At 43.2% G+C, this 57671-nt stretch carries 54 protein-coding genes, 1 pseudogene and 1 riboswitch (2 of these 56 running past the window's edge); of the genes and pseudogenes, 32 read left to right on the forward strand and 23 right to left on the reverse strand.

All coding sequences use genetic code 11. From position 1 onward, the window contains the following. Window positions 1-226 carry the 3' portion of an AI-2E family transporter gene (locus tag AC503W_RS02530; protein WP_402871952.1) on the forward strand. The gene continues 881 nt to the left of window position 1, outside the view, so only the last 226 of its 1107 coding nucleotides appear in the window; its start codon lies off the left edge, out of view; the stop codon is at window positions 224-226. Between the two features lie 56 nt (window positions 227-282). Here the strand turns inward: AC503W_RS02530 and AC503W_RS02535 are convergent, their stop codons facing one another. The 5 genes from AC503W_RS02535 to AC503W_RS02555 form a co-directional block, all read right to left on the reverse strand. After that, complete coding sequence (locus tag AC503W_RS02535) at window positions 283-1701, reverse strand: NAD-dependent succinate-semialdehyde dehydrogenase (protein WP_402871949.1); 1419 nt, start codon at window positions 1699-1701, stop codon at window positions 283-285. Window positions 1702-1985: 284 nt separating this feature from the next. Further along, window positions 1986-3254 carry a dicarboxylate/amino acid:cation symporter gene (locus AC503W_RS02540; protein ID WP_402871946.1) on the reverse strand — a complete coding sequence of 423 codons (1269 nt, stop codon included), beginning with the start codon at window positions 3252-3254 and terminating at the stop codon, window positions 1986-1988. 186 nt (window positions 3255-3440) lie between these two features. Continuing rightward, window positions 3441-4361, reverse strand: a complete 921-nt coding sequence (locus AC503W_RS02545; RefSeq protein ID WP_427651306.1) for a ketopantoate reductase family protein — start codon at window positions 4359-4361, stop codon at window positions 3441-3443. Between the two features lie 129 nt (window positions 4362-4490). Beyond that, window positions 4491-5042 (reverse strand): 3D domain-containing protein, encoded by a 552-nt coding sequence (locus AC503W_RS02550; protein WP_402871940.1) that lies wholly within the window; start codon window positions 5040-5042, stop codon window positions 4491-4493. Between the two features lie 430 nt (window positions 5043-5472). Continuing rightward, on the reverse strand, window positions 5473-6540 hold the full coding sequence (locus tag AC503W_RS02555) for a M20 family metallopeptidase (RefSeq protein WP_494915870.1): 1068 nt from the start codon (window positions 6538-6540) through the stop codon (window positions 5473-5475). 163 nt (window positions 6541-6703) lie between these two features. Here AC503W_RS02555 and AC503W_RS02560 point away from each other — a divergent pair, with 163 nt between their 5' ends. Then, window positions 6704-7210 (forward strand): YflT domain-containing protein, encoded by a 507-nt coding sequence (locus tag AC503W_RS02560; protein WP_402871935.1) that lies wholly within the window; start codon window positions 6704-6706, stop codon window positions 7208-7210. 52 nt (window positions 7211-7262) lie between these two features. Here AC503W_RS02560 and AC503W_RS02565 read toward each other — a convergent pair whose 3' ends face one another. Further along, window positions 7263-9254 carry a methyl-accepting chemotaxis protein gene (locus tag AC503W_RS02565; RefSeq protein ID WP_494915872.1) on the reverse strand — a complete coding sequence of 664 codons (1992 nt, stop codon included), beginning with the start codon at window positions 9252-9254 and terminating at the stop codon, window positions 7263-7265. Between the two features lie 202 nt (window positions 9255-9456). Here AC503W_RS02565 and AC503W_RS02570 point away from each other — a divergent pair, with 202 nt between their 5' ends. Continuing rightward, a complete protein-coding gene (locus AC503W_RS02570) occupies window positions 9457-10128 on the forward strand; it encodes an aspartate/glutamate racemase family protein (protein WP_403079953.1) in 672 nt (223 codons plus the stop codon). 31 nt (window positions 10129-10159) lie between these two features. On the opposite strand, the gene AC503W_RS02575 is transcribed toward AC503W_RS02570, so the two are convergent. Then, on the reverse strand, window positions 10160-11620 hold the full coding sequence (locus AC503W_RS02575) for a PH domain-containing protein (RefSeq protein ID WP_494915875.1): 1461 nt from the start codon (window positions 11618-11620) through the stop codon (window positions 10160-10162). A 1-nt stretch (window position 11621) separates the two neighbouring features. Beyond that, window positions 11622-12116, reverse strand: a complete 495-nt coding sequence (locus AC503W_RS02580) for a PH domain-containing protein (RefSeq protein ID WP_402871923.1) — start codon at window positions 12114-12116, stop codon at window positions 11622-11624. Between the two features lie 236 nt (window positions 12117-12352). Here AC503W_RS02580 and dacB point away from each other — a divergent pair, with 236 nt between their 5' ends. Then, window positions 12353-13774 (forward strand): D-alanyl-D-alanine carboxypeptidase/D-alanyl-D-alanine endopeptidase, encoded by a 1422-nt coding sequence (gene dacB, locus AC503W_RS02585; protein ID WP_494915877.1) that lies wholly within the window; start codon window positions 12353-12355, stop codon window positions 13772-13774. On the opposite strand, the gene AC503W_RS02590 is transcribed toward dacB, so the two are convergent. Next, entirely contained in the window at window positions 13757-14437 is a 681-nt protein-coding gene (locus AC503W_RS02590; RefSeq protein WP_402871919.1) for an HAD-IA family hydrolase, read from the reverse strand. The genes dacB and AC503W_RS02590 overlap by 18 nt on opposite strands. Window positions 14438-14525: 88 nt before the next feature. On the opposite strand from AC503W_RS02590, the gene AC503W_RS02595 reads away from it, so the two are divergent. The 4 genes from AC503W_RS02595 (at window position 14526) to AC503W_RS02610 (ending at window position 19173) form a co-directional block, all read left to right on the forward strand. Beyond that, window positions 14526-15131: a uridine kinase family protein gene (locus AC503W_RS02595; RefSeq protein WP_494915880.1), complete on the forward strand. Its 606-nt coding sequence runs from the start codon at window positions 14526-14528 to the stop codon at window positions 15129-15131. A 208-nt stretch (window positions 15132-15339) separates the two neighbouring features. Further along, entirely contained in the window at window positions 15340-15981 is a 642-nt protein-coding gene (gene bluB, locus AC503W_RS02600) for a 5,6-dimethylbenzimidazole synthase (protein WP_494915882.1), read from the forward strand. A gap of 37 nt (window positions 15982-16018) precedes the next feature. Beyond that, complete coding sequence (locus tag AC503W_RS02605; RefSeq protein WP_494915884.1) at window positions 16019-17452, forward strand: NAD(P)H-hydrate dehydratase; 1434 nt, start codon at window positions 16019-16021, stop codon at window positions 17450-17452. Window positions 17453-17847: 395 nt separating this feature from the next. Continuing rightward, complete coding sequence (locus AC503W_RS02610) at window positions 17848-19173, forward strand: aminotransferase family protein (RefSeq protein ID WP_494915886.1); 1326 nt, start codon at window positions 17848-17850, stop codon at window positions 19171-19173. A gap of 180 nt (window positions 19174-19353) precedes the next feature. Here AC503W_RS02610 and AC503W_RS02615 read toward each other — a convergent pair whose 3' ends face one another. After that, window positions 19354-21396, reverse strand: a complete 2043-nt coding sequence (locus tag AC503W_RS02615; protein WP_494915887.1) for a molybdopterin oxidoreductase family protein — start codon at window positions 21394-21396, stop codon at window positions 19354-19356. A gap of 175 nt (window positions 21397-21571) precedes the next feature. Between AC503W_RS02615 and putP the strand changes: the two genes are divergently transcribed. The 4 genes from putP to megL all read left to right on the forward strand — a co-directional run bounded on the left by putP (window position 21572) and on the right by megL (window position 27101). Next, on the forward strand, window positions 21572-23044 hold the full coding sequence (putP, locus tag AC503W_RS02620; protein WP_407408493.1) for a sodium/proline symporter PutP: 1473 nt from the start codon (window positions 21572-21574) through the stop codon (window positions 23042-23044). 154 nt (window positions 23045-23198) lie between these two features. Then, window positions 23199-24473, forward strand: a complete 1275-nt coding sequence (locus AC503W_RS02625) for an ATP-binding protein (protein ID WP_494915893.1) — start codon at window positions 23199-23201, stop codon at window positions 24471-24473. 51 nt (window positions 24474-24524) lie between these two features. Continuing rightward, window positions 24525-25661: a DEAD/DEAH box helicase gene (locus tag AC503W_RS02630; protein ID WP_407408489.1), complete on the forward strand. Its 1137-nt coding sequence runs from the start codon at window positions 24525-24527 to the stop codon at window positions 25659-25661. Window positions 25662-25925: 264 nt separating this feature from the next. Further along, window positions 25926-27101, forward strand: a complete 1176-nt coding sequence (gene megL / locus AC503W_RS02635) for a methionine gamma-lyase (RefSeq protein ID WP_402871894.1) — start codon at window positions 25926-25928, stop codon at window positions 27099-27101. A 26-nt stretch (window positions 27102-27127) separates the two neighbouring features. On the opposite strand, the gene AC503W_RS02640 is transcribed toward megL, so the two are convergent. Beyond that, window positions 27128-27856: a TspO-related membrane protein gene (locus AC503W_RS02640; protein WP_494915898.1), complete on the reverse strand. Its 729-nt coding sequence runs from the start codon at window positions 27854-27856 to the stop codon at window positions 27128-27130. A gap of 223 nt (window positions 27857-28079) precedes the next feature. After that, window positions 28080-28670, reverse strand: coding sequence for a GNAT family N-acetyltransferase (locus AC503W_RS02645; RefSeq protein ID WP_494915900.1), 591 nt, complete (start codon window positions 28668-28670; stop codon window positions 28080-28082). A gap of 287 nt (window positions 28671-28957) precedes the next feature. After that, window positions 28958-29088: riboswitch (FMN riboswitch) on the forward strand. A gap of 148 nt (window positions 29089-29236) precedes the next feature. Between AC503W_RS02645 and ribE the strand changes: the two genes are divergently transcribed. The 3 genes and pseudogenes from ribE to ribH all read left to right on the forward strand — a co-directional run bounded on the left by ribE (window position 29237) and on the right by ribH (window position 31030). Continuing rightward, complete coding sequence (ribE, locus tag AC503W_RS02650) at window positions 29237-29875, forward strand: riboflavin synthase (protein ID WP_494915902.1); 639 nt, start codon at window positions 29237-29239, stop codon at window positions 29873-29875. Between the two features lie 18 nt (window positions 29876-29893). Further along, window positions 29894-30496 (forward strand): annotated as a pseudogene (gene ribB, locus AC503W_RS02655) (3,4-dihydroxy-2-butanone-4-phosphate synthase); the annotation flags it as partial. 63 nt (window positions 30497-30559) lie between these two features. Beyond that, entirely contained in the window at window positions 30560-31030 is a 471-nt protein-coding gene (gene ribH, locus AC503W_RS02660) for a 6,7-dimethyl-8-ribityllumazine synthase (RefSeq protein WP_494915904.1), read from the forward strand. Window positions 31031-31084: 54 nt separating this feature from the next. On the opposite strand, the gene AC503W_RS02665 is transcribed toward ribH, so the two are convergent. Then, window positions 31085-32590 carry a methyl-accepting chemotaxis protein gene (locus tag AC503W_RS02665; RefSeq protein ID WP_494915906.1) on the reverse strand — a complete coding sequence of 502 codons (1506 nt, stop codon included), beginning with the start codon at window positions 32588-32590 and terminating at the stop codon, window positions 31085-31087. A gap of 224 nt (window positions 32591-32814) precedes the next feature. Here AC503W_RS02665 and AC503W_RS02670 point away from each other — a divergent pair, with 224 nt between their 5' ends. The 5 genes from AC503W_RS02670 to AC503W_RS02690 all read left to right on the forward strand — a co-directional run bounded on the left by AC503W_RS02670 (window position 32815) and on the right by AC503W_RS02690 (window position 37903). Continuing rightward, window positions 32815-33984: a DHH family phosphoesterase gene (locus AC503W_RS02670; protein WP_494915908.1), complete on the forward strand. Its 1170-nt coding sequence runs from the start codon at window positions 32815-32817 to the stop codon at window positions 33982-33984. Between the two features lie 191 nt (window positions 33985-34175). Continuing rightward, complete coding sequence (locus AC503W_RS02675) at window positions 34176-34964, forward strand: ABC transporter ATP-binding protein (protein ID WP_494915910.1); 789 nt, start codon at window positions 34176-34178, stop codon at window positions 34962-34964. A 2-nt stretch (window positions 34965-34966) separates the two neighbouring features. After that, on the forward strand, window positions 34967-35899 hold the full coding sequence (locus AC503W_RS02680; protein WP_494915913.1) for an ABC transporter substrate-binding protein: 933 nt from the start codon (window positions 34967-34969) through the stop codon (window positions 35897-35899). Window positions 35900-35910: 11 nt separating this feature from the next. Then, entirely contained in the window at window positions 35911-36909 is a 999-nt protein-coding gene (locus AC503W_RS02685; protein ID WP_494915915.1) for a FecCD family ABC transporter permease, read from the forward strand. A 19-nt stretch (window positions 36910-36928) separates the two neighbouring features. After that, window positions 36929-37903 (forward strand): FecCD family ABC transporter permease, encoded by a 975-nt coding sequence (locus AC503W_RS02690; protein WP_494917247.1) that lies wholly within the window; start codon window positions 36929-36931, stop codon window positions 37901-37903. A gap of 46 nt (window positions 37904-37949) precedes the next feature. On the opposite strand, the gene AC503W_RS02695 is transcribed toward AC503W_RS02690, so the two are convergent. From AC503W_RS02695 to AC503W_RS02725, 7 genes are all read right to left on the reverse strand, one after another. Then, window positions 37950-38816: a YihY/virulence factor BrkB family protein gene (locus tag AC503W_RS02695; RefSeq protein WP_402871831.1), complete on the reverse strand. Its 867-nt coding sequence runs from the start codon at window positions 38814-38816 to the stop codon at window positions 37950-37952. 253 nt (window positions 38817-39069) lie between these two features. Continuing rightward, window positions 39070-40305: a cation:proton antiporter gene (locus AC503W_RS02700; protein ID WP_494915919.1), complete on the reverse strand. Its 1236-nt coding sequence runs from the start codon at window positions 40303-40305 to the stop codon at window positions 39070-39072. A 6-nt stretch (window positions 40306-40311) separates the two neighbouring features. Next, window positions 40312-40809, reverse strand: a complete 498-nt coding sequence (locus AC503W_RS02705; protein WP_402871825.1) for a cation:proton antiporter regulatory subunit — start codon at window positions 40807-40809, stop codon at window positions 40312-40314. Between the two features lie 51 nt (window positions 40810-40860). After that, window positions 40861-41424 carry a tyrosine-type recombinase/integrase gene (locus AC503W_RS02710; RefSeq protein WP_427591600.1) on the reverse strand — a complete coding sequence of 188 codons (564 nt, stop codon included), beginning with the start codon at window positions 41422-41424 and terminating at the stop codon, window positions 40861-40863. 79 nt (window positions 41425-41503) lie between these two features. Then, window positions 41504-42181 (reverse strand): hypothetical protein, encoded by a 678-nt coding sequence (locus AC503W_RS02715; protein WP_494915922.1) that lies wholly within the window; start codon window positions 42179-42181, stop codon window positions 41504-41506. A 125-nt stretch (window positions 42182-42306) separates the two neighbouring features. After that, window positions 42307-43314 (reverse strand): rod-share determining protein MreBH, encoded by a 1008-nt coding sequence (mreBH, locus tag AC503W_RS02720; RefSeq protein WP_402871816.1) that lies wholly within the window; start codon window positions 43312-43314, stop codon window positions 42307-42309. A gap of 87 nt (window positions 43315-43401) precedes the next feature. Next, entirely contained in the window at window positions 43402-44658 is a 1257-nt protein-coding gene (locus AC503W_RS02725; protein ID WP_494915924.1) for an MDR family MFS transporter, read from the reverse strand. A gap of 137 nt (window positions 44659-44795) precedes the next feature. Here AC503W_RS02725 and AC503W_RS02730 point away from each other — a divergent pair, with 137 nt between their 5' ends. From AC503W_RS02730 to map, 10 genes are all read left to right on the forward strand, one after another. Then, the gene (locus AC503W_RS02730; RefSeq protein WP_494915925.1) at window positions 44796-45887 is read left to right on the forward strand and encodes an AbrB family transcriptional regulator; all 1092 of its coding nucleotides are present in this window, start codon (window positions 44796-44798) and stop codon (window positions 45885-45887) included. Between the two features lie 177 nt (window positions 45888-46064). Then, complete coding sequence (locus AC503W_RS02735; RefSeq protein WP_494915927.1) at window positions 46065-47204, forward strand: YibE/F family protein; 1140 nt, start codon at window positions 46065-46067, stop codon at window positions 47202-47204. Beyond that, the gene (locus tag AC503W_RS02740; RefSeq protein ID WP_403079914.1) at window positions 47201-47974 is read left to right on the forward strand and encodes a YibE/F family protein; all 774 of its coding nucleotides are present in this window, start codon (window positions 47201-47203) and stop codon (window positions 47972-47974) included. Before AC503W_RS02735 ends, AC503W_RS02740 begins: the two co-directional genes overlap by 4 nt. 610 nt (window positions 47975-48584) lie before the next feature. Further along, a complete protein-coding gene (gene motA / locus AC503W_RS02745; protein ID WP_402871803.1) occupies window positions 48585-49376 on the forward strand; it encodes a flagellar motor stator protein MotA in 792 nt (263 codons plus the stop codon). Beyond that, the gene (gene motB, locus AC503W_RS02750) at window positions 49369-50124 is read left to right on the forward strand and encodes a flagellar motor protein MotB (protein ID WP_494915929.1); all 756 of its coding nucleotides are present in this window, start codon (window positions 49369-49371) and stop codon (window positions 50122-50124) included. The genes motA and motB overlap by 8 nt, the downstream gene beginning before the upstream one ends. 45 nt (window positions 50125-50169) lie before the next feature. After that, on the forward strand, window positions 50170-50451 hold the full coding sequence (locus tag AC503W_RS02755) for a late competence development ComFB family protein (RefSeq protein ID WP_494915931.1): 282 nt from the start codon (window positions 50170-50172) through the stop codon (window positions 50449-50451). Between the two features lie 201 nt (window positions 50452-50652). Then, entirely contained in the window at window positions 50653-51228 is a 576-nt protein-coding gene (locus AC503W_RS02760; protein WP_402958917.1) for a TetR/AcrR family transcriptional regulator, read from the forward strand. 56 nt (window positions 51229-51284) lie between these two features. Then, entirely contained in the window at window positions 51285-52505 is a 1221-nt protein-coding gene (locus tag AC503W_RS02765) for an MFS transporter (protein WP_494915933.1), read from the forward strand. Window positions 52506-53048: 543 nt separating this feature from the next. Next, the gene (locus tag AC503W_RS02770) at window positions 53049-53564 is read left to right on the forward strand and encodes a type 1 glutamine amidotransferase domain-containing protein (RefSeq protein ID WP_427591596.1); all 516 of its coding nucleotides are present in this window, start codon (window positions 53049-53051) and stop codon (window positions 53562-53564) included. Window positions 53565-53675: 111 nt separating this feature from the next. After that, complete coding sequence (gene map / locus AC503W_RS02775) at window positions 53676-54422, forward strand: type I methionyl aminopeptidase (protein ID WP_427591595.1); 747 nt, start codon at window positions 53676-53678, stop codon at window positions 54420-54422. A gap of 46 nt (window positions 54423-54468) precedes the next feature. Here map and mobB read toward each other — a convergent pair whose 3' ends face one another. The 3 genes from mobB to AC503W_RS02790 all read right to left on the reverse strand — a co-directional run bounded on the left by mobB (window position 54469) and on the right by AC503W_RS02790 (window position 56571). Next, on the reverse strand, window positions 54469-54987 hold the full coding sequence (gene mobB / locus AC503W_RS02780; RefSeq protein WP_494917249.1) for a molybdopterin-guanine dinucleotide biosynthesis protein B: 519 nt from the start codon (window positions 54985-54987) through the stop codon (window positions 54469-54471). Next, on the reverse strand, window positions 54984-56249 hold the full coding sequence (locus tag AC503W_RS02785) for a molybdopterin molybdotransferase MoeA (protein ID WP_494915935.1): 1266 nt from the start codon (window positions 56247-56249) through the stop codon (window positions 54984-54986). The genes mobB and AC503W_RS02785 overlap by 4 nt, the downstream gene beginning before the upstream one ends. A 97-nt stretch (window positions 56250-56346) precedes the next feature. Continuing rightward, window positions 56347-56571, reverse strand: coding sequence for a DUF1128 domain-containing protein (locus tag AC503W_RS02790; RefSeq protein WP_402871786.1), 225 nt, complete (start codon window positions 56569-56571; stop codon window positions 56347-56349). Window positions 56572-56780: 209 nt separating this feature from the next. Here AC503W_RS02790 and AC503W_RS02795 point away from each other — a divergent pair, with 209 nt between their 5' ends. Then, window positions 56781-57182, forward strand: a complete 402-nt coding sequence (locus tag AC503W_RS02795; RefSeq protein ID WP_494915937.1) for a YtxH domain-containing protein — start codon at window positions 56781-56783, stop codon at window positions 57180-57182. Window positions 57183-57197: 15 nt separating this feature from the next. Continuing rightward, window positions 57198-57671: the 5' portion of a YihY/virulence factor BrkB family protein gene (locus AC503W_RS02800; protein WP_402871780.1), read on the forward strand. Its footprint extends 363 nt past the window's final position; only the first 474 of its 837 coding nucleotides appear in the window; it begins with the start codon at window positions 57198-57200; its stop codon lies off the right edge, out of view.

Below are 57671 nucleotides of genomic sequence, written 5' to 3' on the forward strand. Positions count from 1 at the left end.
GCAGTTGGACGGTAATGTCATTTCACCGCTGGTCATCGGGAAAAAGCTAAATACGCATCCGTTAACCATCATCATCCTTTTATTGGTTGCGGGAAACATCGCAGGCATCATTGGGATGATCCTGGCTGTACCGACTTATTCCGTCATTAAAACGATTGTATTGAATATCGTTAAGTTCATCAGGATCAGGAAAGAGGAAAAACTCGGGGAAGATTTAATTGAATGAAAAAACGGGATCGACTCTTTGAGAGTTGGTCCCGTTTTTTTTGTACCAATATTTGATTATAGGCCTAGTGATATATATTTGACCTCTAAAAACTCTTCAATCCCATGATGTCCGCCTTCGCGGCCAAGCCCACTTTGCTTGAATCCGCCGAATGGTGCCTGTGGAACCGAAGGGAGGCCATCGTTCAAGCCGACGATCCCGAATTCCAGGGCTTCGGTGACTTTAATGCCCCTTGAGATGTTCTCGGTGAAGACGTATGCTGCCAGCCCGAAAATCGAGTCGTTTGCACGTTGTACCGCTTCTTCATCTGTCTTGAAGGAAGCAATCGGTGCAAGTGGTCCGAATGTTTCTTCATTCATGCAAAGCATGCTATCGCTGACGTTGGAAAGGATGGTCGGTTCAAGGAAGAGTCCGCCAATCGATTTCCCACCAGCTTCGAGTTTGGCTCCGCTATTGATGGCTTCGTCAATTTGCTTTTGTACCTTTTCGACTGCACTTTGGTCAATAAGAGGTCCGATGTCGACGCCTTCTTCCAAACCGTTGCCCACTTTCAGTTCGTTCACTTTGGCAACAAGCTTCTCGATGAAGACGTCCTGGATGGATTCATGAACATAAATGCGGTTTGAACACACGCATGTTTGTCCGGCGTTCCGGAATTTCGAACTAATGATGCCCTCAACGGCTTTATCGAGGTCGGCATCTTCCAGAACGATGGCGGGAGCGTGGCCACCCAGCTCAAGCGATATCTTCTTCACGGTTTCGGCAGAGCCCTTCATTAAAGTTTTCCCGACTTCCGTTGAACCGGTGAAGGTCAATTTGCGAATCCGGGTATCTTGAAGCCAAGTTTCGCCGATTTCCGATGATTTACCTGTCACTACATTGATGACACCTTTTGGAATGCCTGCTTCTTCAGCCAATTCGGCCATTTTCAAGGCTGTAATCGGCGTCAGATTCGCGGGTTTAATGACAACCGTACAGCCGACGGCAAGTGCGGGTGCCACTTTTCGCGTAATCATCGCCGCCGGGAAATTCCATGGGGTAATGACGGCTACGACACCGACTGGTTGTTTGGTTACAAAAAGTCGCTTATTCGTAGTGGAGGCAGGAATCGTTTCCCCATACACCCGTTTTCCTTCTTCGGCAAACCAGGATAAAAATCCATTCGCATAGTTCATTTCCCCAAGGGCTTCTTTCAATGGTTTACCTTGTTCCTCTGTCATGATTCTAGCTAGTTCTTCTTTATTGTCGTCGATCAATTTATGCCATTTCCAGATCAAATCCGCACGTTCATAAACCGAGAGGGCAGCCCAATCAGTAAAGGCCGCATAAGCTGCATCGGCAGCTTTGGCTGCTTCCGTGGCTCCTCCTTTTGGGACAGTGGCGACAATTTCATCGGTTGCCGGGTTTTTCACTTCGATTTTTTCAAGTCCGTGATCGGACCATTCCCCATTAATGTATAATCCGTAATCTTTCATGATAAAACCTCCCGTTTCGTATTATTTTGTTCTTTATTTAGAGTGAATGTCTATAAGCTAATATCATCTGCTATATAAAAGTATAAACACTTTTCGGGAAATCTTAAATGAATATGATTGATAAGTTTTTAGAAATGGTGGTGGGTTCAGTCAATAGGGATAATAAAACGGAGTGATGAAGTGTTTCAAGGGACAGTAAGGAAGTAAGAATGCATATGGAAAAGAGGATAGATGCGGGCAGAGAGTTCTGCTTCCCATCTATCCTCTTTCTTAGTGTCCGTTCTTCATCGATCTGTGGAGGCGGCTACTTCATCCAAATTGTTGTAGTTTGAATGAGTTGGATCAAATTCGCCTTCTGTTTTAGAAATGACAACTGTAGCAACACTGTTTCCGATCAGGTTCGTGATGGCACGAGCTTCCGACATGAAGCGGTCGACCCCTAAAAGAAGTGCCATGCCTTCAACAGGAATCATCGGGAAAGCAGCCAATGTTGCCGCAAGGGTGATGAAACCGGATCCTGTTACACCTGCAGCCCCTTTAGATGTTAGCATCAGGATTCCAAGAAGGGTTATTTCCTGCCAGATGCTTAAATCCACGCCATAAGCTTGGGCGATGAAAATGGCCGCCATCGACAGGTAAATCGATGTGCCATCAAGGTTAAAGGAATAACCGGTCGGTACGACCAGCCCGACCACGGATTTTGAACATCCGTAATTCTCAAGCTTCTTCATCACACTTGGCAATGCGGATTCCGAAGAAGAAGTTCCCAATACCAATAGAAGTTCCTCTTTTAAATAAGCGATGAATTTGAATATGTTGAAGCCATAGAATTTTGCGATGCCCCCAAGGACGATGATGATGAATAATGCCATGGTAATATATACACTAGCCATTAATTGTCCTAAAGAACTTAGAGAACCAAGCCCGAACTTACCGATGGTATAGGCCATGGCCCCAAATGCCGCCAGGGGTGAAAACTTCATGATGATCCCAACGATGCCGAAGAAAATATCCGCTATATGTTGTAAGAAGGAGACGACAGGTTGTACTTTTGGTCCGATCATTGCCATGGAGATACCGAACAAGACGGCAAAGAACAGAATAGGAAGCAAGTCGCCACCGGCCATTGCAGCGACAGCATTGTCCGGGATGATATTGGAGATAAAGGCTATGGCACCGTGTTCTGTTTCCTCAGCAGCGGTTGTATATTGCGATACATCTCCGCCTTCCACTGAATCGATGTTAAATCCTTTACCCGGTCCTAACAGGTTGACCACGATAAGACCAATCGCAAGGGCAACGGTGGAAACGATTTCGAAGTAAAGGAGGGCTTTCCCACCGATACGACCCACTTTCTTCATGTCACCCATGCCGCCAATGCCGATAACGACGGTTAAGAATATGATGGGTGCGATGACCATTTTTATCATTTTAATAAACAAATCAGCTAAGATTTTCAGCTGTTCACCGAAAGCAGGGAATAAGAAACCGACTGTAATACCGAGAATGATACCTATGATGACTTGGACAGTTAGATTTTTTAATAGTTTCATACTGTATTCTCCTTTGTTATATGATAGCGCTTTCTTTAATTAACTATAGTGTAACAGAAGGAAGAGTCAGAATATTCTTTTGGTGATATTGTTCTTTTTGGTCTTTTTGGTCTTGGAAAGTGAGAGAGAGGGAGAAGAGAGGAGGAACAAGAAAGCACCAGTTTTAAAACTGGTGCCTAAGAAAAATCATTGTTCAAAAGGCTTGATGAGTGCGTAGAGGGTTTCAATCACAGGAAGTTGGATATGGGCATTTTTGGCGAGCCTTAGGGCACCCCCTTGTAAATGCTCGACTTCAAGGGATTGATTTTTCCGACGGTCCTGATGCATGGAGGAGGTAGCTTCGTCGGGTAAAGCGGCTATGTCCTCCAGTGCCTGAGCGACATTCCTTTCCGTCAATCCAATGCCATGAGCGTTAGCGAGCATCTGCATTTCCACAAGCGCCTTTTCCAGTACCCGGTTCGTTTCTGGATAGTTGCGTATGGTCCCTATGGGAAGATTGGATGCTGTTGTCACGCCGGAGAAAGCAGTAATGAACATATATTTAATCCATAGACGAATTAAGATGTTTTCTGTCCTGCTTGCTCCCATGATGGCTGAACTAACTGCTTGTTCAAACTCATCGCAGATCTCTTGTTGAGAGGGATGAAGCGGGCCATAAATTAAGTCATGGTTCCGGTTAGAGTGTACGACATGGCCTTTTTCGTTTAAGGTAGCGATAATGAAGGCACTTCCCCCTATGACGTTCGCTTCGCCCAGTTCATCCTGAAGTATGGAGATATGCTCGAGTCCATTTAAAAGGGGAAGAACCTTTGCCCCTTTATCGACCAGGACCTTCAAGTCAGGCAGCGCCCCTCTCAGGTGGAACCCTTTTACCGTTAGGAGGACCAAGTCAACTTGTTGTATGTCATGTACGTCCTCTGTGAATTGAAGTTCGTTAAACTCATAGTTTCCATGAGGGCTTGTTATGTTCAACCCTTGCTCTCTCAATTGTTGGGCTCGGTTTTTACGGACGACGAATTGAACCTGTTGTCCTGCTTGCTGTAGTCTACCTCCATAATAGGAACCAAGTGCACCGGCTCCGATAACGACTATCTTCAATATGTACACCTCGCTTCTGATTGATGGACCAATCATACCATTAGCTGAATTTTCAGTAAATATGAATGGTGAAATAATGACTATAAAAGAAAAAAAGGCAAAAAAAAACAGCCTGAATTGTTACAAGCTGATTACTTTTTATTGATAGACTTTCACTTTTACTGTTTTTCTACCCCAGTTAAGAGCTTTTGTTTTAGAAGAATAGAAGACGTCGATTTTTTTTCCTTTAATCGCACTGCCTTTATCTGCTGCTACGGCATCTCCGTAACCTTCTACATGAACTTTTGTTCCTAGTGGAATGACTTTAGGATCGACAGAAATAGCTTTGACTTTAGGGTTTTTCTTCAGGTTAAGGCCAGTTGCCGTAATCCCGCTGCACCCTTTGCAATTCGCTGTATAGGCTGTAGCATTGACTGTGATAGTTTTATATTTCTTTGATGCTTTTTTTGCTTTGGGTTTTGCCTTCGTTGCAGTTTTCTTAACTTTTAAAACTTGTTTTGGTTTAATATGATCTTTTTTAAGGTTGTTCCAACTCTTTAGTTGATTGACCGTTATGTTATGTTTACTCGCGATGCCCCATAGTGTGTCACCACTTTTAACTTTATATGTAGTAGTAGCAGCTGATGAAACTCCGGAAAAACTAAATACCAGGAAGAAAGCAGTGATAATAGGAAGTAGTATTTTTTTCAATTAATATTCTCCTTTGTTTTAAAGCGTAGACTTAGAATAACAGGTCTATATGACAATAATGTTTCGGTGGCATAGTAATTGTGTTACAAAAACATTTCATTGAAAAATAAACTAGGTAAAAGGGATGATATTAATTTGAACTTTTATCACGAAATACTTCACGATTTTCTATAAAATTTGGAATATTGCTTGATTTCATAATATATTTTGTATGAATATGGAAAAATAAGTGGAAAAAGTATGGGCTTAAAAGCCTACTTTATGGTTTTATCATTTTAAGAGGGTATGACGAGTCATTTTTGAAAGAAAAGGCTGTCAATTATATGGGAAGAAGAGAATTTTCCGTTTTAAGAGGTTAGAAGTGACGTTCACGATGGATTCTTCTATAAAAAAGAAGCCGATAGATGGACATATCGGCTTCTTTCTATACTTATTTTTGTAAAATGAATTCAGAGGCAAAATCAACGAGCATTTTTTGATAGACTATGACGGATTCGAGATTGACGCATTCCCGGTCACCATGCCAATTCTCTCCTTTTGGACCGAATTCGATGGCTGGGATGCCGTACGCTGCAAAGAAGATGGTGTCAGCGGAGCCATGTTGACCGAAGACGACCGCTTCCTGTTTCGTGTTCTTTTCGATAATCGGCCGGAGTAGCGTGATGTAAGGATCGTTTTCTTCCGTGTTAACGGGTTTACTATACATGTTAATATGGACGTTCTTGCCTACCACGGTTTCGATTTGCTCGACGATTTCCTCCATTGTCTGGGTTGGAAGATAACGAATATCGAGACTGAGTAAACAAGCATCCGGTACTTTATTGTACACATCTCCACCCTTTATTTTTGCGAGATTGAGAGAGGGGGAAGCGTAAAGGGGGGTATGTTCCCGTGTGAAAGGAAGGGCCTTGATTTTCGTATAGATATCATAGGCCTTTTCGATGGCATTGACACCTTCCCATGGACGGCTTCCATGTGCGGATTTACCGGAAACTTCGATATCGAGGCGAAGGGAGCCCTTAGCCTGTAGGCCGATGCCTAACTGCGTGGGTTCTGCACAGATGACGAAATCGCCTCGATATCCATGCTTCGCTAGGTAGCCGGAGCAGTTCAAGCCCCCGATTTCCTCATCGGAAACGATTTGTAGCTGGATTTTCAACCCTAAGTCCCTATCTTTCAATTCGGCGAAGGCGCACATCATGCCTGCAACCCCCGCTTTCATATCGGCCGTTCCACGGCCATATAAATTCCCTTCATGCACCTCGGGGAAGAATTGATTAGGCGTCCCGCTCACTACATCGACATGGCCATTCCATATCAATGTTTTTTCTCCACTCCCGATTTCGCTAACGAGCATTTTGTACCCGTTATTTTCAATCACATCCACAGTCAATCCCTGTCCCTTAAGCCAACCGGCACAGAAATCCACTGCTTCATTGGCCCCTTCTTTGGAGGAACTGTCAATGGAGACTAAATCTTTCAGTAAATCGATAAGCATTAAAAAAAAACCTCCTATAAGTATGCAAACTATAATTTTATATACCCTTATAAATGGGCTTGAACCATAAATCTTTTCCGGTGGAAATGTGTTTAGTGCTTTGGATTCCGGGGGTATGTAAAGAGGGAGCGACAAACAACATTCTTTAAGGAGGATGATAGATATGGATAAACGTATAATTGGAGTTTATGATACTGGATCAGAGGCCATTCAGGCAGTTGAGGCATTACAGGCTCAAGGATATACTCAAGATGATATTTCGGTGGTTGCTAAAGATAAAGAAGAACTTAGAACGGTGAAAAAAGAAACTGGAACGAAAGTAGAGGAAGGGCTTGCTACTGGAGCTGCCACTGGTGGAGTTTTAGGCGGAACAGCTGGATTCTTAGCGGGAATCGGTGCTTTGGCCATTCCAGGAATCGGACCGGTACTTGCGGCTGGACCGATTGCAGCTACATTAGCTGGTGCGGCAGTAGGAGCTGGTACAGGTGGTTTGGCCGGTACATTGATTGGCCTCGGTATCCCTGAGCGTGAAGCCACTCAATATGAATCGGATGTTAAGAATGGGAAACTGCTTGTATTGGTGGATGCCGATGCGAAAAGGGGTAACTCTTCATACACAGGTATTACTGAAACGGATGAAACGCTTACGAATAGAAGAAGACCACTTTAATTTAGAGCATGTAAAAAGAGCAGGGCCTTTTGGCTTCTGCTCTTTCTTTTGTTTAGTAGCTGAATTTCTGGATCTCCTTATGCATTTCCTGCGATAGGCTGTCCAATTCCCCAGCCAGGGCATTTAATTGTTCCATGGAGGCATTCGTCTCTTCAATTGAAGCGGACACTTCTTCTGTGCCGGCAGCTGCCTCCTGACTAACGGAGTTTAATTGTTTCGCGTTGCCTGACATCACGGCAATCTGGGCAATCATTTCGTGCATGGTACTTGTTATTTCATCAAAGTTACTGAATGTGGTAGAGATGATTGATGCAATATCGCCAAAGGCCACTTCGGTGTTCGTGACGGATGTACTCTGATGATCGATTTTCTGGTTGACCTGATCAATCAAGCTAACCGTATTTGCGGTATCAGTTTGCATGGCAAAAATGATTTCTGCTATTTCCTTTAAGGAGTGTTCCGTTTGTTCGGCCAATTTTTTCACTTCATCGGCAACGACGGCGAAACCTTTTCCATGCTCGCCTGCCCTGGCTGCCTCGATGGCTGCATTCAAGGCGAGTAAATTGGTTTGCCCGGCAATCCCTGTTATGGTTTTGACGATATCGCTAATCGTATGGGATCGAACATCCAGTGACTTTACGGCTGTACTCATCTGGTTGGATATCTGGGCTGTAACATCGAATTGTTGTTTTAGGCCCTGAACGGTGATCATTCCATTTTCCGATGCCTTGAACATGTCACCGGAGGCAAGCGACATTTTTTCTGCCTGATTTTCCAGGTTGTTGATTTTGTCGGCCATGAGCTCTATGGCCGTTTCGTTATCTTGGCCGACTTCGATCTGATCAATGGCACCTGAAGCGATTTGTTCCATCGTCATGGCGACCTCGTTTGCGGCAGCCGAATTTTCTTCGGCACTGGCAACGAGCAACATGGAGGAATCGGCAACCTTATTGGAAAGGGCATGGACATTTTTAAGCATGGCACTCATATTCTCTGCTAAGGTGTTGGTGTCTTCTGCAAGCTTGCCGAGTTCGTCCCCACTGGAAATGGAAATCGTGGAGGCGAAGTCACCGCCAGCCATTTTCTTGATGGATTCTTGAAGGCGTTTAATGGGCTTTGTCAAAGAACGTGTGATGAAGATGGAAAAAATGGTAGCCAAAGTAAAAGTGACGATCATGGCCAGGATATTGTGCATGACCATAGAGCTTGCACGGTCCACCACTTCATCTCTATCCACGACTCCAACTATTTTCCAACCAGTAGTAGGACTGGATGAGTATCCGATGATTTGCCTTTTATCCTCAAAATCCAGGATCATAGATCCTGATTCACCTTTCATTTGCTGAAAAATGGGTTGAGCCGAAAGATCCTTCATGATTTTCGATTGATCAGGGTGGGCAAGGATAGACCCTTTCTCATTCAGTAGAATGGCATATCCCGTTTTCCCGAATTTCGTCTGATTGATCGTATTCAGTAACGTTTCCATCGCGATGTCGACACCAAGAACGCCGACCAATTTATCGCCATCATAGATTGCTTTTGCTGCCGTGATGATAAGGGAATTGGTCGCAGTATCCGTATAAGGCTCGGTCCATATGACTTCATTCTTTCCTTTCAAAGCGGCTTGATACCAATCTTGTTGCCTTGGGTCAAAGTCACCAGGTAAATAGGCTTTAGGGAAGATGATCGTCTGTCCTTCCTTCTCCGTCCCCATGTACAAGCTGATGATCTCTTCATTGGTCGTTTGGGTATTGGTAAACTCAGTAAGTATGGAATCAGCGTCTGAATGGGGTGTGGTCATGGCCACATCTTTGCTTATCCTGTCTAAATTCTTTTCCTTTTCTTGGAAGAAACGATCAGATACTTCATTCATTGATTTTACTTGACCTTCTGTCGTATTTTTCAGTTCATCTGTCGTTAGTTCAATGCTTTGATCATAGGCTACGTAGGATATGAGAAATCCGCTAATAATAATTAAAGCTAAAAAGGGTATCAGTATTTGTTTTTTAAGAGAATTGAAGTACCAGTTTTTCAGACGTTTCATAGGTTTGCTCCTTTATATCTACTTCTTATGAGTTCTCTAGATATTTCGGCTTAGTTTCCCTATCTTTTAGTTTTTTTAGAAAATTCATAAGAATGACTTATATTAGGAGGTAAAGTGATTGAAACAGGAAAGAAAAGATTATCCAAGAAAGGAATTTTACTGGTAGAATAATCAGAAAGCATAATGAAGGGGGAATGGTGAGTTGAAAAAAAGATTAGGATGCCTTCATGCCCATTATTCAAATATAGAATATATAGAAAGAGCTCTTTCAATCTATGACATCGATCTCATGCATTTTGTGGACTCTTCCATAATGTATCGAATGACTTCTGTTGGGAATTACGATAAAACAGAAGCAAAGAAAAAAGTAAAAGAGCAACTGGATTGGATCGCTCAATGTGAAGTGGATGCTATCCTAATTACTTGCACGAACTATATCGCCCTTTTACAAGACCAACGTATGGTAGCATCCGTGCCCATCATTAAAATTGATGAACCTTACTTCGAATACATCTGTACGCTATCTCAACCTCAGATTCTCCTTTTTACGAACCCAGCAACAGTTAACGGTACCGTGGAGCGTCTTGAAAAGTATGCGGAAATCCATCAAAAATCCTTGGATTTGGAGATTATGATCATGGAAAATACTTTCGAATTAATCATGAAAGGATTGAAAGAAGAGTACAATGCTGAAATCATCAAGGTCTTACATCAACTCGTTCAAGATGATCAAAAGGCAATTTCTGTTGCTCAATTATCGATGGTGGATGCAGCCAAGCGATTTGAACAGCAGACATCTCATGGAATGATGAATCCATTAAAAACAGTAGTGACCTCCATTGTCAGCCAATTAGACTTACAAAAAAAGAGCTGACTGGATGCAGTCAACTCTTTCTTCTGGTTGGTTATTCGACTTGAATGTTTTTCGTGCGATCAATATACCATGTGTAAAACTCGTCGGCATATTCAAGGGAAACATCTTGTAGCTTGGTATGATGTACCGGTTTGGAACGGTTAATGGTTTCGATCGATGCGAGCCCAAAGCGTTTTTGCAGTCTTGAGCGTTCGACTTTAATCTGAATGACCTTGCTTCTTTTCGTGATGAACAGGGACGTTTCCAAACTTCCTGATTTAAATTGAATGAATTCGTCATGTAATAAATAGCGGCCATTTTTGTAATCTATGATTCTCGATGTATAAATGAGTACGAAAAGAATCAAGGAAATATACCATATCGCTGGCTTGAAAATAAAAATGGCAACCGTCACAACTATCCAGATATAGCTTGGCCTTAGCATTCGCACGATGAAAGCTTGTTTCGATAAGGGATGCATGGAGCGTTCCACCTTGTAAGAAGGCAAAATCTCTTCGATTATGGCATGGGCACGGTCAACCGATAAAAATGGATAGAGCGTATTCGTTTCCAGTTTTTCATCTCCTGTACTTCCCGCGCTTATCAGTTTCACCTCCGCTAATCCAAGCATTCTTTTGATGAGGGATTGGGTGATTTCCACCGCCTGCACCTTTTCTTTCTGAATCGAAAAGGCAGATTCATCGAGCACCCCTTTTTTTATATACACACGTTTGGCATCCGATGAAATTTCATACTTCCCATACTTCACGAACGTCGATATAATTCCAAAACCAACGGCTAATATTACTAAAATGATGGAGGAGATGGTTATGGTTATCCATGAATTCAAAAACGATGCCACAGCCCCTTCGGCATTTTCTAGATTGAAAAAGTCATCAAGTGTTTTATAAATCGTAGCGACAATCGGAATGATGGCCAGGAAGCTTAGTGACGTGAAGGAAGCTTTTAACACATCCCGTTTAGTCGGTGTGAAATGTATGGTTTGTTCAGCACCCGTTTCTTTCAAGCTGTCCTCTTCCAGATGATTTTCTTCTACAGCCGGGATTTCTTGTGAGGAAAATTCCGTTTCAAGTCGTTGGGCTTCTTTTAAAGAAATCGCCTCAAACAAGACAGAACCTTGGTCACCAGTCATTCCCGTTTCGAACGTTAAAGAAGTTAAGTGGAAAAACTTATGAAGGACGGTTGTCCGTCGTTGGACGTTTTGTATTTTGTGAAGCGGAACTGTCCGATAGGACTTGGAAATAAGCCCGGACTTGATCTGAATGTTTCCTTCTTTTATATGATATGTATAGGTGAACCAGTTCAAAGTCAATGAAATGACCTTCCATACGAAGTATAAGAGATAGATGAGTTGCAGCACGATCATATAAACCTTTTCCGTACCAAAATTCAATACATAAAGGAGGATAATTAAAAAGAATTCCTTCTTCAGCACATTCCACATTTCAAATGGGATTTTGAGCGGGTGTAACCGTTTGGATTGTTCCGCCATGTCATTCCACTTCCTTTATCTTGGCGTAGTGCGCAATTTTATCTCGAAGTTCATACGCCTCTTTCTCCGGAATGGCGGGTATGGTATGTGAGTCGCCCATGGTTCCGATACTAATTGTATAAAGGCCATACTTCCGTAGAAACGGCCCCTGGTTCAACTCGACCGATTGAACTTTCGTCATCGGGATGAGTTCATGGGATTCGTACCACGCTCCATGTTTCGTTTGGATGAATTCTTCGCTTACGTCATATCGCCAATATTTTTGCAATAAAATGGGGGCGATGATGATGGACCAAATGGCGGAAAAGCATTCGATGATGGTCAGTCCGATTAAAACCCATCCAATCCACTCTTTCCAGGAAAAATAAGTATCAACGAATAATAAGATGCCGAGTATGACGAGAATAATGAGGTTGGTGATGGTTTCCGTCATCCGCCAAACCTTGATGGATTCTTTCGAAATTTTCTTTGTTGGCGCTTGAATCTTTGAATACATATGTTCACTCCTTACTGTGTCATTACTTTTATACGGATGATTCTTAGTAAAAGTTCCCTTTAGAGCTAAAAAAGTCCCTGAGGTGAGGCTTTCCTGGAATACGGAATACTGTGTATGCCTGATATGAAGGGACATGTGAATGAAATTTAAAAGTAGGTGAAATGGATTTGACCTTTATAAGGAAAGTATACATTATTTTCTTTCTGTTTTTGATGTGCTTTTTTAATGGGGAAACGATGCAGGCTGCTTATGAAGAGGAATCGATGGCTGGTGAAATCAAGCGTATCGTACATGAGTCGCCTGCTTTAACCGGGGCCTTAGCCGGAATTTCAATCCGTTCGGCAGATACAGGGGAATTGGTGTATGAGCATGATGCGGAGATAAGGATGAGACCGGCATCGAACATGAAACTTCTGACAGCGGCAGCGGCACTTGAAACGTTAGGGGAGGAGCATGTCTTCCAAACGGAACTATACATAAAAGGCATTCAGGTCGCGAACGTCCTTCAGGGGGATGTCTATTTGAAGGGAAAAGGAGACCCAACCCTTCTTGAAAAGGACTTTGATGGTTTGGCGAAGGTGTTGAAGCAACATCGAATCCACTATGTTCATGGAGATCTTATCGGCGATGATACATGGTATGACGATGAACGCCATTCGCCTGATTTAATACGAAGTGATGAGCAAGAGTACTACGGGGCGGCCGTTTCAGCCTTAACCGCCGCACCCGATGAGGAGTATGATACCGGGACTGTCCTTCTGGAGATATCACCGGGGAAAAGGGCTGGAAAAAAAGCAACCGTGACGATGCAGCCGGAAACGGACTATGTAACAGTCGTTAATGAAGCGATAACCGTAGCACCGGACAGAAAGCAGAAAATCAAGGTCGAACGCGATCATGAGCGAAATGTCTTGACGGTAACGGGGATTATGCCGGAACATGGCTTGCCGACAAAAGAATATATGGCGGTGATTAATCCTACCAAATATGCCCTAAGATTATTTGAACAATCGATGGAACGGCAAGGCATCAAGGTGTTAGGTACGACCAAACAAGGAAAAACACCCGCGCAAGCTAGGAAAATTGCCAGCCATGATTCGATGACCCTTTCACAATTGCTGGTTCCCTTCATGAAACTGAGCAATAACACACATGCTGAAGTTTTGGTGAAGGAAATGGGGAAGGCAGCGAAGGGGGAAGGCAGTTGGGAGAATGGATTGAAGATAGCAGAAAGTAAGCTCGAGCTGATGGGGATGGACACGCATTCGACCATGATGCGGGATGGTTCAGGGATTAGCCAGGTCAATCTGATCTCAGCGAACGAATTGACCAAACTCCTTTATTCCGTTCGGGAAAAAACATGGTTTCCTTCCTATCTCAATGCACTGCCGGTTGCTGGGGTTAAAGAAAAGATGATAGGCGGTACATTAAGGAATCGGATGGAAAAGACGGCGGCCGTGGGAAATGTCCGCGCTAAAACGGGGACGATTTCCGCTACGAGCACTTTGTCTGGATATGTGACCACCAAAAGTGGGGAAGGCATCATCTTTTCAATTCTTTTGAACAACTTCGTGGAGGAAAAGGGAATCAGGGACATCCAAGATAAAATAGTGGTATGGCTAGCGGAACAGGAAGATCTGTTAGAAAGAGAGCGTTGATATTCGTTTAAAAACATATGCTTGTAATTCAAAAAAATCCGCGATGAGAAGATCTGCTTCCACCAATTCATTGACAGCCGTAAAACCAAATGGACAGCTGACGGCCACTAATCCATTTTCCTTTGCAGCTTCGATATCGGACTTTCGGTCGCCAACCAGGACGGCTTCTTCAATGTTATAGTTTCTCAACAACATGTGAACTAGATCCGTTTTCGAGCCTTTCAATGACCTTTCGATACTGTAAATGTCCGTAAGGTATTCATGCAGATGAAAATATGTACAGATTTCTTCCAAATACTTTTCAAGTCCGTTGCTGGCTATGAATATTGGAATACCTTGTTGTTTAAAGACTGACAAGGTCTCGATGACGTTTGGGTAAAGCTGACCTTTTCCTTCTTTGATCTCTTGATTCAAACATTCAAGAAAGAGTCGGTCGGCTTGATTCCGAATAGACTCGGCGTGATTTGGCAATAAGGTTTCCCATACGACCTTTAGTGGAACCCCCATGATTTTTTGGTATGTGGCAAGAGGGGCTTCTCCCTGCCAATTTCCTTCTGACCGAAGGACTTTGAACGTTCTTTCAAGTGATGAACCTAAAATCCTATTGGTTTGAAACAGGGTGCCGTCCATGTCGAAGATGACGGCAAAGGGAATGGAATTCATATTTTGTACCTTCTTTCAATTTTTTTGCGCGCCCAAGGAGGGTTTCTTGGGAGGGTGTAGAGAAATATATAGGAAGAGGAGGGGTTTGATGAATTTCCCAACAATTCGTGGCCAGCACACGATTTCCCAACTTATTGCTGAAATCCAGAATTCCCCTGGAAACCGAAGGCCATATTTAGTTGCCATAGATGGTCGCGGTGGTTCGGGGAAAAGTACCCTTGCTGCCTATATAAAAGCTCATTGTCAGGATGTCACAATTGTTCATATGGATGATTTCTATTTTCCTTCTTCTCAAAGGGCCCAGTTGCCTCCAGTCGGGAATTTGATTGGTGTGAACTACGATTGGTCCCGTGTCTTCAGTCAAGTTTTGGAACCGCTTACCTCAGGGAAAGAAGCGGTCTACCAACGTTATGATTGGGAATCGGATGCAATGGCTGAGTGGCATACCATCCCAGTGGGTGGGACTGTCATCATTGAAGGCACATACTCCACTCGCTATGAATTGGCTGCCTTCTATAATTTTACCATTTGGGTGGAGTGCCCCCGGGAGAAACGATTAGGCCGTGGAATTGAGCGTGATGGGGAAGAGATGCGTTCCATGTGGGAAGATAACTGGATGGTCTATGAAGATCTCTATGTCGATGCACATCTTCCACGAGATAGGGTCAACCTGATTGTGGATGGAACGAGATGAATAGAGTCTCGTTCCTTTCCTTTCTCGCGGATGAAGGTCTTGTACCCCGCGTCCATTTCCCCTAGCTATCCTTCATCGATTCCGGTTTTTGTCATAGAATAGGAAGGATGAGGCTGCTTTTCATTGTAAGGGTTTACCTGTAAAATTCATATTGAATATTAATATTTAGATAAATTTCTCTAAGAGATAGAGATAATGGAGGAGAAGTATGTTTACTAATGATGAACAAGCTGGTGTATATAAAGCGATTTATAGCCGGAGGGATATCCGGAGTTTTTTACCCGATCCCATCTCAAGGGATACCTTGCATAAGATTTTGGAGGCGGGACATCATGCACCGTCTGTTGGGTTCATGCAACCTTGGAGTTTCATTGTCGTTTCGGACCAGGAGATTAAAGAGCGGTTGGCCTGGGCCGCGGATAAGGAAAGAAGGGCGCTTGCGGTTCATTATGAAGGGGAAAAAGAAAACAAGTTTCTTAGTTTGAAAGTAGAAGGCTTGAAGGAAGCCCCCTATACAATTTGTGTGACCTGTGATCCGACGCGGGGTGGATCTCATGTGCTTGGACGCAACTCCATTCCTGAAACGGATATTTTATCGACGGCCTGTGCCATTCAGAATATGTGGTTAGCCGCCTGTGCGGAAGGGTTGGCGATGGGCTGGGTCAGTTTTTACAAGAAGAATGATATCCGGGACATTTTGGATATCCCTCCACACGTGGAGCCTGTCGCGCTCATGTCTGTTGGCTATACCGATCAATATCCCGATAAACCGATTCTTGAAACGGCCAATTGGGAAAAGAGACGGTCGATGGATGATTTGATTTTTAAAGATAAGTGGGGCCAAAACTAGACCTTGTAAGGATCTTGTAGAAAGCTGGTGTTTCGTTTTGTATATCTATCGAGGAGAGGAAATAAAAAGAATCGATCGAACTGCAGCGGATCATGGACTTGAGACGTTTACGCTGATGGAAAATGCGGGACGTGCTTTATTTGAAGCCATTGTCAAAAATGTGAGCAAATCGCAGCGAATCTTGATTCTTGCGGGAAAAGGGAACAATGGCGGAGATGGAGTGGTTATCGCCCGTTATTTAAAGCAACATGGTTTCATGTGTGAGCTCGCTATCCCACTAGGGGAACCTGTTTCTGAGACTGCAGAGCGCCACTACCGCTATTATCTCCACTGCGGATTTGAGGTATCGGAAATCAGTGAGGATTATGATGTGTTGATAGATGCGTTGCTTGGGGTCGGAGCGAGGTTGCCACTCCGTAATGATATCGAACAGCTGATTGATTGGATGAATGAGCAAGAGGCCGTTCGGATGGCAATCGATATTCCGACAGGCGTTTTGGCGGATACCGGTGAAGTGGAAAAGGCTATAAAGGCTGACCGAACATTCACGCTCCACGGGTACAAACCATCGGCGTTTCTCGAAGGAAGTGTCGAGTATTATGGTCAGACCGAAGTGCTCGATATTGGCTTGCCACAGACATCCAATTGGCGGATATGGACCAAAGGGGACGTTGCCGCAAGCTTCCCGAAGCGAAATGGTGCCTCGCATAAGGGGACATTCGGGACGGGACTGTTGATAGCGGGTACGGATGAAATGCCGGGAAGTGCCATGCTGGCGAGCCTTGCAGCGATGCGGAGTGGAATCGGGAAATTGACTGTGGCGACAACAAGGTTCGCTTCAGCAATTATCGCGAGCCGGGTGCCGGAATGCACATTTTTACATGATGGACTGGAAAAGGTAGCGGCTGGAGCGATGCCTAAAGGGATAAGGGGAGTGGCAATCGGCCCAGGATTGGATAATGAGGAAAAAATCGACCGGGCGTTACATGAAGTAATGAAAAGGGACCTGCCGATCATTATCGATGCAGGAGCCCTTAAGAAACGCGACTATCCCATGCGTGAAGCGATGACGATCGTCACGCCCCATCCTGGTGAGTTCAGTAAAATGACGGGTCTTCCGACGAAGGAAATCCAGAAAGACCGCCTGCGCCTCGCATCTGAATATGCGATCTCGAATAAGGTGACCGTTGTACTCAAAGGAAGAAATACGGTGATGGCATTTCCCGATGGCGATGTATGGGTGAATTCGACCGGCAATGATGGACTTGCCAAAGGCGGGACAGGTGATACCTTGACTGGGATGATCCTTGCATTTATCTCATTCTATGAAGATAAGAAAGCGGCCGTGGCCAATGCTGTTTACTGTCACGGGGTAAGCGCGGAGCAATGGAGTGAAACGAGGGCGAAGAGCAGTCTGCTCGCAAGTGATGTGAGTGAAAACTTGGCCTATGTGTTGAAGGAATTCGAATAGGCACTCGCTGATGGACGACATGAAGTGAGTGCTCGATAACAATAATATATAAAGAAAGTACCATGAAAAGGTAGGGAATCAAAAACTAGCTGTCATCTTAGCAGCTAGTTTTTTTTTGCTCGTATCCCCGCCTTTTAGTGGGTCCCGGCATGCAGGTCTTCATGGCATGTAGCGATAGCCTGGCTAAAGATTTTCGAAGTTTATGGGATAAAAAAAATACAAGAATAATACAATGTTAAATGAAATATTTCAGGAAATTAACTAGATAGAGAGGTTGACTTATCTCCTGATTATTTCCTGAATGGTTATGTTAGAACACAGTACCCCGGCATGCATCTTGTTAGCAGAATACATATCTCTGTATTAAAAATATCAGTAGAGAAGGGTGTTTCTACATGGTGAAAGAAAAGACGGATATTCAGCAATTGATTGATTGGGATAAAAAGCATTTTATCCATCCAACAACAGCGATCGAACAACAGCAGCAAGATGGACCGAGTTTCATTTTTACAAGGGGTAAGGGGATTTACCTAACGGACATCATGGGCAGGACGGTTATCGATGGGATGTCTTCCCTTTGGAATGTGAATATCGGGCATGGGCAGGACGAAATTGCCAAAGTGGCGAAGGAACAGATGGAGAAATTGGCGTTCACCTCTAATTTTGCCACCTTCAGTAATGAACCAGCCATTCGGTTGGCTGCCAAAATCGCTTCCATCGCACCCGGAAATTTGAATGCCGTGTTCTTTACGTCCGGAGGGTCGGAATCGAGTGATACGGCGATCAAGCTTGCGCGTCACTATTGGATCTTAAAAGGCCAGCCCAACCGGCAAAAAATCATTTCCCGTTCGAACTCCTATCACGGGGTGGCGATGGGAGCGACTAGTGCCACGGGATTGAAGCCTTTCCGCGACTTCACGAATTCCCTTGCGCCGGATTTCTGTTATGTGGATGGTTCCTCCATTGAGGAATTGCGCAAGACCATTGTACAGGAAGGACCGGAAACTATCGCTGCTTTCATAACGGAACCGATACAAGGGGCTGGTGGCGTGAATATGCCTCCTGAAGGCTACTTCAAGGAAGTCAGGGAGATTTGTGATGAGTACGGCATTTTGTTGGTGACGGACGAAGTCATTACCGGTTTTGGCAGAACGGGTGCGTATTTCGGAATCGAGCACTTCGGGGTCATACCAGACATGATGTGCTTTGCCAAAGGCGTGACGAGTGGATATGCCCAATTGGGCGGTGTTGTCCTGAATGATAGGATGCATCAGGATTTCATAGCCCTTTCTAAAGGGACGCTTTTACATGGCTACACATACAGTGGCCACCCGATGGCTTGTGCCGTTGCGTTGAAAAATATCGAAATCATTGAACGGGAAAACTTAATTGAAAACTCGAAACAACGTGGAGTGGAATTGCTTGCAGGCTTTAACAAGCTTCAAGCTAAACATTCCATAATCGGGGATGTAAGGGCGCTAGGACTGATTGGTGGTATATCGATCGTCAAAGACAAACAAACGGGGAAAAAATTCGAAACCCCTTTGGCTCCACGGATCGTTTCGGAGGCCGCTAAAAATGGTTTAATCTGCCGATCTGTTACATTCGATCAAGATACGCTAGTGTTTGCACCACCTTTGATCATCACTAAAGCAGAGGTAGGGAGGTTGATCGAAATCTTGGACGATACATTTGCGGCTATCGAAAAAGAAGTTGTATAAGACGTGAAGAGGATGGCATTCGAATCAACCAGGGTGGTTCGGATCCACGAAAAAGGCTGCTTCCCCGGAGGGAACAGCCTTTTTTTGTGGAGCGAATGAATCCAGAATTTGAGTCAATATATTACAAGAATCGAGGATATTTCCCGGGAAACGAGTGAATGCGAGAAATAAAATCATCATTTACACTGCTTTTTCCACATCAACACGGCCGGAAAAGAAGACGGCACCATTTCCCATATCGGAGAGCCGGTCTGGCGTGAGGGCATTGATATGCTGCTTTCTGCCAGGTGTATTTGGCCATATGCCTTGGCTGACTAGGACACCGGCCAGGACATTTTCTCCTATGACGGCTTTTAATACACATTCGCCTCGTGCATTCCAGATACGGACCATATCGCCGTCTGTTATCCCTCGTTTTACTGCGTCTTCCGTATTCATATGCAGTTTTGGTTCTTTTTCCATCGATATATGTTTCTCGTTATTGGAAAAAGTTGAATTCAGGAAATTATGGTTCGGCGCCGGTATGAATAAGAACGGCAGGTCGCTGTCTTTCGCGATGGGTGTATAGGTAGGCAATGGTTCGTACCCATGCTGTTTCATCCGTTCGGAATAGAGTTCGATTTTGCCGCTCGGTGTCGGCAGTTTCCCTGGGAAGAGTGGTCGCATCTCGGCTTTTACAAACTGATGTTCAGAAAGAGCTTCATAGTTGATGTTTCCTAAATAAGGATTCTCGGGGAAGTCGAGTGCTTGACGGATCATGTCTGCCTCAGAATCTTGAAAAGCTTGGTCCTCGAATCCCATGTTAGCAGCCAACATCTTGAACAATTCCACATTTGATTTGGACTCTCCATACTTCTCCATGACAGGCTTTTGAATTTGTATGTAATTATGCCAGTAGGAAGTATAAAAATCCTCCGTCTCATAGGATGAAGAGGCGGGAAGGACCAGGTCGGCATACTGCGCCGTTTCAGTTAAGAATAAATCATGGACGACCGTGAATAGGTCTTCTTGCATAAGTCCTTCCTTAACCTTGTTTGCATTGGGAGCGACAAGGGCAGGATTGGAGCTGTATACAAATAAGGAACGAATCGGGTTCTCCTTATCTAAAAGGGCTTCTCCGATTTGATTCATGTTGACGATGCGAGTAGTCTTGTTTCGCAAAAGCTCAGGGCGTTGTAAGGCATCTTTGTTAAATGCCAAATAACCGGAGTTCCCTTTCATCGCCCCACCGCCTTTAACACCCCACTGTCCGGTAAGGGCGGGAAGGCAGGCAATGGTCCTTACAGCCATTCCGCCGTTATCGTGATGCTGCAGGCCATTACCGATTCGAACGAATGATGGTTTGGTCTGTCCATACATCCGGGCTAATGTATAAAGGTCTTCGATTGGAACGCCCGTGATCGTGGAGACGGTCGCCGGGTCATATTGGCGGACATGCTCACGCAATTCGTCAGAACCGACCGTATAGGCGTCTAGGAAAGGCTGATCGACCATATTTTCGGCATATAAAATATGCATGATGCCAAGGGCAAGTGCACTATCCGTACCAGGCAGGATGGGGATGAACCAATCAGCCCACTTCCCGGTCTGGTTTTTATGGACGTCGATCACCACAACCTTGGCGCCATTTTTCCGGGCCTGCTGGGCAATCGTCACTTGGTGCATATTGGTACTCACGGCATTAATCCCCCACATGATGAAAAGCTTTGTGTCGATCGTTTCCTCCGGATCGATTCCGAACGAACCGCCCATGGTATAACTGTAGCCGACCGAACCGGCAGAGTTACAAATGGAACGCTCCAGCCTACTTGCCCCAAGTTTGTGGAAGAAGCGACGATCCATGCCTTCAGCACTGAGGTTTCCCATGTTTCCATAAAAACTGTAGGGGAGGATGCATTCCGGTCCATGCTGGTCTATCAAGGCCTTCCATTTTGACGTGATCATCCCGATCGCTTCGTCCCAACTAATGGGGGCGAATTGCCCTTTTCCTTTTGGACCGATTCGCATAAGCGGTTGCGAAAGACGATGCGGATCATATAGACGGGCTGTCATATTCCGGACCTTGTTGCATATATTTCCTTTTGTGACCGGGTGTTTGGGATCCCCCTGGACTTTCACGATTTTTCCGTCTTTTTTGTGAAGGAGTAAACCGCATTGATCGGGGCAATCAAGTGAGCAAACCGATGGGAAGATTCCATCCTGTTGTTTGAAATAGGGTTGCATGACTTTGTCCTCCTTGTTTTTTGGAACGCTTTTTTGAATAGTCTATTAATTGTATATTTTAATATATTGGGTATTAGAAAGAACTACTTAACTTATGTTTTTTTTTCTGATAAGCTTATTTTAATAAAATGAGCCTTCTCTATCGAAAGGTTCGTAAGTAATGGAGGAAGAATTTTTGGAATATGGAGCAATCGTTTCAATTGTCATATACATGGCAGGTATGCTGTTAATCGGGTACCTTGCTTATCGAAGGACCGCTAACCTGACGGATTACATGCTCGGAGGAAGAAACTTGGGTCCGGCTGTAACCGCTTTAAGTGCCGGTGCTTCCGACATGAGCGGATGGTTGCTGATGGGCCTTCCTGGAGCCATGTACTTGAATGGCTTAAGTGCCGGGTGGATCGTCATCGGTCTGTCAGTAGGCGCTTATCTAAACTGGTTATTCGTGGCGCCAAGGCTTCGTACATATACGGAGATCGCGAATAATTCTATTACTATACCAGACTATTTGGGGAATCGGTTTAAAGATAGCTCCCGAATTTTAAAAGTGGTATCGGCTTTAGTCATTTTAATCTTTTTTACTTTCTACACCTCTTCCGGTATGGTAGCAGGCGGGGAGCTTTTCCGGACGGCCTTTAACCTGGATTACCGATATGGAATCTGGCTGACGGCAAGTGTCGTCATTCTTTACACGTTATTCGGTGGCTTCCTTGCCGTGAGTTGGACGGATTTTGTTCAAGGAACCATCATGTTCATTGCCTTAATTCTAGTACCTGTCGTCACCATTGTAAATATAGGAGGCTGGACTCCAACATTTACGGAAATAAAATCAATTGATCCGACCCTTTTGCATGCGTTTGAAGGAATGTCGACGATTGGGATCATTTCGTTGCTGGCATGGGGACTTGGTTATTTTGGCCAACCGCATATCATCGTCCGATTCATGGCGATATCTTCCGTGAAAGAATTGAAAAGTGCCCGTCGCATCGGTATGGGCTGGATGGTGTTCGCCATTGTAGGTGCCATGTTCACAGGATTGGTCGGGATTTCTTACTTTAGCAAGGCGAATGCGCCTTTGGGGGAAGCGAATGCAGAATCAGTATTCATCCTCCTTTCTAAAGAGTTGTTCCCGTCTCTAATTACGGGATTCTTGCTGGCGGCGATTCTATCCGCAGTCATGAGCACGATCGCTTCTCAATTATTGGTGTCGGCAAGTGCGTTGACGGATGACTTCTATAAACAGTTTGTTCGTCCAAATGCTTCAGATAAGGAATTAGTGCTGGTTGGACGGTTGGGCGTATTGGCGATATCCGTGATTGCCCTTATTTTAGCGTTCAACCCGAGCGGGACCATTTTAAAATTGGTCGGGTATGCTTGGGCAGGTTTCGGCTCGGCATTCGGACCGGTCATTTTACTGAGCCTTTTCTGGAGAAGAATGACAAAATGGGGAGCACTGGCTGGAATGGTCATCGGTACGGTAACCGTGATCGTATGGGAATCCATTGACAAGTTCGCGGAAGTCTACGAAATCATACCTGGCTTTATCGCAGGTACGCTTGCCGTCGTGATTTTCAGTCTGTTATCGGCGAAACCTTCTAAAGAAATAGACGAAGATTTTGATCAGGCTGTTAAAAACCTGACTAAATAGAATGCGCTGTTCAATTGAATGGATGGCACTCTCTTTTCAATCATTAGCAAAAACATGGTACAATAGCTGTAAAGTCCTTATGTGTAGTGCATGAGGACTTTTTTTTGAGTGAGTTGGGAATAATAAGCCAAAAAATAAATATAAAGGATACGCGATGAACCATTCACATAAAATTGCAGGTAAAGTAGCTATTATATATATGATCATTGGGGCCTTATGGATTTTTGTTACCGATTACATCTCGATGTCCCGCGCAAAAGAGAATGTTTACACCTATGCGATGTTCCAGCATTCGAAGGGGTGGATCTATATATTCATAACCGGGATCATTCTCTATGTCATCATCCGGTATTGGACAGGGAAAATGTTGCGGTCCCAACAGGAATTCAACTTGAAGGATGAGCAGTATCAATCCTTGTTTAAGCACAATCCAGATAGTGTTCTACAATTGGATCTTGAAGGCAGGATCATGTCGGTTAATCCAAAAGCCGAAAAGTTCCTCGGGGTCCGAGGTGAGGCATTAAAAGCAAAACAAGCGGGATACTTCATCGATTTGATCGAAAATGAAAAAGCATCTGATTATTTTATCAAGTCTTTGGAGGGAGAAGCTGTACACTTCGAAACGAATATCCAGAGGATGGATGACGAAAAGCGAATCATGCGTGTCACCTTTGTGCCCATCATTGTCCACAAGGAGTTACTTGGAATCTATGCCATCGTCCGGGACATTACCAAGGTCCGGCGTGAAGAGGAATTGATGATCATGTCTGAAAAGCTCTCCGTCATCGGGCATCTCTCGGCAGCCGTGGCACATGAAATAAGAAATCCGTTGACATCATTAAAAGGGTTCGTGCAATTAATGGATATGACCAAGGAAGTCGACCCGTTGCATACTGACATCATGTTAAAGGAAATTGAACGCATCAATATCATTTCGAGCGAGTTGCTCGTCCTTGGCAAGAAACAGGATGTCACCTTCCGTAAGCTGGACCTTGGGGATTGCCTGCATCAAGTGTATACACTCATGAAAGCTGAATCGAACCTGAACAATATTGAGATGGCCATTGAAGTGAAAGGGGCAGACCCCGTTTTAGTCATGGCCGATTCGATCGAGCTTAAACAGCTATTCATCAATCTCATCAAGAATGGCATCGAGGCTGTTGGTGAGAATGGAAAAATTGACATATCCCTGCAAATCATCGATGATCATGCTATAGTCATGGTCAGTGATAATGGGATCGGGATGGAGCCAGAGCGGTTGGAGCGAATTGGTGAACCGTTTTATTCGATAAAAGAAAAGGGAACGGGAATCGGGCTTACCATCTGTCAGAAAATTGTCCATCGATTGAATGGTGAGATGCGATTTGAAAGTGAGAAACATAAAGGGACTACGGTGACAATTCGGATTCCGTTGGCTACTACCCTATAACAAATGGTACTATAAAGGATATGAAAAGTTTTTTTATTAAAGGAGAACGATATGAGCGAATTACCTGTATTACTGAACGATAGAAAGCCTTTTATCCAGGAAGTCTGGAAAAAGTCAGGCTTTGCACAACTTACGCCGGTACAAACGAAAACGATTCCTGTCATTGCACAAGGAAAAGACGTCATGGCCGAATCTCCAACGGGGACGGGAAAGACACTTGCTTATTTACTGCCATTGCTTGAAAAAATAGATCCTGAAAAAAAATCCCCCCAAGCTTTAATCTTGGCTTCATCACGGGAATTGGTGATGCAGATCAATGAAGAGATTCGGATTTGGTCGGAAGGTAGCGGTATTTCTGGAGCAGCCTTCATTGGTGGTGCCAATGTGAAGCGTCAGTTGGACAAACTGAAGAAGCATCCGCAAGTGATTGCGGGAACACCAGGCCGTGTCTATGAATTGATTGCCCAAAAGAAGTTGAAGATGCATGAAGTGAAAACGATCGTACTCGATGAAGGAGATCAATTGATCATTCCCGAGCATATGCAAACAATCAACAATATTATCAAAACGACGCTTAAGGACCGCCAAATCATGGTGTTCTCGGCGACCCTTCCCGAAGAAACGGAAAAAGTGGCCCGAGGATTCATGAATGAACCGGAATTGATCAAGGTTGATAAAAGTGAAAAAATGGATTCGAAGGTCGATCATCTTTATTTTGTAGTCGAAAGACGCGAAAAGTCCAAAATCTTGGAGAAAATCACAAGATTGAAAGATGTGAAGGCATTGGCCTTTTTGAACGATATTGCCGAGCTTAGCGTGTTACATGAGAAGCTTAAGTATAAAGGCATCGAAATGGGCGTACTTCACGGGGAGTCGAATAAAGTCGATCGTGAAAAAGCGTTGCGTAAGCTTCGTTCTGGAAAGTCACCGATGTTGATTGCAACCGATGTGGCGGCCCGTGGACTTGATATTAAAGGACTGACAGCCGTCGTTCATATTGATATGGCTGAAAACATTGACCAATATATTCATCGGTCTGGTAGAACGGGACGTGCCGGAGCGGATGGCACGGTCATCTCGATCGTGACGGAAAGAGAAGAGCGTGAGTTGAAGAAAATGGCTCGCGAACTTGAAATCCCCTTAACGAAAGTCACTTTCTATGGTGGGAATATCGTAGAAGAAGAATAGGCATGAAGAATGGAGATGGCCATGAAGGCTGTCTCTTTTTTTATGTTCTGTAGCGTAATCCGGCTATCCTCATTTGACGTTCCTATTTGATAGATTGCAAGCTTTTTAAAGGAAAACTGGCCGCTTCACAAGCTTTGTGGATGATTAACAAGGGCAACAGGACTAAACCTGTACGAATGTCCAGGCGACTTACATTGAAAACGCTTCCAAAATATGTTTTTTTAACATATGATAGATATAGCTATTTGGATAGGGGGAGTTAGAATGGGAGAGAAATATAAGCATATTGAAACAGCTGTGATTCATGAAGGATATGATTCGAAGGAGCATTTAGGAAGCTTGACCACACCTTTGTTTCAAACCTCGACATTTACGTTCGATACGGCCGAACAAGGGGAAAACCGGTTTGCTGGTTTAGAAGATGGATATATTTACTCGAGGCTGGGAAATCCGACGGTTCGGGTGCTGGAAGAGAAGATTGCGGCCTTGGAAGGCGGGGAAGCGGGACTTGCGTTCAGTTCAGGGATGGCTGCCGTGTCTGCGGTCCTTTTTGCTTTGACCAAAGCCGATGACCATATCGTTTGTTCAAAAGGCTTGTATGGATGTACTTTCGGCCTTCTTCAACTGATGGAGGAAAAATACCGGATCACCCACGATTTTTGCGATATGGAAACGGAGGACCAGCTAAGGAGCATGATCCGTCCGAATACGACCTGCATCTATGTAGAGACGCCGATTAATCCGACGATGAAAATGATCGATTTAGCATTGGTCATGAAAGTCGCCAAGGAGAATAATGTGCCTGTCGTGGTCGATAATACGTTTTCCACTCCATATTTACAGAAGCCACTGGAATTTGGATGTGATGTCGTCCTTCATAGTGCTACGAAGTATCTTTGTGGACATGGGGACGTTGTGGCGGGTCTGATTGTCGGAAAGAAGGAGTTTATCAATCAGGTGGCCATGACAACACAGAAGGATATCGGAGGGATTATTTCGCCATTTGATGCATGGTTGCTGTTGCGGGGATTGAAGACGTTGCCAGTCAGGATGGATCGTCACGCTTCTAATGCAACGGAGATCTTTCGCATGCTGAAACAGCATCAACGGGTTAAGGCCGTCTATTATCCAGGCGACGCAGAATCAGGGGATTATCGGATCATGGAAAAACAGATGAAATCCGGTGGAGGCATGATTTCCTTTGAACTGGAGGGGACAAAACAGGATGCCCAACGATTCCTCAATAACTTGAAGCTTATAAAAATCGCGGTCAGCCTAGGAGACGCTGAATCCTTGATCCAGCATCCCGCTACGATGACACACTCGTCCATCCCAAAAGAATCAAGAACGCAGATGGGCATCACCGACCAACTCATACGGCTCTCCGTCGGCCTAGAATCCTGGCATGACATCTGGTCTGACCTTGAACAGGCGTTTTAGGGGTCTGACCCCTTTTATTTCCTGAATTATTTCCTGAGGTTCCTGATCAGGACGGTTATGGATAGGATGAGGATGAGGGGGGCCAGGATATAGGATGTGGTGGTGATTGTCGGATGGGGCGTGCTGTTCCTTACGCCGATTCCGATGATGGCCCAGACGAAGACGAGTGGGTAGCACCAGTCCTTGTTTTTAATGGCAAAGATGAATGCCAGAGCCGTGGCTACGAGTAAGAGGGCGATCGTCCATGCTACATCGGAAAACCCGAAACCATTCCAGCCGATATAGGTCAGATAGTAGGAAATGTTAGCAATGGTCGCGACGCTCACCCATCCTAGATAGACGGAAAAGGGCATCAAGTCGAGAAAGGCATGCCTCACTTTTATAATGTTTGTGTAAATGACAATCAAGGTCAATAAAAGTGTAATGATGATGATGACGGATAACAGGAAGTATTCGTAATGCCAAGCTAATAGCCAGGCTCCGTTAAATACACAGCTTAAGGCGAACCATGGGAAAGAGACCATATATGCGGGACTTGTTTTGTGTTTCCCCATAAACTGTCTGGCTACCCAGATGGCAAGAAGAAAATAAATCAATCCCCATATCGAGAATACATAGCCGGCTGGGGTAAAAAGAACGTCCAGTTTCCCGGAAACTTCTCCTGAGGTTTGGCCGTTGAAGGGAAGGTAATTAGCCAGGAAATTCATCGTGATGACGAATAGATAGGCAACAAGGTTGATAAGAACAATTAGCATGTGTCTTCCTCCTTTGAATGAAATTGGGACATATTATCTTATTCCTTTTAAATTGGAGAGATAACCTTTTTTAGCACATCGGAAGGAAGGATTCTTACTTAGTGGAGAAAAGATGTATTCAATTGTCTGTAAAGGGATAAAGGTACAACACGTCTAAAAAATAAGGACCTTGCTACTTTTACTGCAGCAAGGTCCTTTAAAGGTGTTTAATTAATTAGTGAAATTAGGATTTAGCGTTAACAACCGTTTCATCCTTTTTTTCGGGGGTTACATATTCTTCTTTTAATATGGAATAATAGGCGCTGTCTAATAATGTACCCTTCGTCATGTGGCTTTTACGGTGAATCCCTTCACACTTCATGCCTAAGCGATCCAATACTTTCCCGGATGCGGCATTTATCACATCACATTCAGCAAATACTCGCTCCAAATCCAAAACATTGAAGGCTAATTCCAGTATTGATTTTCCCGCTTCGGTCATATAGCCTTTACCCCAGAAATTCCGGTTTAAAGTATAACCCAGTTCTCCACATTTGTTCGATTCATGCACTCTGAATTCGATAGCCCCAATCATTTTGTTGTCTTCCTTTAACACGAGTGCATATTTGCCGATAGGCTCTTCCAAGAAATAGTTCGCTATGAAGTTCTTAGTCTGGTCCAAATCTTTATGTTTGTCGTAAAGGTAACGTGTCGTTTCTTCATCAGATGTATATTCATACATATCCTCAGCATCATCAAGCGAAACCGGACGTAAGATGATACGCTCGCTTTCGATATGATTGTGATGAACCATTAAAAGGTTTGTCTTTCCCATTTGAATTCCCCATTTTTTCTTATTTTTACAATTATTATATCATGATTCAATACATCTAATAAGAAAATAATGGAATAAATTTTAGCATCTCACTCAGATCGTGTATACGAGATTTGTATTATGGCAGGGATTCATTGATATGTAAGCACCACGGCTATAGTCGCTTACATAGGATGGATTCCTCCCTTTTCTTATATGATTTGCTTGCAACTATCGATTCATTTTAGGATAGGTGTTTTACATCCGCACTTTAGAGTGTTAAAATAATGGAAGATTCAAAAAAATAGTTAGTCCTTCGGGGTCGGGTGAAAATCCCAACCGGCGGTGATGAAGCAATTCTAAGCCCGCGAGCCTTATAAAGGCAGGATTTGGTGAGAATCCAAAGCCGACAGTATAGTCTGGATGGGAGAAGGACGTGTGAAATCCAAGTGTATACGTACGCCTATTTTTTCAGAATATGAAATGATGGGTTTATTAGGTATACCATTTTTTTCACTCATTTCTCCTGCTAACTCCTTAGGCGATCCTAAGGGGTTTTTTATATGTGTATAAAAGGGGGAGAAACTATGTTTACCGGAATCATTGAGGAGATCGGCACGGTTCATTCCATGAAAAAGGGAAGAAGCAGCATGGAACTGGCCATTTCCTCTAAGAAAGTACTGGAAGATGTCCATCTTGGAGACAGCATTTCCGTTAACGGGGTCTGTTTGACGGTGACTTCCTTCACACAGACTTTATTTACGGTCGATGTGATGCCGGAAACGATGAAAGCTTCATCGATCCGGACATTGAAACCAGGTTCAGAAGTGAATCTTGAACGTGCGATGAGTGCTAATGGACGTTTCGGCGGCCATTTCGTTTCAGGTCATATTGATGGAACGGGCACCATCATGAAAAAAGAACGAAAAGAAAATGCCGTCTATTATGTGATTCAGCTGGAAGAAGGGCTCAGTACATACTGTATGCCAAAAGGATCTGTTGCCATCGATGGGACAAGCTTGACGATATTCGGCATTGAGGGAAATTTGCTGACTGTATCACTCATTCCCTTGACCCATCAGGATACCATTTTGGGCAGGAAGGCGGCAGGCGATATCGTAAACATTGAAAACGACATGTTAGGGAAATATATCATACATCAAATGAAAAACAGCGAATCAAAACCAGGACTGGATTTAGCATTCTTGTCTAAGCATGGATTCTAATAAATGGAGGTGTACAGGATGTTCCATACCATTGAAGAAGCGATTGAAGATTTGAAAGCTGGGAAAGTAATCATCATTTCCGATGATGAAGACCGTGAAAATGAAGGGGATTTCGTGGTGCTTGCAGAAAAGGCGACACCCGAAGCCATCAACTTTATGGCCACGCATGGCCGTGGGTTGATTTGTACGACGATTACCGAACAGTTGGCGAAAAAGCTGAACTTGCATCCGATGGTCAATGATAACACCGATCATCATGGGACGGCCTTCACCGTAAGTGTCGATCATAAAAGCACGTCTACAGGTATCAGTGCGTTCGAACGGTCCCTGACCATCCTTGAGCTTTTGAAGGAAGATTCGGTTGCCGAGGACTTTCAACGCCCGGGGCACACTTTTCCGTTGATAGCCAAGGCAGGGGGTGTGTTAAGCCGCACGGGACATACGGAAGCCTCCGTCGACTTGGCCAAGTTATGTGGGGCTGCTCCAGCAGGTGTCATTTGTGAAATCATGAATGAAGATGGAAGCATGGCACGTGTATCCGACTTGGAACTAATTGCGGATAAATTCAACCTGAAATTCATTACGATTGCGGACTTGGTACAATACCGTAAGCAAAAGGAATCATCGCAAGAACAGGTATACATTCAAAATGCATGATGTTTTTAAAATGAGGAGGAAATAGACATGGGGAAAATTATCGAAGCACAATTAATCGGATCGGGACTGAAAGTGGGAATCGTGGTTGGAAGGTTCAATGAGTTCATTACAAGCAAGCTATTGGGCGGAGCATTGGATGGTTTGAAACGCCACGGTGTTGACGAAGATGACGTGGACATCGCTTGGGTGCCAGGAGCATTTGAATTGCCGCTCATTGCCAAGAAACTTGTGAACACGGGGAAATACGACGCAGTGATTGGATTAGGGACGGTCATCAGAGGTTCTACTTCGCATTATGATTATGTCTGCAATGAAGCAGCGAAAGGAATGGCCTCCGTTGCTTTGGATACCGGCATTCCGGTCATCTTCGGATTATTGACGACGGAAAATATCGAGCAGGCCATTGAACGGGCCGGCACGAAATCGGGAAATAAAGGATATGAAGCAGCGGTCAGTGCCATAGAAATGGCGAACCTTGGAAAACTGATTGAACAATAAATTAGATAGAAAGCCGCGGGAGGGCAACCATCCGCGGCTTTCTTCTTGAACAAATTACTTCTCGCTGACTGTCAGCTTTTCCAGGCTTCTTAAAAGGTCTTCAAAACTGGAGAAGTTACTTTCCATTTGGGTAATGAGGGTATTCTGATCCACCACGCTCGCGGCGACTTCCTCAAGGGAAGCGGCATTTTCCTGTACGATGCTGGCAATATTGGTCACTTCATTCGTTGCCGTACTCGAGTTTTGCGTCAAAGCTTGAAGCATGGTTTGAAGTCTGATCGATTGTTCCATGACTTGGAGCGTGTTTCCTTCCATCTCTTTGAAAACGTGTTCGACATCTTCGGACTTTTCCTTTATCATGCCTGCAACATCCAAGCTCTGATTCACGCCATCTGTCACCTCATTAGACTTGATGGAGATATGATGTAGGATTTGCTGGATTTGATTGGTCGCCTGTCGGCTGTTTACAGCAAGCTTCCTGATCTCATCCGCAACCACGGCAAAGCTCTTCCCATGTTCCCCCGCTCGTGCCGCCTCGATGGAGGCATTCAAGGAAATTAAGTTCGTTTGGTCCGAGATGTCTTCTATTGTTGCCAGAATCGTTTGGATCTGCTTATTTTGTTGATTCAATTCTTCCATTAAGAAGGCGGTCTGTTTAGCCTTTTCCCCCACGGATATAATATCTTGGGCAAGGATGATCATTGCCTGACGTCCATCTTTGGTGCTTGATTCATTTTCTACCGTATGGACTTTCATTTTATCGGATGCAAGGGTGGCTTGTTGAACTTCTACATCGAATGAATCGATGGAATCTTTCACTTCATTGGCGCTTAATGCCTGGGATTCAATATTCCTTGTGACTTCTATAAAGGCATTCGTGATTTCCTTGGAGATATTTCCAGTGACTTGGACATTGGCTTGCAGCTCATTGTAAAAGTCGGTCAATCCATGAACGGATTTGGTGATTTCGTCAAGCATATCCTTTGTCTTGATTTCCGTTTGTCGGCTCTTAGCAAGCTCGACCAAGGCGACATTAATCGAAGCACTACCGATTAAACTGAAAAAGACGGATAAAATGGCAGTTAAAATAAATAAAAGAATGATACCAAGTACAGTGACGCCCTTTTCAGATAAAACCATGGAAAAAGGTTCTGACCATAAAATCAGGTAAATCAGGAACCCTGAATATAGGACGATCGACAAGATGACATGATAATAATCGTAATAAATGGACGCAAAAAGAAGCCCTAGATATAACAGGACCAATGACAAAGGGCTACTGGACTGGATGATGATCGAAGCGAATAAAAGGTTGATCGTGATGCCGATAAGATAGGGCACCCCGAGTGTCCATTTTTTTTGCTTGATCAAAATGGAGGCCACAATGGCGGGGATGATGCTAAAAAGGGCAATGATTCCAATGTTTAGAGTCGGTATGCCGACTGTGAATGAAAATAGGAGGCCGGCAGCAATCGTGAATAGTGTATAGATGATGATGGCCGAGTGTCTTGAGTTATTTATTATTTCTCTTGATGCACGATCTGATCTGAACTGATACATTGTCATACCTCGATTTCTATTTAGTAACTCATCTATATTACGATGTAAATATTACAAAATAAAGAAAAAAATTGAAGGTGGTCGATTTTTTTTTACGTTCAAAGCGGTTTTGGGTGGAACCGTGTTAAAATAGTCGGATGTGATTATGCTACAATTGTAAAGATTGCAATTGAAAATCATTTCTTAGGGAAAAGTAAATATATTAGTTTTTAGGAGGGGTTTATGTGTACTATCTTTTTACACATAATGATTTAGACGGAGTCGGCTGCGGAATCGTCGCGAAGCTTGCATTCGGGGAAGACGTGGTAGTTAGCTATAATTCAATCGGCCGCCTTAATCAGAATGTCGAAGCATTTCTTGAGCAGGCGAATATCGAGGATACATTGATTGTTACCGATCTTTCGGTAAATGAAGATAATGAAAAAATGATTACGCAATTCGTTGAGGATGGAGGACATGCACTTTTAATCGACCATCATAAGTCGGCACTGCATTTGAATGAACATGACTGGGCATCTGTTACGGTTGAACAGGAAGACGGCAAACAAACGGCAGCCACTTCTTTATTCTATCAATATGCGGTGGATCAAAAGTGGCTGGAGCCTTCCCGGATTTTCTCTGAATTCGTTGAATTGGTTCGACAATATGATACATGGGAATGGCAGGCCAATAATAATGTAACGGCCAAACGGTTGAATGACTTATTCTTCATGATTCCGATTGAAGAATTCGAAACGAAGATTGCACATAAGCTCTCATCAGCTGAAAACTTCGCGTTTGATGAAGTGGAACAGACTCTTTTGGGAGTGGAAGAGAGTCGTGTGGATCGGTACATAAATAGGAAAAAAAGAGAAGTGTATCAGGCTACGGTCGGTCCTCATACAGTTGGGGTGGTCCATGCCGAGTCTTACCATTCGGAATTGGGTAATGAGCTATCAAAAGAATTTTCCCATCTGGATTATATTGCGATCCTTATGGTCGGAAGCAAAAGAATCAGTTTCCGCACCATCCATGATGAGATAGATGTAGCTGAGGTTGCAGGGAAATATGATGGGGGCGGCCATCAAAAAGCCGCAGGTTGTACGATGTCGGAAAAAGCATACAGCCAATTCGTCGAGAAGACATTCTTCTCTGAACCGATTAAGCGCGACGCTCATAAGAACCAATTGAATGTGAAGAATTCACCAGAAGGTTGCCTATATTCAACGAGAGATAAACAGGATATCTTCATTTATGAAAATGATGAAGAAGAAGAGTGGATCATTGAAGTGAATGGAAAACTGATAAAGAAATCGTTTGATACGTTCGATGAAGCAGAAAAATACACGAAACGTAAATATGTAGCCTGGCTTGCGAACGATGAAAGATACGAAGAGTTTGTGAATAGAGGGTAAGGCAATGCAGCTGTCCAAATTTGGGCGGCTGTTATTTGCAGTTGTTATATGGAGGGAAAAAAATGAGAGTAGTACCTTAGTTCTTTTCTCCTAAAAACGCTTGACAAAGATTCGATTATACTGAATAATCTTATTGTTAAGTAGTTGATAACGATTATCAATTTCAGCGTGAAAGGGGAGGTAATGATTACATGCGAATGAACGTTAGTAACGTTGAAGTTGGATACGATAAAAAAGTGATTGTTAACGGCTTGACGATTGAAATTCCCGATGGCCAAATTACTACAATCATAGGATCTAATGGGTGTGGAAAATCAACGTTATTAAAAGCTTTAACAAGAATCATTCCCTATCAAAATGGACAGGTCTTTCTTGATGGAGCGGAAATACAAAAAAAGAATACGAAAGAATTGGCGAAGGAACTGTCGATCTTGCCACAAACACAGGATAGTGCAGTAGGACTTTTAGTCGAGGAACTGGTTTCATATGGTCGTTTTCCATATCAATCAGGGTTCGGTGGCCTAAAAAAAGAAGACAAAGAAATCATTGATTGGGCCATGAAGTCTACTAATACATATGAATTTAGACACAACTCTGTAGATGAACTTTCCGGAGGTCAAAAACAGCGGGTGTGGATTGCCTTGGCACTTGCGCAAAACACGGACATCATTTTTTTGGATGAGCCTACAACCTATCTGGACATGGCCCATCAACTTGAAGTATTGGAGCTTTTGCAGAACTTGAATGAAAAGGAAAATCGGACCATTGTGATGGTTCTACATGATTTGAATCATGCAGCCCGGTTTTCACATTTCATGATCGCTCTTGAGAGTGGGAATTTAATAAAAGCGGGCACACCAGAAGAAGTGATGAGTCCAGATGTACTGAAGAAAGTGTTTAAAATTGACGCGGAAATCAGTAAAGACCCCCGTACAGGTAAACCAGTTTGCATCACATACGATCTAATAAAAGGAGAATGAACATGAAAAAATGGCTTTTATTCTTAGTTGCAGCATTAATGGTTATTTTAACGGCTTGTGGAAATGATGAATCATCGACTAAAGAAACATCGCAAGGCAAGGATGATGCAAAAAAATCGGGTACGATCAGCTATAAATCGGAAAACGGTACGGTTAAAGTTCCAGCTGATCCAAAGCGCGTAGTCGTTTTATCGTTATTCGTGGGAGATTTAATGGAAATGGGTGTCAACGTAGTCGGAATGGATTCATGGTCAAAAGATAACCCGGATTTCGCCAAAAAATATCCGGATGCTGAAGTGGTAGCGAGCACGGATTATGAGAAAATCATTGAACTTGATCCAGATCTGATCATCGGTTCTAATGATGTGGAAGACGTTAAAAAATTACAAGAGATTGCACCAACCATAATCTTCACATACGGTGCTTTGAATTACATCGACCAACGTATCGAAGTGGGTAAAGTAGTCAATAAAGAAGAGGAAATGACTAAGTGGGTTAAAGATTTCCAAGCACGTTCGAAAGTAGTAGGAGACAAAATCAAAGATAAAATCGGGGAAGATGCTACTATAACGGTTGCTGGTAACTCTGATAAGCAAATCTATTTATTTGGCGATAACTGGGGACGCGGAACGGAAATCCTGTATCAGGAAATGGGATTGAACATGCCAAAGGCTGTTAAAGATGTTGCCCTTGAGCCTGGATATTTTGGAATTTCCGAAGAAGTATTAGGTGACTATGTTGGGGATTATTTAGTCCTTAATTTAGTGAAAGAAGGACAAGATACTTCATTCATGGACTCAACTTGGTACAACAAAATACCGGCGGTTAAAGATAAAAAGGTATTTTATGCGGAAGGCTCTGCATTCTATTTCGCCGATGCCCATTCTTTCGATAAACAACTAGACTTCTTCGAAGAATCTTTTCTAGGCAAATAAGGGGAGATTCGATGAAAGTCTCCTATTCTATTATAAGTAAAATGGTTTTATCGTTCGTTGTTTTGATGGTGGTCGTGGTCTTGGCGTTAGGGTATGGTGCAGCAAATACGAGTTTTCAAGATTTATATGAAGCTGTTATCGGAAGAAGCGGTGGATCCTATTATGATGTGCTAAGAGAGATTCGGCTTCCTCGTGTCATCGCGGCATTCTTCGTGGGAGCCGCGTTGGCAGTTGCCGGGGCCATCATGCAAGGGATGACAAGGAATCCTCTTGCCGATCCGGGTCTACTCGGTCTGACTTCAGGTGCTACTTTAGCTCTTACCCTGGTATTGGCCTTCATTCCCGGAATCACCTTCTTAATGCTTATGTTCAGTTCTTTTATAGGTGCAATGATTGGTATGCTACTTGTATTTGGAATAGGTATCACGTCTAGAAACGGTTTATCTCCGCTAAAGCTCGTTTTAGCGGGAGCGGCCGTTTCTCTCTTTTTACAGGCCATTTCAAGTGGTATAGCCATTCTTTTCAATGTATCGAAAAATGTCAGTACATGGACGGCTGGAGGGTTGATCAGCACAACATGGGATGCTTTGATCATTGTCCCCTTCATCATCTTTGGTTTAGTGTTGGCGACTGTCTATAGCAAACCATTGACCGTCCTTAGCTTAAATGAAGAAGTGGCGAAAGGGCTTGGACAGAAGACGAAGAAGATCAAAGTGATTTTGATGTTCGTGGTCATCGTTTTAGCAGGAACGGCAGTAGCCCTGATAGGGAATTTGTCGTTCGTGGGCTTATTCATTCCACATATCGTCCGGAAGATCGTGGGGGCGGATTACCGTTTGATCATCCCGATGTCGATTATAATCGGCGGGGCCTTCATGGTTCTAACGGATTTCATTAGTAGAATCGTAATTGCTCCATTGGAAATCCCGATTGTTGCATTGGTCTCATTAATCGGGTTCCTATTCTTCCTGGTCTTGGTAAAGAAAGGAGGTCGAACTTTCTTTGCGTAAAAAAAATAATGTACGATGGATGTATAGCCTAACGAGCCTTTTATTGATCATAAGTATCCTTGCCGGCATCAGCTTAGGACCTTCCTCGGTCGGTATCTCTCAAATCATTCCGACGATATTGGGGGATGGGACATTCAAAGAGGAATTCATTCTCTTTTCCGTTCGGTTTCCTCGCGTCCTGGTCTTGACTTTAGCAGGGATGTCGCTGGCATTATCCGGTGCCATTTTACAGACATTGACCAAAAATGATCTGGCTGATCCAGGTATTATCGGTATCAATGCTGGAGCAGGGGTTGCGATTACCTTATTTTACTTGTTTGTCGACGCCAATTTAGACTCCTATACCTATCAGTTACCGGCAGTAGGTTTCTTAGGCGGGATCATTACAGCCGGGCTGATCGTCCTCTTCACGTTGGACAGGAAAAACGGTATCCAGCCGATCAAGCTCGTGCTGATGGGGGTCGGGTTTGCCTCAGCATTATCGGGATTAATGATCATCCTGGTTTCAAGCGCTAAACAGGAGGATGTCCAATTCATCTCCAAATGGCTTGCAGGGAATATATGGGGAGCCGATTGGCCCTTTATTCTAGCGCTTCTTCCCTGGCTACTGGTGGCGATACCGTTTTTACTTTGGAAGCAAAAGGCAATGAATCTCCTCGCTCTTAATGAAACGGTGGCGAAAGGGCTGGGCGTTTCCCTGAACCGGGATCGAGCCCTTTTGCTGATCATTGCGGTAGCATTGGCGGCTTCAGCGGTTTCGGTCGTTGGGAGTATTAGTTTCATAGGATTGATTGCTCCTCATATCGCCAAACAGTTGGTCGGTTCCAAGCATCAGAGCTTTTTATTCTTATCTCCCATAATTGGTGCAGCCACCTTAGTTTTCGCTGATACAATAGGCCGCATCATTTATAGTGAACAAACCATTCCAGCTGGAATCATCGTCGCTATTATCGGAGCTCCTTACTTCCTATACTTATTAAGGAAGACAGCTTGACCGGATTGAAAAACCAGGTTTCCATTATAGGAACCTGGTTTTTTCTTTATCGTTTTAAAGGTACGGGATGTACGAGTGTTCGAGACTTCTTTTGAGGTGTGGTATTTTGACGGTGTAGAATCGCATTGATTTCGCCGCCGAGCATTAAGATTAAACCGGTCAGGTACAGCCATAACATTAAAACGATGACGCCCCCTAAACTGCCGTACGTGGACGAATAATTAGCGAAATTGCTGACATAAAAGGAAAAACCGATGGAGATGACAAACCAGAGTATTGTGGCCGTAATTGCACCCGGAATGACGTGTTTGAACGGGAAGTTCTTATTCGGTGCGTAACGGTATAGAATGGCTAGCACGAAAGATATAACCGCAACGGCGATCACCCATCGCAATATACTGAATAGACTTTGTGTTTCTTCTGGAAGGGACACGACTTGTTCCATTAAATCGATGAGTACTTTCCCAAAAACGGGAAGAACCAGCATCACGATAAATGCGAAGACCAATCCTAATGTTAACAGGATGGAAATGAGGCGAGCCTTGATGAAGCTGCGCGTTTCTTCCACATCATAGGCAATGTTCATCGAATGAATAAATGCATTCATTCCATTCGAAGCGGACCAGATGGTACCAAGGATACCAAAGGTCAGCAAGCCGCCATTCCGTTCATTCAATATCTTGATGATATTCTCTTCGATGGTTTTCATCGTTTCCGATGGCATGAATGTCTTTAACGTATCCAAAGCTGTTTGCGTATCGATGTTCAAGTATGGCAAAATCGACAGCAATAAAATGAGTAAAGGGAATAGTGCGAGGAGGTAATAGTATGCCTGTTCAGCTGCCAATCCTGTGACACGATCCTCCTTGACTTCCTTGATGAGTTTCTTGCTAAAATCAATCGACTTATTCAATCGGCATCACTCCTGAAAAGTTTCTTCGTTTATCTGCTTCTTTTCCCTCAGATGGGGTACCTTAACCCTCCTGAGAGGAAATATTGTAAAGCAGTTACTCATTTACTATTCGAAAATCTCTTCCAACATGTCGATGGGATGGAAAATAAGAAGGGTGACTGGGTGGAAGGAGACACATATAGCAGGCTATCAATCTAAGTAACTCAGAGAATATCGAAAAAGGTCCAGACGTAGGTGTCTGGACCTTTTTCGATTAGCCTTCTTTTTGTTGTTCTTTTTGTTGTTCTTTTTGGACTTTTGGCGGCGTCCATTTGAAGATTTTATTGAGGATATTATATATATGCTTGGATTCTTTCGTAAGGACTGGTCCAAGAATCGCTAATGTCAGCACATATAATGCCGCAAACGGGGTTAGGATAGGCATCAAACCGCCGGCAATGCCTAGGTTTGCGAGAATGATGGAGAATTCACCGCGTGAAACGATCGTCAAGCCGATATTGGCTGAGGCTTTATGGGACAAACCGGATTTACGTCCAGCAATCATACCAGCAACGAAGTTACCGATAATGGTAATGATGACGGCTCCAAGAACCATCCAGACTGCTCCACCTAGCGTCGTCGGATCGATACTCAATCCAAAGCTGAAGAAGAATATGGCTCCAAAGAAGTCCCTGAAAGGAATGACAAGTTTTTCGATGCGGTCACTATGTTCCGTTTCAGAAAAGACGAGTCCAAGCAGTAATGCGCCGATTGCTTCTGCAACATGAATCGTTTCAGAGAAACCTGCGATAAAGAACAGTAAGGCGAATACGACAATGATGAAAATCTCATCAGAGGTAATATTGAATAATTTGTTGAGGAAACCGGATGCTTTTCGAGCGATTACGAAAAATAATAGCATATATCCGATTGCGATAAACGTAGATAATAATGTTCCCCAGACTGAACCGGATGAGCTTAATACCAATCCTGATACGACGGATAAATAAACGGCAAGGAATATATCTTCAAACATGATGATTCCCAGGATAAGTTCCGTTTCGTTATTACCGGTCCTTCTTAAATCAACAAGTACTTTGGCTACTATGGCACTTGATGAAAAGCTGATGATCCCGGTTAAAATGAGGACTTCTTTCAGTGGAAGACCCATGAGGAAACCATAAGCCATCGCTAAACCAACGTTTATGACAATATAGATGGATCCGCCTGTCACGATGTTTTTTCCGGATTTCATCAATTTTTTAACGGAGAATTCAAGTCCTAAATAGAATAGAAGGAATAGAATACCGACTCTTCCGAGGAAGGCAATGATCTCTTCACTTTCGATGAAGCGTAAATCGATCATTCCAAAATGCGGGGCATGAGGTCCTACCAACATGCCGACGATAATTAAGATGGGTACATTCGATATTTTGAATTTCCCTGCTATGAGAGCTGCGGCTGCAACCAATAATAGGGCCGTTCCTACTTCGAAGACTAAGTGATCCATATGTACTTAGTCACTCCTTTCGTCGGTCAGTAATTCTCTAATCAGATTTTTGATGTCTTTTCTTTCACCAGAGATGACCAGCGTGTCGCCTGCAGCAATGATTGAATCAGGGCCTGGGTTATTCAGTTGTTTTTTCCCTTTTTTCGAATGGGCGATAACCGTCACGTTGTAATTGTTACGAATGTCAATGTCACCAATCGTTTGGTTGATCGCTTTGGAACCTGGTTCCACTTTGAACCATTCGATGACCAAGTCACCCAATGACATTTCGATTGTTTCGAGTGCCTGTGGTTTATAAATCATACCGCCGATGATGGACGCCATTTGACGCGCTTCCTGATCATTGAGTGTGATGCTTGAAATAACATCCTCATGATCGGTATCAAAGTGGTATAACTCCCTACGGCCATCATCGTGAATGACAATCACTAATTTTTCATCATTTCTCGTGATAATCTCGAATTTCTGGCCTATACCAGGAAGTTCGCTTTCTCTAATTTTCACTTGAATTCCTCCTTAAAATGGTGGTTTGAGATTACAAAAGATAGAAATATGCTATAAATTCACGTCGATGATCGTCTTGAATTTACTCTCCTTGGAGATGCCAATGTACTTCAGTGTCTCGGATGGACTAGAATGATGGTAATGCTTTTGGATCAAGGCGAGGGAGACCCCTTGCTTATAGGCGTGATATCCAAATGTCTTACGCATTGAACTGGCCCCATATTTACCAATCAATCCGGCACCTTCCACGGCATCATGGATGATTCGGTGTGCCTGTTGGCGTGTGATCGGTTTTTTTGTCTTAGGTGATAAAAACAAAAATTGGCCTTCCATCACTTTCGAGTCTTTGATGTATTCTTGTAAAGCTGTCCGGACTTTCTGATTCAAATAGATTTGAGTGGCCTCGTCATTTTCCAAGCGGTGCTCATAAAACTCTTTAACTTTACCCGTTTCGTCGAGAACGCTTGCCACGGTCACTTCCAACATCTCATTGATTTTCATTCCCGTATTGATTCCTAAAACAAATAACAAATAATCGCGGCTGGAGTGAGATCGCAAGTAACTTTTGATCTTGCTGATTTCATTGACATCCTTAAAGGCTTCTACATATTCCATATTTCTTCTCCTCTTACCAATGTAACTTAATTATATTATAACACAAGTTATGTTACATTGCATCCGATGATGCTTGTTACTAAAACTCTGTTTTTTGGCGTTGCCCTTCATGGTCTTGAAAATGCTTCGTGGCAAGTAGTGAAATCAGGAGGATGAGTTCAAATCCGTTCATGTACGCATCGCTTTTGATGGGGAGAGGAACGGCGCTACCGATGGTCATGATGACCGTACCTAGCAAATACCATATCCATTTTTGTTTTCGCCAGATCAAGAACCCCGAAATAATCAGTACGAGGGAGATGATCAATACCATGATGGGCGGTCCGCTCGTCGGCTCTGAACTGGTATAACTTAAAACCCCATACTTCCAATCGGCCTCCAGTTTAAGCCCAATCGTTTCAGTGAATAATTCAAAGCATATTAGGGCGTTCACCAATCCGTAACTGATATACTTGGCCAGTTTTCTTTGGGCCCACGGGATGTCGGCCTTTTTCAGGGAATCCCAAGCAAAGAGAACTAATGTGGGCGTGAAGAGGGCATGTCCCCAAAAGCGGGCATAGCTGATTGATTCTAGAAAGAGCCCCGTTCCGATATACCGTCCGAGTGCGAGCAGGGTGTTATCCACGATTAGCCCGAAAATCACGAGTAAGAGAACGTTGGAAGCAGAGAGCCATCCGTATTTATTAGCGAGGGTGATTCCCCAAATGAAAAGGGCCACATATCCGGCTAGATAGAAGAAGTAAAGAAAAGTATCCAAATTCTGGCCTCCTTTTTTTATGTATTCTTTACTGAATGGAAAAGAAATATATCTGGCATGGCTAAATAGCTTTTTAGGCATGAAAAAGAGGGAACCCTCTAATAAGGATTCCCTCTCGCATACTATCAATAAACGGCTTTTTGTAATTTGGTAATGATCTCGAGTGAACGGCCTGTCCCAATGGCAACAGATTCAAGCGGACTATCGGCAAGCTCGACGGGCACGATGAGTTCTTTCATCAACCAATCTTGCATCCCGCTAAGCAAGGCTCCGCCCCCGGAAAGGACCACGCCTTGGTCGACGATGTCCCCACTTAATTCAGGAGGGCATTCTTCCAACGTGGAACGGATGGCTTCTAAAATATGAAGCAAGGATTCTTGAATGGCTTCCTGAACTTCCAAGGACGTAATCGTAATGGGCTTCGGAAGACCCGTCACGAGGTCACGCCCCCTGACTTCCATGGTCAATGGAGAATGGTCGATGAGCGCGTAGCCGATTTCCATTTTTATTTGTTCGGCAGTTCGTTCCCCAATCAATATGTTATGTTTTTTTCTTACATATTGACAGATATCCTCATCCAGTTGATCGCCACCGATACGGACCGAATTACATGAAACGACTCCACCATACGAGATGATCGCTACCTCAGTCGTACCTCCACCAATGTCGACGATGACATTCGCGACCGGTTCTTCTACAGGAAGTCCAGCTCCTATGGCAGCAGCAACGGGCTCTTCGATCAGATGAACCTGTTTGGCTCCGCAATTTTTAACCGCATCCTGAATGGCCCTTCTTTCAACGGATGTGGAACCGGATGGCGTACATACGACCACATTCGGTTTACGGATCGATAAGCCAATCGCCTTGCTAGCTTTTTTCATGATTTCCTTAAGCATTTGTGCGGTCACATCGAAATCCGCAATGACCCCGTCTTTCAATGGGCGGATGGCGACGATATGGCCAGGTGTCTTCCCAATCATATTCTTCGCTTCCAGGCCGACTGCCAATACTTTATTAGTCACTATATCTATGGCCACTACTGATGGCTCATTGAATATGATTCCTTTGTTTTTACTGTAAACGAGTGTATTTGCCGTTCCTAAGTCTATACCAATTTCTGTATTTGATAACATCTAGTCACCCCTCCATAAGAGTTTTGACCCCTATATAATGATTCTACCTCTAATGGTAAGTTTATGGGGGTAGGAAATGGAGTTAGATTATGGAATCTGGACTTTAGTCTTTTCATACAGGAAAAACATGATGAAATATAGAACGGCACTCAAGACGGCAAGGATACTGATCATGAGGAATGTCCCATTATATCCAATCCACCCTGTCATCGGTATGGCTAGTGGGGCAAGCATCCTGCCAATGGTGAAACGTAAGCTTGATGCAGCGAAATACTGGCCACGCATATGTGCTGGGGCCAATTTCGAAACAAATCCTTGCTGGATGCCGGCCGTTAATAGCTCGGCAATGGAAAATAAGGCGATGGCGATAAATAATCCCCAAACCCATTGGGTCGCACCAAATAAAATCATGGAAAAGCTGTATATCAGAGAAGAGATGATGAATACATTTCTTTCTTTATACATGGATGCCCATTTCGTGACGGTAATGGTTAAGAGGGCCACGAATAATCCATTTTCCGCAAGCAAGAACCCGAAAATCTGTTCTTCCTGTAGTGTGATCGAAAATATGGATTGCGGATCGACCATTTCATTAATATAGACAGGGAACAACAGGTCGAGTTGCATGAACGTTTGATAGACCAAGACGCCTGCGATGATGAAAAGTAGAAACACCTTATCACGGAAAATGACTTGATAGTCTCGTAGTTGGTTCAGTAAAAAAGAGAATCCGTTAACCCTTTTTCCTGATCCCTTTTCCTGAATGGATAGGAGAGCCGTTTCTTTGACCCATGTTTGCAGGATGAAACCTAACAGGATATTGATGATGGCAGCAAGGGCTAACAGTTCGAAACGGTGGGTCGCATAAAAAATCCCTCCCAAAATCGGACCTATGACCACGGCAATATTGATGGACGTGTAAAATACGGCGAAGACGCCACTGCGGTCTTTTTCTGGAATCACATCAGCGACCATTGCCTGGCTGGCAGGGTTATAAAAGGCGCTGAATATGCTGACGGCGGTGAAGCTGATAAACCCGATGCTGGGCGAATCCAGCCAAGGGGAGCTCGCCCATGCAAAGAATATGTAGGCAATGCCTTGGCCGAAGGTGGAAATGACCATCATCCGCTTTCTTCCGAATCGATCAGCACAATATCCCCCGAATAAATTGGCCACAACCGCAAAGAACTGCGAGAAAATCAGCAGTAATCCAGCAGTTGTTTTCCCGAACGATTCGGAGAAGTAAATCGCAAGGAACGGAAAAAACATCCAAAATGATATATTGACGACAGATTCCCCGGCAAGGCGAATCTTTAAGTTCGTATCCCAATCTCGTAAACGCATAGTAGAATTCCCATACTTTCTGTTATTTTCCCCATCATACTCTGAGTTTGAAATGAAGACAAGACAAGGGATAAATTCCGTCAAATAAGTTATGGTACTATGTAAGTGGAATTTTTATAGATAAGAAGGTTATGGAATTGAAGACATTCATATCGGATCATAAGAGTTTAAGAATGACTTTCACAGCTTTACTGGCGTTTCTAGGAGGGTACCTGTTCGACAAACTTGGCATCTATTTACCATGGATGCTCGGACCGTTATTTGTGGTGATGATCGCAAAAATCAAATGGGGACACTCGATGTTGTGGTCGAGAACGCTAAGGAGCACAGGACTGATCATCCTCGGCTTACAACTGGGCAGTTCATTTACGAAACGATCGTTACATGAAATGAGCGAATATTTGCCCGTCATGCTTTTTACCACGGTGGTGCTGATTTTGTTCACCGTAGTAACAGGCTTGTTCGTAGGAAAAAGAATGAACCTATCGATGAGCACCTCGCTTCTTGGAAGCTTCCCGGGAGGCCTGTCTCAAATGGTGATCCTGAGCGAGGAAATGAAAGACAGTGACGAAACGGTTGTCGGCTTCATGCAGACGCTTCGGGTCATTCTCGTCATATCGATCGTACCTTGGCTCGTCACCCATGTCATGTCCGTGGATTCCGAAGCAACGGCGACGATGGCAAAAGGGCAGTTCTTTATGTTTGATTATGACGGGACCTTGGCTCTCCTACTGATTGCAGCTCTGGCGTTATTCATTTTCATTGCCATAAAGGTTCATTTCCCACTTCCTTTCCTTTTAGGACCACTCATTGCGGCGGCTCTGTTCAATTTGACAGGATCTGAAGCACCACATATTCCTGGCTTCTGGTTGAACTTGTCCCAGGTTCTGATTGGTGCCCATCTGGGATTCACATTGAAAGTCGATAATCCACGGCTTTTCAGGAAGATGTTCGCGGTGGTTTTCGTGAGTAATGTTTTGCTAATCGGTTTTTGTTACTATCTTGCGGTTTACTTTTCACCAGTCCTATCCTTGCCGGCCAATGAATTGTTTTTAAGCATGGCCCCGGGTGGTGTGGCAGAAATGGCGGTCACGGCCATGTCTGTTTCCGTTGATGTATCCGTGGTCACAAGCTTTCACTTATTCAGGATTTTATTCATCTTGTTTTTAGTGTCGCCACTCATCAAAGTGCTGGATCGGAGACAGGGAAGACAGAAAAGGCGGGAGTGAGGGCTCCCGTCTTTTCCGTCTGCCTCAATGAAAAAGTTATCATCCATTGGTTTTAATTTCGTAAACGTCATGTGTTCATGATAAGATAAAAAAATTACATACTGGTAAGGTAGGATGTAGTCAGCCAAACCTGCCGCCAGCTTTCCTTTTGGCCACCTGATATATGGAGGTTTTTTTTTGAACATTATCGCAAATACAGTTAAAAAGATGGGATACAAGCAAATTTCCGTGTACATCATCATTGCCCTTTGTTTTGTCGCTTCCGTTTTCTTTGTGACTCATAATTATTCTTTCTATGAAGGCCCTATAGCCAAAGTCATCAAGACAAATCTGGAAAGTACAACGGAAATGGATGACATGTATCTCAATGAAGATCGGCTATTTACACAGAGTATCGTAGCCCAATTGCAAAATGGAGAAGAAAAAGGGCAGCTTATTACGTTAAAGAATGAATATTCCTCATCTGGTGCCTATGATCAAGAATACAAAGTTGGAAATGATTTATTCGTTTCGATCGATGCAAAAGATGGAGAGGGCCCGGAATTAGCCGGAACGATTAAAGATGTCAAACGTGATAAATATGTGGTGATTGTGGCATGGGTGTTTATTTTTACCCTCCTGATTGTTGGAAAAAAGCAGGGGCTGCTTTCCGTTATAAGTTTGGTGGTCAATGCCGTTTTGTTGTCCTATGCCCTGGACTTTTATATGAGTACATCAGGCATCAGCCTGGTCTGGATATGCGGCATAGCGATCATTCTATTTACGGTTCTTTCCCTCTTACTCGTTAACGGTTTTAATGAAAAAACATACGCAGCCATCATTGCGACGCTCCTAGGGACTTTTTCCTCGTTGTTCATTACCTATCTTGCTATGTGGGTAACGGGAGAAAATGGCCTCCGATATGAAGAAATGCAATTTCTCACCAGGCCTTATAAAATGGTGTTTTATGCAGGCTTGTTTATCGGATCGTTAGGAGCTGTGATGGATATAGGGATTACCATGTCTTCTTCGATCTTTGGGTTGTATGAAAAGAATAATGACATATCCGTAAAAGCCCTGAAAGCCTCTGGATTGGAAATAGGGAAAGATATTATGGGAACCATGACGAATATTTTGTTTTTTGCCTACATAAGCGGTTCCATCCCCGTGATTCTTTTGTATTTGAAGAATGCTTCCACGTTGGGATTCACCCTTTCCATGAACCTATCATTAGAATTGGCCCGTGCCCTTGCCGGGGGGATTGGCATCGTGTTAACGATTCCGATAGGTTTATATATTTCGATCTATTTCGTTAATCGAAGGAAGGGAAGAACATGAATGTATTGGTATTACTAGCAGGCATATTATTTATCTTGATGATCTCGATCGGTGGTAAAAAAGGGGCACGTTCATTTTTTGCTTTATTCTTGAACTTTGGTGTGTTGCTTTTTGCCATCTTCTTTATGAAAAATCCACATAATGATCCGTATATCGTCACATTGATTGCATGTACGGTGATTAGTTATATCACGTTGTTCTTTATTAATGAAGTGAACAGTACGACCAAGACAGCCTTCGTTTCTACGATCATCACGATTGTCATCGTCCTCTTTTTTATCGTCGTGGTGACGGAACGTGCGATGATCCAGGGGTTTGGTGAAGAAGAAATAGAAGAGCTTAGCATCTTTTCCCTTTATATAGGTGTGGACTTTTTGAAGGTAGGAGTTTCAGTCATTATCATGAGTACGATTGGCGCCATTATCGATACAGCCATGGCCATTTCGTCTCCCATGCGGGAAATGTTTCTCCACCATCCATCCAGCACCAGGAAAGATTTATTTAAATTTGGAATGAGCATTGGGAGGGACATCCTGGGAACCAGTACGAATACATTGTTCTTTGCTTTCTTTGGTGGCTATCTGGCATTGCTTATCTGGTTTAAGGACTTAGCTTATTCTGTTGGAGAAATCGTCAATTCGAAAATATTCAGTGCTGAAATGATCACGATATTTTGTGCGGGAACGGGTGTAGCCCTTGTGATTCCTATTACGGCATTGATAACGGCTTACTACTTAGTGAAAAAAAGGGGGAAGGTAAAGGTCGTGTAGTTTCCTAGGGTCCTAATGAAAAACGAATAGAGTGGAGAAGGCCGCCAATCTCAACGGGTGGCCTTTTTGCTGTTGTTACGGCTCCAGAAAGGGCATATGACAATCCTTATTCATCATACCTATAGAAAAAAAGATGAAAGTATGTGATTGGTTGACTACAAAAAAACAACATCAAATTGTATTCTATAGCATCAAAGGATCATCCATCAAAAACTTTATAATCATCGATCTCATAACGGGTACTGGGATTTTTTACGCGGTCAAAATTATTTCTGCCAGCGTAATAATGGGGATGGTAGGAAGTGTCATTGGAACGGAGGGCATCAAATGGGTACCTAAACTTTGGAGAAACAAGTGAACTCATCCAAAGGGAAGGGATAAACACGACTGTTTAAAATAACCTTTTCTTCCCTTTTTGTCATAAATTGTCCCTATATTGCGAAATATGCGATAGAATGGTTGCTGTATAAAGGATGAATATAGGGAGACTTTGTGAAAAAAGATAGAATTTTTACATTCAATCTATCGGAATAGTAAAATAATCCTCACTTTTTCCGAACTTTATCCGATATAAGGAGCAGACGAGATTTTATATGAATGGGTGAGTATGATGGATATAACATCGGTTGTAGGTATAGTTCTTGGTATAGTGGCTATTTTAGTGGGAATGGTTCTGAAAGGCGTAAGCGTAACGGCGCTGATTAACCCGGCAGCTATCATGATTATCATTGTGGGAACAGTGGCTGCGGTCGTAACGGCTTTTCCTTTATCTGAATTGAAAAGATTGCCAAAAATATTGAAGATCCTTTTCCTTGAACAAAAGTTGACAAAGCCTGAAGAATTGATTAAAACCTTTTCCGAATGGGCGGTCATCGCCAGGAAAGAAGGGTTATTGGCCTTGGAAACCATATCGGATCAGGTGGATAACACCTTTTTGAAAAATGGGTTGAACCTTGCAGTGGAAGGTCAGAGTGCAGATTATATTCGAGATATATTGGCTGAAGAAATAGAGGCAATGGAAGAACGTCACCACAGTGGAGCCGCCATCTTTAGCCAGGCAGGCACCTATGCCCCAACGCTTGGCGTGTTGGGTGCCGTTATCGGGCTGATTGCGGCATTGGGTAACATGGCTGATAGCGAGGCATTGGGGCACGCTATATCTGCCGCTTTCGTTGCGACCCTTATGGGGATTTACACAGGATATGTGTTATGGCATCCCTTTGCGAATAAGCTGAAACGGAAATCGCAACAGGAAGTCCGCATCAAGGAAATGATGATTGAAGGGATTTTGTCGATCATCGAAGGAGAAGCGCCAAGGACGATTGAACAAAAACTAACATCTTATTTGCCTGCTGGAGATCGTAAAAAGTGGTTAGAAGGCGATGTGAGAGAAGATGGCTAGGCGGAAAAAGAAACAAAAGCATGACGAACATATTGATGAATCTTGGTTGGTCCCCTATGCGGATATATTGACGCTGCTTCTGGCTCTTTTCATCGTTCTATTTGCATCAAGTTCGGTGGATGCAGTCAAATTCCAACAATTGTCCAATGTGTTTAACCAAGTGTTCACGAGCGGAACGGGATTCATGGAATACCCGAGTGACTCCCCCAGTAATAATCCCACGTCCCCTGAACAAATGACAGGGATCAAAGGGACGAAGGGGCAGGGTAAGAGCGAGGAACAACAACTTATGGAAGTACAGAAACGGGTTAATGCCTATATTCAGGAAAATGATTTAGTGGACGAGCTTGATACGAACCTTACGGATGAAGGCATGTTGATTTCCATCAGGGATAACGTGCTGTTCGAATCGGGAGTATCGGAAGTGAGAAATGAAGATAGCAGGATTGCCAAGGAGATTTCGAGTCTGCTTGTTATGGACTTGCCTCGGGGGATTGTCATAAGCGGCCACACCGACAATGTTCCCATCAAGACGTATCGCTATGATTCGAATTGGGATTTAAGCGTCATGCGTGCGGTGAACTTCATGAAGCTGCTCCTTGAGAATACGAACTTGGACCCTGAAATGTTCAGTGCTAAAGGCTACGGGGAATTCAAGCCGGTCGCATCCAATAAAACGGCACAAGGCCGGGCTAAAAATCGACGGGTTGAGATTTTGATCGTTCCACGTACCCCGATAAAAGAGTGAGAACCTGTCTGGAATGGACAGGTTTTTCTTTACGAAGGAGTTTTTATGGAAAGAGAATTTACTAATGTGATGGAAGAAATCGTAGTCACGTGGGTCCAGATACTAATGGCCGGTACGGATTATCAAACATTTTGTCCGTGTAATAAATGCAAGAATGATATCATCACCATTTCGTTGAACGCCCTTCCCACTTATTATGTAACGACGGATGAAGGGCGGAGGATCGTATTCGACAGGTTGAATACGGAAGAAAACAGGAAATGGATCAACAAGAGAATTATCAGTGCGATTCATGTGGTGGGCAAATACCCGAAGCACCAACTATAGACGACAATACGTGATAAGAGATCAAGACTCTTATCTCTTTTTTTATTTAGGCTGTTTTCTCAAAGGTTGTTGCTATGGAGAAAAGTGGGCCTTCTTCCACAATTGCGCCCTTTAACGGAAGACTTGATTTCAAGATAAATTTCTCTGGACTCATCATTCCGAAATCTTTATACTAAACTACATGAACGGAGGTGTTATAAATTGGGTAGAAATATTAGTTTTAACAAAGAACATGCCTTAGATAAAGCTATGTATTTATTTTGGGAAAAAGGTTATGACGCTACATATATCTCAGATCTTATTGAAACAATGGGAATAAGTCGGTCTACTCTCTATACTAGTTTTGGTGATAAAGATGAACTATTTAAACTCGTTTTAGAGCATTATAAAAACTTTGGCTCTCGAAAGAGAGATTTACTTTTTAATGGAATAAACACTAAAGTATCACTTAAATCTTTTTTTTATCAACATATTGAAAAATGCTATTCAGATGACATTCCTAAAAGTTGTATTATAACTAATTCTTCATTGCTTATTGGACACATTGATCCTTCCATAGAAAAAATACTTATATATGATTTTAATGAACTTGAAAAAGTATTTAAGCAAGTTATTGAAAAAGGAAAAGACAATGGAGAAATTTCACAAGAAGCAAACTCTGAATTAGTGGCATATTCTTTATTAAGTTTAAATCATAGTATTAATTTAATGTCCAAGTATAAAAAAGAAAAAAATCTAGCCTATAATTTAGTGGATAAGACTATTGAAGACCTATAGTCTTTCTTTTTTAAGCTTTTTGGAACGAACGTACCAAAAAATAATAAACAAAAGGAATGATGAAATTGACTAAGAAGATAAATTTTCTAATATTTATTTTGGCAATTAGTTGTGGTTCACTTGCTGCTAATATTTATTATGCACAACCAATTGTACAATTCATTGCAAAAGATCTGAACATCTCTTCTGATTTATCTGGATTGCTCACTACCTTTACACAAATTGGGTATGGATTGGGCTTATTTTTCATCGTACCAATGGCTGACTTATTTAAAAGTAAGAAAATAATAGGAATTCTTATCGGGCTTACTATTATTTCATTAATTGGTATGCTAATTTCGACAAATGGAATTATTTTCACAATATTAACAACCATAATTGGCATTGGAGCATGTGCGGCTCAAATGTTAGTTCCACTAACAATGAGGATTGTACCCATTGAAGAGACAGGTAAATATGTGGGTAAAGTGATGAGTGGTTTATTGATTGGGATTATGATTGCTCGCCCTTTATCTATCGGAATAGCTGACTGGTTAGGATGGAGAATGGTATTTCTTTTTTCATTAATCACGCTAGTTGCCGTATTACTGTTAATTATAAAATTTTTGCCCAACTATGAGGTAGTAACGTCTAGTAACATGTCATATCCATATTTAATCGCTTCTATGGTGAAGTTATTAATAAATACATCTCCTTTACAACAAAGAGCTTTTTATCACGCATGTTTATTTGCAACATTTAGTCTCTATTGGACGATAATGCCAATATTATTAAGGTCTGAGCCACTAAATTTTTCGAATAATGAAATTGCATTAATTGGCTTTGTTGCAATAGCTGGAGCTTTGTTAGCTCCTACTATCGGTAAAATAGCAGATAAAGGTTATATTTCTACAATGACGAATTTATCAATGGCGCTCGTACTATTATCTATCTTACTATTATTTTTTGTTCAAGATCATTCACTATTGAGTATAATTTTAATTCTTATCTCCGGAATTAGCATCGATATTGGGGTATCAGGAAATTTATTATTAGGTCAAAAAGTTATCTTTGGTTTGAATCCCGAAATAAGAAACAGACTTAATGGATTATATATGACTATTTTCTTTTTGGGAGGAGGCTTTGGTTCATGGGTTGGAAGTTATACTTACTATAAATTTAATAGTGAAGTAGCTTTACTCATTGGAACAGCCTTGCCTTTATTCGCCTTATTAGTTCATTTAATAAAAAATAATACAATAAACTTATCGAAAACCAAAAGCAAATACATGTCCTAACGCATGTCCTAACTATTAATGTACCCCAAAAGTTAGAGTGAAAATCTAATTTTCAGGGTACATTAGTAGCATTATCTTCTACATCATGAGCAAATTAATCACTATTATTGCTTATCTTTATTCGTTTTGGCCCATGCCAAAAATAAGATTATAACCAAAGCACCTCATAAATTTCTCCACTGCCTTATTGTATAATCCTATTCTTCAATTATTCTATAAGGTAGTTTGAGTATTTTTTTAGAATGTCATTTATATTCAGTTTTATTTAAAGTTGTTGCTCCACAATCTGGCTCGATTGTTGAATACCATTCTTTACCCAAAACAATAAAGTTTACGAAAACAGCCTTTATTTAAAAGGATTATAGTAGTACATGCTACTGAAGGGGTGCTTTTGTAAAAACAAGTTTTAAGAAGCAAGCATTCGATAGGGACTACCATGGGAGACTTCTATGAAGAGGGCAATTTATGTGTTTAATCCTGTCCAATCAGGGAATATAAATAAAGTAAGTTCATTCGATCAAAATTGAGGAGATGAATTTTTTTATGAGTAAGAAAATAGCATGTGTAGTAACTGATATGGTTGAGGATTCAGAGTATAGTGAACCGGTCAAAGCTTTTAAAGAAGCGGGTCACACGGTAACGGCGATTGAGATGGAAAAAGGCAAAACGGTTAAAGGGAAACAAGGTGACGTTGAAATTACAATCGATGAAAGCATAGATTCTGTGAAAGCGGAAGACTTTGATGCGTTGCTTATCCCAGGTGGATTTTCACCGGATATTCTACGGGCGGACGAACGCTTTGTAACGTTCACCAAGGCATTCATGGATGCCAAGAAACCCGTGTTTGCCATCTGTCATGGACCACAGCTGTTAATTACGGCTAAAGCCCTTGAAGGACGCCATGCAACAGGCTATACATCCATCAAGGTTGATATGGAATATGCAGGTGCAACATACTTGGACAAAGAAGTCGTCGTGTGCGGCGACCAACTTGTTACAAGCAGGACACCTGAGGATCTTCCGGCATTCAATCGGGAATCACTCAAGTTATTAAAATAATAAAAAAATCCTGGCAACCGCCAGGATTTTTTTATTTATAAGGTTTTTGGATTCATATACTTCTATCTTTGCAGTAAAATAAAAGAAGAATGAAAAAAGGAAGTGTAACGATTGATCGTAATAAAGTCTGAACGTGAAATTCAAGCGATGCATGAATCAGGGAAGATTTTAGCTGCTTGTCATAGGGAAATTGCAAAACTAATCGCACCAGGTGTGACAACATGGGAAATCGAAGAATTCGTGGAAGGATTCTTGAAGAAACATGGCGCCAAGCCTGAACAAAAGGGCTACAAGGGATATGAATACGCGACATGTGCAAGCATCAACGAAGAGATCTGTCATGGTTTTCCTCGCAAAAAGCCATTGAAAAACGGGGATATCGTCACAATTGATATGGTCGTGAATTATAATGGGGCACTTTCGGATTCAGCCTGGACATATACAGTCGGCAAGGTTTCCAAAGAAACAGAACATTTAGTGGAGGTAACGAAGGAATCCCTATATAAGGCCATTGAAGTGTCTATCGCTGGTAATCGTATTGGGGACATTGGGCATGCCATCCAATCTTATGTGGAGGCGGAAGGTTTCTCTGTCGTCCGTGACTTTATCGGCCACGGAATTGGGAATGTCATACACGAAGAACCGCAAGTCCCTCATTATGGCTTGCCTCATAAAGGCCCGCGCCTTAAGGAAGGCATGGTCTTCACGATTGAACCGATGGTGAACGTAGGTACATATAAGGCTACTCGAGATCCGAATGGATGGACGGCTTCGACTGCCGACGGGAAGTACTCGGCACAATTCGAGCACACGATTGCCATCACGAAGAATGGCCCGCTAATTCTGACGGAACAATAAGCAATAAAGGCAAGAGGCACCCTTCATTATAGGATGCCTCTTGCCTTTATTCGTGTTTTTTTACCTGCTTGATGAACCATTCAGTAAAACATTCGGAATCCAGTGGGAACACGGGAACCTCTGCCAAGCTTGTTGCTTGTTCAAGGCAGGCGGGCCAAGCCACCACGGCCTGAATATTGGTAAGCTGTTTCAGTAATGAAAAGTCCTCTTCCTCTTTAACAAGGATGACCTTAGGAAAGTCCTCCCGCTTATATCCCTCAATCAAAATCACGTCGGGGTGGAAAATCTCCAATAAGTGAAGCAACTCCGGGAGCGTGACCCCAGATTTGAAATTCCCCAGCAACTCAATGGAACCGTCTCCTTCCACGAGTGAAGCAGCCGCTCCAGTCTGAAAGTGCTTAGTGGAGTCTTTCTCACCTGTATTGTCCGGCTTGCCACCATGGCCATGATGCTTCAAGACGGCCGTCTCCAGATTTTCTATCCGAAGCGCTTGGATCAGTTTTGTAATGAAAGTCGTTTTCCCTCTATTTTGGTACCCGACTACTTGAAATAGGAACGGTTTCACCAAGGCCAGATTGATCCTTCTTGATCATCAAGAAGGAGGACATCCACGCTATCCCCCGTTTTAAATCCGCGTGTTCCGCCAGGGAGTACCGTAAGCGAATTCGCCCCAGCAAGGCTAGTGGTGATATTCGATTTATCGACGCCGCTAGGGACGACACGAAGCTGTCCATTTTCATAATACATGCGCGTACGAAGGAGGCGGGAGAATGGGTTGGCCTTCAGGAAATCTTCAGCCAGCACAGCCTGTTCCTTCCGTAAATGCGGTTGTTCGGAAAACAGCATGGTACGGATGATTGGCCGGGCAAACAATTCAAAACCGACATAGCTTGCGGATGGATTACCGGATAAGCCGAATAAAAACTTATTCTCGTGAACGGCTACCGTCGTCACGCTACCAGGACGCATGGCTACTTTATTGAATAAAACGTCAGCGCCGAGCTTCTTATAGATGTCAGGAAGAAGGTCAAAATCACCGACAGACACGCCCCCTGTTGTGATCAGGAGATCGACTTCTTCCAAGGCTGTGGAAATGGCCTCATAGCTTATGTCAAACTCGTCCTTGAGCTTCCCGTAGAAACGGACTTCCCCACCTGCTCTTTGGATTTGGGCGGAGATGGCATGAGAGTTACTATTCCGGATTTTTCCAGGTTGCAAGGGTTCATTGACATCAAGCAGTTCAGATCCAGTCGCGAATAGGCCCACGACGGGCTTCTTTGCAACCGGAACTTCGGCATACCCGAAAGTAGCAAGCAAACCGATGATGCCGGGATTGATCATCGTGCCTTTTTTGACTAGGATATCGCCTTTCTTTGCGTCTTCCCCTTTAATGGACACGTTTTCGCCTTGCTTCAGGGAACGTTTGAAAGAGATATATTTCTTTCCGTCTTTTTTGAATTCTTTCGTTAGCTCGAGCATGATGACGGCGTCACATTCCGTTGGCATTTGGGCGCCGGTCATGATGCGGGCTACTTGGTTTTTCTGTACAGGAATGGTTGAGACCATTCCTGCGGCCAACTCTTCAATGACCTCGAACTCCAGCGGATTATCTAGGGATCCTTCGGTTGTATCCGCGGATCGTAGTGCAAATCCATCGTAAGGTGAGCGGTTGAAGTGGGGAACATCATTGGTGGCGACAATATCCTGCGCCAAATAGCGGTAGTGGCAGTCCTCAAGAGGGACCATCTCCATTTGTCCTTCCAATGCATGTTTCATGATCTTTTCTAGCGCTTCACTCAGCTTGATGGGTGTTCTTCTTTCTACCATACTTATCGCTCCTATCTGAAATCGTTACTATGTATTGTTATTCAAGTATAGCAAAAAAATAAAAAAATCCTCACAAGGAAGGGAGGATTTCAAAGATTTATTTATTGCGTAATTTTCCAAGTTCTTCTGCAATGGCTTCCATTTCACGGACACTGAAATTCGTTTTCTTCATGACCAAAGTATAAATATCATGAAGTTCTTCATACATTTCGATATCGAAATGGGTGGATTTTATCGCACCAAAGTTCATTACTCTTAATTTGTCCTTTATTGCTTCGACCATGTACTCGACGCTCTCTGCCGTATTCTGTGATAAATCCAATTCTATCATCCTTCCACACATTTCTAAATTATTTTTATCTTTGCATGATTGCCCTTATAAGTCAATGGGAATTCATGCAGATATATCTTGTGACTTCCTGCTTGGAAACGTTTTAAAGCGCTCTGGTTTGGGAAAAGATAAAAAAACTAGGTAGTAAAATAGTATAATGGAAATATACATTAATTAAAATATGCCAAGGAGGAGAATATATGAGTTCGGTTCGAGAAGAATATAGGAGCGAAAAGAAAAGTAAGTTTATGCAAGCTGTTTTGATTGGGGCATTGGCCGGAGCCGCGGTAAGTCTTTTTGATAAAAACACAAGAAAAACGGTGATCTCCAATAGTAAAAATGGTTTGACATGCATGAAGGAAATGATTCAGAATCCTTCTAACTTGTTAACGCAAGTACAGGAAACATCTTCGGAATTCCGTTCCACTGTCGAGAAGATTTCCAATGACGTCTCCTTTATTTCCAAAAGGGTCGAGGAGATGAAGAATATTCCCTCACAGGTTGCCAATGTCGTCATGGAAACGAAGGAAGCTTTTACTTCGGAAGATATGCACACGACGGCTGGTAAACAAGATTCAGAAAGACGGAATCCTTTAAATTAGAATTGAGGTGAAGGGATGGCCAATAAAAAGGAATGGCTGAAATGGTCTTTCTATAGAAAGTTTATCAAGCAACTTCAGATAGATGAGGTAACGGGGCTTGCTGCCCAGCTATCCTTTTACTTTTTACTTTCCCTGTTTCCCTTACTTATTTTCCTTTTTACTTTATTGGCCTACCTGCCGTTTACTCAGGAGGATATTCTGAATCTGGTACGTTCTTACACGCCTGACGATTCCATGACGATCATCGAGGATACTTTGGGTGATGTGATGCAAACAAATGGCACGTTATTGTCGTTTGGTGTCATCGGGACGATTTGGTCGGCTTCTAACGGGATGAATGCCATTATTAAAGCCTTTAACCATGCTTATAGGGTAAAAGAAAACCGCCCCTTTTATATTTCCCGGGGAATGTCGATTCTTCTCACGTTTGCGATGATTTTCGTTTTCATTGTCGCATTATTGCTTCCTGTGTTCGGAAAGCAGATTGGA

The organism is Peribacillus suis, from assembly GCF_059384845.1.

Coding starts and splice junctions, on each gene's coding strand:
- AC503W_RS02535 (WP_402871949.1), bottom strand. CDS start 1,701: ATGAAAGATTACGGATTATACATTAATGGGGAATGGTCCGATCACGGA.
- AC503W_RS02540 (WP_402871946.1), bottom strand. CDS start 3,254: ATGAAACTATTAAAAAATCTAACTGTCCAAGTCATCATAGGTATCATT.
- AC503W_RS02555 (WP_494915870.1), bottom strand. CDS start 6,540: ATGCTTATCGATTTACTGAAAGATTTAGTCTCCATTGACAGTTCCTCC.
- AC503W_RS02560 (WP_402871935.1), top strand. CDS start 6,704: ATGGATAAACGTATAATTGGAGTTTATGATACTGGATCAGAGGCCATT.
- AC503W_RS02565 (WP_494915872.1), bottom strand. CDS start 9,254: ATGAAACGTCTGAAAAACTGGTACTTCAATTCTCTTAAAAAACAAATA.
- AC503W_RS02575 (WP_494915875.1), bottom strand. CDS start 11,620: ATGGCGGAACAATCCAAACGGTTACACCCGCTCAAAATCCCATTTGAA.
- AC503W_RS02580 (WP_402871923.1), bottom strand. CDS start 12,116: ATGTATTCAAAGATTCAAGCGCCAACAAAGAAAATTTCGAAAGAATCC.
- dacB (WP_494915877.1), top strand. CDS start 12,353: ATGCAGGCTGCTTATGAAGAGGAATCGATGGCTGGTGAAATCAAGCGT.
- AC503W_RS02590 (WP_402871919.1), bottom strand. CDS start 14,437: ATGAATTCCATTCCCTTTGCCGTCATCTTCGACATGGACGGCACCCTG.
- AC503W_RS02595 (WP_494915880.1), top strand. CDS start 14,526: ATGAATTTCCCAACAATTCGTGGCCAGCACACGATTTCCCAACTTATT.
- bluB (WP_494915882.1), top strand. CDS start 15,340: ATGTTTACTAATGATGAACAAGCTGGTGTATATAAAGCGATTTATAGC.
- AC503W_RS02610 (WP_494915886.1), top strand. CDS start 17,848: ATGGTGAAAGAAAAGACGGATATTCAGCAATTGATTGATTGGGATAAA.
- AC503W_RS02615 (WP_494915887.1), bottom strand. CDS start 21,396: ATGCAACCCTATTTCAAACAACAGGATGGAATCTTCCCATCGGTTTGC.
- AC503W_RS02625 (WP_494915893.1), top strand. CDS start 23,199: ATGAACCATTCACATAAAATTGCAGGTAAAGTAGCTATTATATATATG.
- AC503W_RS02630 (WP_407408489.1), top strand. CDS start 24,525: ATGAGCGAATTACCTGTATTACTGAACGATAGAAAGCCTTTTATCCAG.
- megL (WP_402871894.1), top strand. CDS start 25,926: ATGGGAGAGAAATATAAGCATATTGAAACAGCTGTGATTCATGAAGGA.
- AC503W_RS02640 (WP_494915898.1), bottom strand. CDS start 27,856: ATGCTAATTGTTCTTATCAACCTTGTTGCCTATCTATTCGTCATCACG.
- AC503W_RS02645 (WP_494915900.1), bottom strand. CDS start 28,670: ATGGGAAAGACAAACCTTTTAATGGTTCATCACAATCATATCGAAAGC.
- ribE (WP_494915902.1), top strand. CDS start 29,237: ATGTTTACCGGAATCATTGAGGAGATCGGCACGGTTCATTCCATGAAA.
- ribH (WP_494915904.1), top strand. CDS start 30,560: ATGGGGAAAATTATCGAAGCACAATTAATCGGATCGGGACTGAAAGTG.
- AC503W_RS02665 (WP_494915906.1), bottom strand. CDS start 32,590: ATGTATCAGTTCAGATCAGATCGTGCATCAAGAGAAATAATAAATAAC.
- AC503W_RS02675 (WP_494915910.1), top strand. CDS start 34,176: ATGCGAATGAACGTTAGTAACGTTGAAGTTGGATACGATAAAAAAGTG.
- AC503W_RS02680 (WP_494915913.1), top strand. CDS start 34,967: ATGAAAAAATGGCTTTTATTCTTAGTTGCAGCATTAATGGTTATTTTA.
- AC503W_RS02685 (WP_494915915.1), top strand. CDS start 35,911: ATGAAAGTCTCCTATTCTATTATAAGTAAAATGGTTTTATCGTTCGTT.
- AC503W_RS02690 (WP_494917247.1), top strand. CDS start 36,929: ATGTATAGCCTAACGAGCCTTTTATTGATCATAAGTATCCTTGCCGGC.
- AC503W_RS02700 (WP_494915919.1), bottom strand. CDS start 40,305: ATGGATCACTTAGTCTTCGAAGTAGGAACGGCCCTATTATTGGTTGCA.
- AC503W_RS02710 (WP_427591600.1), bottom strand. CDS start 41,424: ATGGAATATGTAGAAGCCTTTAAGGATGTCAATGAAATCAGCAAGATC.
- mreBH (WP_402871816.1), bottom strand. CDS start 43,314: ATGTTATCAAATACAGAAATTGGTATAGACTTAGGAACGGCAAATACA.
- AC503W_RS02725 (WP_494915924.1), bottom strand. CDS start 44,658: ATGCGTTTACGAGATTGGGATACGAACTTAAAGATTCGCCTTGCCGGG.
- AC503W_RS02740 (WP_403079914.1), top strand. CDS start 47,201: ATGAATGTATTGGTATTACTAGCAGGCATATTATTTATCTTGATGATC.
- motA (WP_402871803.1), top strand. CDS start 48,585: ATGGATATAACATCGGTTGTAGGTATAGTTCTTGGTATAGTGGCTATT.
- motB (WP_494915929.1), top strand. CDS start 49,369: ATGGCTAGGCGGAAAAAGAAACAAAAGCATGACGAACATATTGATGAA.
- AC503W_RS02755 (WP_494915931.1), top strand. CDS start 50,170: ATGGAAAGAGAATTTACTAATGTGATGGAAGAAATCGTAGTCACGTGG.
- AC503W_RS02765 (WP_494915933.1), top strand. CDS start 51,285: ATGATGAAATTGACTAAGAAGATAAATTTTCTAATATTTATTTTGGCA.
- AC503W_RS02770 (WP_427591596.1), top strand. CDS start 53,049: ATGAGTAAGAAAATAGCATGTGTAGTAACTGATATGGTTGAGGATTCA.
- AC503W_RS02785 (WP_494915935.1), bottom strand. CDS start 56,249: ATGGTAGAAAGAAGAACACCCATCAAGCTGAGTGAAGCGCTAGAAAAG.
- AC503W_RS02795 (WP_494915937.1), top strand. CDS start 56,781: ATGAGTTCGGTTCGAGAAGAATATAGGAGCGAAAAGAAAAGTAAGTTT.